Source organism: Cupriavidus alkaliphilus, assembly GCF_014191175.1.
GTDB lineage: Bacteria > Pseudomonadota > Gammaproteobacteria > Burkholderiales > Burkholderiaceae > Cupriavidus > Cupriavidus alkaliphilus.
Window position 1 is genome coordinate 962,077 of record NZ_JACHWE010000002.1, and the last position, 55,594, is coordinate 1,017,670.

General features: G+C 68.4%; 54 protein-coding genes (2 of these 54 running past the window's edge). 27 read left to right on the forward strand and 27 right to left on the reverse strand.

Annotation, left to right across the window (positions count from 1 at the left end; translation table 11 throughout):
- On the forward strand, positions 1-260 hold the final stretch of the coding sequence (locus tag FHX60_RS10735) for a benzoate-CoA ligase family protein (RefSeq protein WP_183283324.1). 1,345 nt of this gene lie to the left of the window's left edge; the window shows 260 of its 1,605 coding nt (coding positions 1,346-1,605); its start codon lies beyond the left edge, outside the window; it ends in the stop codon at positions 258-260.
- A gap of 46 nt (positions 261-306) precedes the next feature.
- The gene (locus tag FHX60_RS10740) at positions 307-1,677 is read left to right on the forward strand and encodes an MFS transporter (protein WP_183283325.1); all 1,371 of its coding nucleotides are present in this window, start codon (positions 307-309) and stop codon (positions 1,675-1,677) included.
- Positions 1,678-1,734: 57 nt separating this feature from the next.
- Here FHX60_RS10740 and FHX60_RS10745 read toward each other — a convergent pair whose 3' ends face one another.
- Positions 1,735-2,412 carry a hydrolase gene (locus FHX60_RS10745; RefSeq protein WP_112775600.1) on the reverse strand — a complete coding sequence of 226 codons (678 nt, stop codon included), beginning with the start codon at positions 2,410-2,412 and terminating at the stop codon, positions 1,735-1,737.
- 148 nt (positions 2,413-2,560) lie between these two features.
- On the opposite strand from FHX60_RS10745, the gene FHX60_RS10750 reads away from it, so the two are divergent.
- From FHX60_RS10750 to FHX60_RS10765, 4 genes are all read left to right on the forward strand, one after another.
- Entirely contained in the window at positions 2,561-3,469 is a 909-nt protein-coding gene (locus FHX60_RS10750; protein WP_183283326.1) for a LysR family transcriptional regulator, read from the forward strand.
- Positions 3,470-3,945: 476 nt separating this feature from the next.
- Positions 3,946-4,179, forward strand: coding sequence for an isochorismatase (locus FHX60_RS10755; RefSeq protein WP_116602616.1), 234 nt, complete (start codon positions 3,946-3,948; stop codon positions 4,177-4,179).
- A gap of 114 nt (positions 4,180-4,293) precedes the next feature.
- The gene (gene infA, locus FHX60_RS10760; RefSeq protein WP_008646230.1) at positions 4,294-4,515 is read left to right on the forward strand and encodes a translation initiation factor IF-1; all 222 of its coding nucleotides are present in this window, start codon (positions 4,294-4,296) and stop codon (positions 4,513-4,515) included.
- Positions 4,516-4,600: 85 nt separating this feature from the next.
- Positions 4,601-4,855, forward strand: a complete 255-nt coding sequence (locus tag FHX60_RS10765; RefSeq protein ID WP_092310279.1) for a translation initiation factor 1 — start codon at positions 4,601-4,603, stop codon at positions 4,853-4,855.
- A gap of 80 nt (positions 4,856-4,935) precedes the next feature.
- Here the strand turns inward: FHX60_RS10765 and FHX60_RS10770 are convergent, their stop codons facing one another.
- The 4 genes from FHX60_RS10770 to FHX60_RS10785 form a co-directional block, all read right to left on the reverse strand.
- A complete protein-coding gene (locus FHX60_RS10770; RefSeq protein WP_092310282.1) occupies positions 4,936-5,310 on the reverse strand; it encodes a hypothetical protein in 375 nt (124 codons plus the stop codon).
- A 43-nt stretch (positions 5,311-5,353) separates the two neighbouring features.
- On the reverse strand, positions 5,354-5,680 hold the full coding sequence (locus FHX60_RS10775) for a hypothetical protein (RefSeq protein ID WP_092311195.1): 327 nt from the start codon (positions 5,678-5,680) through the stop codon (positions 5,354-5,356).
- Positions 5,681-5,746: 66 nt separating this feature from the next.
- Positions 5,747-6,046: a hypothetical protein gene (locus FHX60_RS10780; protein ID WP_112775603.1), complete on the reverse strand. Its 300-nt coding sequence runs from the start codon at positions 6,044-6,046 to the stop codon at positions 5,747-5,749.
- Between the two features lie 180 nt (positions 6,047-6,226).
- Positions 6,227-6,430 (reverse strand): cold-shock protein, encoded by a 204-nt coding sequence (locus FHX60_RS10785; RefSeq protein WP_112775604.1) that lies wholly within the window; start codon positions 6,428-6,430, stop codon positions 6,227-6,229.
- Between the two features lie 282 nt (positions 6,431-6,712).
- On the opposite strand from FHX60_RS10785, the gene FHX60_RS10790 reads away from it, so the two are divergent.
- The gene (locus tag FHX60_RS10790; protein ID WP_092310289.1) at positions 6,713-6,940 is read left to right on the forward strand and encodes a hypothetical protein; all 228 of its coding nucleotides are present in this window, start codon (positions 6,713-6,715) and stop codon (positions 6,938-6,940) included.
- Positions 6,941-7,026: 86 nt separating this feature from the next.
- Here FHX60_RS10790 and FHX60_RS10795 read toward each other — a convergent pair whose 3' ends face one another.
- A complete protein-coding gene (locus FHX60_RS10795) occupies positions 7,027-9,264 on the reverse strand; it encodes an NADP-dependent isocitrate dehydrogenase (protein WP_183283327.1) in 2,238 nt (745 codons plus the stop codon).
- A 336-nt stretch (positions 9,265-9,600) separates the two neighbouring features.
- A complete protein-coding gene (locus FHX60_RS10800; RefSeq protein ID WP_183283328.1) occupies positions 9,601-11,142 on the reverse strand; it encodes a methyl-accepting chemotaxis protein in 1,542 nt (513 codons plus the stop codon).
- A 281-nt stretch (positions 11,143-11,423) separates the two neighbouring features.
- Here FHX60_RS10800 and FHX60_RS10805 point away from each other — a divergent pair, with 281 nt between their 5' ends.
- Positions 11,424-11,858: a phasin family protein gene (locus FHX60_RS10805; protein ID WP_183283329.1), complete on the forward strand. Its 435-nt coding sequence runs from the start codon at positions 11,424-11,426 to the stop codon at positions 11,856-11,858.
- Here FHX60_RS10805 and FHX60_RS10810 read toward each other — a convergent pair.
- The 6 genes from FHX60_RS10810 to FHX60_RS10835 form a co-directional block, all read right to left on the reverse strand.
- Positions 11,855-12,160, reverse strand: coding sequence for a DUF1272 domain-containing protein (locus FHX60_RS10810; RefSeq protein ID WP_183283330.1), 306 nt, complete (start codon positions 12,158-12,160; stop codon positions 11,855-11,857). The two genes, FHX60_RS10805 and FHX60_RS10810, sit on opposite strands and share 4 nt — an antisense overlap.
- A gap of 91 nt (positions 12,161-12,251) precedes the next feature.
- Positions 12,252-13,595: an NADP-specific glutamate dehydrogenase gene (gene gdhA / locus FHX60_RS10815; protein WP_112775609.1), complete on the reverse strand. Its 1,344-nt coding sequence runs from the start codon at positions 13,593-13,595 to the stop codon at positions 12,252-12,254.
- Positions 13,596-13,883: 288 nt separating this feature from the next.
- Entirely contained in the window at positions 13,884-14,639 is a 756-nt protein-coding gene (locus FHX60_RS10820; protein WP_183283331.1) for a DeoR/GlpR family DNA-binding transcription regulator, read from the reverse strand.
- Between the two features lie 159 nt (positions 14,640-14,798).
- Positions 14,799-16,262 (reverse strand): phosphonoacetaldehyde dehydrogenase, encoded by a 1,464-nt coding sequence (gene phnY / locus FHX60_RS10825; protein WP_112775611.1) that lies wholly within the window; start codon positions 16,260-16,262, stop codon positions 14,799-14,801.
- 101 nt (positions 16,263-16,363) lie between these two features.
- Positions 16,364-17,626, reverse strand: a complete 1,263-nt coding sequence (phnA, locus tag FHX60_RS10830; protein WP_183283332.1) for a phosphonoacetate hydrolase — start codon at positions 17,624-17,626, stop codon at positions 16,364-16,366.
- A gap of 61 nt (positions 17,627-17,687) precedes the next feature.
- Positions 17,688-18,416 (reverse strand): phosphonate utilization associated transcriptional regulator, encoded by a 729-nt coding sequence (locus FHX60_RS10835; RefSeq protein ID WP_183283333.1) that lies wholly within the window; start codon positions 18,414-18,416, stop codon positions 17,688-17,690.
- 265 nt (positions 18,417-18,681) lie between these two features.
- Here FHX60_RS10835 and FHX60_RS10840 point away from each other — a divergent pair, with 265 nt between their 5' ends.
- The 11 genes from FHX60_RS10840 (at position 18,682) to FHX60_RS10890 (ending at position 34,731) form a co-directional block, all read left to right on the forward strand.
- Positions 18,682-19,716, forward strand: a complete 1,035-nt coding sequence (locus FHX60_RS10840; protein WP_092310335.1) for a putative 2-aminoethylphosphonate ABC transporter substrate-binding protein — start codon at positions 18,682-18,684, stop codon at positions 19,714-19,716.
- Between the two features lie 90 nt (positions 19,717-19,806).
- Positions 19,807-20,949 carry a putative 2-aminoethylphosphonate ABC transporter ATP-binding protein gene (locus FHX60_RS10845; RefSeq protein WP_183283334.1) on the forward strand — a complete coding sequence of 381 codons (1,143 nt, stop codon included), beginning with the start codon at positions 19,807-19,809 and terminating at the stop codon, positions 20,947-20,949.
- A complete protein-coding gene (locus FHX60_RS10850) occupies positions 20,940-22,769 on the forward strand; it encodes a putative 2-aminoethylphosphonate ABC transporter permease subunit (RefSeq protein ID WP_183283335.1) in 1,830 nt (609 codons plus the stop codon). Before FHX60_RS10845 ends, FHX60_RS10850 begins: the two co-directional genes overlap by 10 nt.
- Positions 22,770-22,806: 37 nt before the next feature.
- Positions 22,807-23,940 (forward strand): 2-aminoethylphosphonate--pyruvate transaminase, encoded by a 1,134-nt coding sequence (locus tag FHX60_RS10855; protein WP_183283336.1) that lies wholly within the window; start codon positions 22,807-22,809, stop codon positions 23,938-23,940.
- 101 nt (positions 23,941-24,041) lie between these two features.
- The gene (locus FHX60_RS10860; RefSeq protein ID WP_183283337.1) at positions 24,042-24,893 is read left to right on the forward strand and encodes an EamA family transporter; all 852 of its coding nucleotides are present in this window, start codon (positions 24,042-24,044) and stop codon (positions 24,891-24,893) included.
- Positions 24,894-24,991: 98 nt separating this feature from the next.
- Positions 24,992-27,472, forward strand: a complete 2,481-nt coding sequence (locus tag FHX60_RS10865; protein ID WP_183283338.1) for a GcvT family protein — start codon at positions 24,992-24,994, stop codon at positions 27,470-27,472.
- A 340-nt stretch (positions 27,473-27,812) separates the two neighbouring features.
- Complete coding sequence (locus FHX60_RS10870) at positions 27,813-30,656, forward strand: xanthine dehydrogenase family protein molybdopterin-binding subunit (protein WP_183283339.1); 2,844 nt, start codon at positions 27,813-27,815, stop codon at positions 30,654-30,656.
- A complete protein-coding gene (locus tag FHX60_RS10875; protein WP_112775618.1) occupies positions 30,653-31,213 on the forward strand; it encodes a (2Fe-2S)-binding protein in 561 nt (186 codons plus the stop codon). Before FHX60_RS10870 ends, FHX60_RS10875 begins: the two co-directional genes overlap by 4 nt.
- The gene (locus tag FHX60_RS10880; RefSeq protein ID WP_183283340.1) at positions 31,213-32,496 is read left to right on the forward strand and encodes a c-type cytochrome; all 1,284 of its coding nucleotides are present in this window, start codon (positions 31,213-31,215) and stop codon (positions 32,494-32,496) included. The genes FHX60_RS10875 and FHX60_RS10880 overlap by 1 nt, the downstream gene beginning before the upstream one ends.
- Before the next feature lie 310 nt (positions 32,497-32,806).
- A complete protein-coding gene (gene adh, locus FHX60_RS10885; protein ID WP_092310363.1) occupies positions 32,807-34,327 on the forward strand; it encodes an aldehyde dehydrogenase in 1,521 nt (506 codons plus the stop codon).
- A gap of 2 nt (positions 34,328-34,329) precedes the next feature.
- Entirely contained in the window at positions 34,330-34,731 is a 402-nt protein-coding gene (locus FHX60_RS10890) for a DUF779 domain-containing protein (RefSeq protein WP_183283341.1), read from the forward strand.
- Positions 34,732-34,824: 93 nt separating this feature from the next.
- Here FHX60_RS10890 and FHX60_RS10895 read toward each other — a convergent pair whose 3' ends face one another.
- The 3 genes from FHX60_RS10895 to FHX60_RS10905 all read right to left on the reverse strand — a co-directional run bounded on the left by FHX60_RS10895 (position 34,825) and on the right by FHX60_RS10905 (position 36,493).
- Positions 34,825-35,526, reverse strand: a complete 702-nt coding sequence (locus tag FHX60_RS10895; RefSeq protein WP_183283342.1) for a DUF899 family protein — start codon at positions 35,524-35,526, stop codon at positions 34,825-34,827.
- A 221-nt stretch (positions 35,527-35,747) separates the two neighbouring features.
- Complete coding sequence (locus tag FHX60_RS10900) at positions 35,748-36,188, reverse strand: YciI family protein (protein WP_092310371.1); 441 nt, start codon at positions 36,186-36,188, stop codon at positions 35,748-35,750.
- Between the two features lie 119 nt (positions 36,189-36,307).
- Entirely contained in the window at positions 36,308-36,493 is a 186-nt protein-coding gene (locus FHX60_RS10905) for a hypothetical protein (protein ID WP_116601835.1), read from the reverse strand.
- Between the two features lie 394 nt (positions 36,494-36,887).
- Between FHX60_RS10905 and FHX60_RS10910 the strand changes: the two genes are divergently transcribed.
- Complete coding sequence (locus tag FHX60_RS10910) at positions 36,888-37,283, forward strand: ElaB/YgaM/YqjD family protein (protein ID WP_260163814.1); 396 nt, start codon at positions 36,888-36,890, stop codon at positions 37,281-37,283.
- 43 nt (positions 37,284-37,326) lie between these two features.
- Here the strand turns inward: FHX60_RS10910 and FHX60_RS10915 are convergent, their stop codons facing one another.
- Entirely contained in the window at positions 37,327-38,298 is a 972-nt protein-coding gene (locus tag FHX60_RS10915; protein ID WP_183283344.1) for a GlxA family transcriptional regulator, read from the reverse strand.
- A gap of 208 nt (positions 38,299-38,506) precedes the next feature.
- Between FHX60_RS10915 and FHX60_RS10920 the strand changes: the two genes are divergently transcribed.
- Positions 38,507-39,115, forward strand: coding sequence for a cysteine hydrolase family protein (locus FHX60_RS10920; RefSeq protein ID WP_183283345.1), 609 nt, complete (start codon positions 38,507-38,509; stop codon positions 39,113-39,115).
- A gap of 33 nt (positions 39,116-39,148) precedes the next feature.
- Here FHX60_RS10920 and FHX60_RS10925 read toward each other — a convergent pair whose 3' ends face one another.
- On the reverse strand, positions 39,149-40,525 hold the full coding sequence (locus FHX60_RS10925) for a serine hydrolase domain-containing protein (RefSeq protein ID WP_183283346.1): 1,377 nt from the start codon (positions 40,523-40,525) through the stop codon (positions 39,149-39,151).
- A 225-nt stretch (positions 40,526-40,750) separates the two neighbouring features.
- On the opposite strand from FHX60_RS10925, the gene FHX60_RS10930 reads away from it, so the two are divergent.
- Both FHX60_RS10930 and FHX60_RS10935 read left to right on the forward strand, forming a co-directional pair.
- Positions 40,751-41,665, forward strand: coding sequence for a YihY/virulence factor BrkB family protein (locus tag FHX60_RS10930; RefSeq protein ID WP_183283347.1), 915 nt, complete (start codon positions 40,751-40,753; stop codon positions 41,663-41,665).
- A gap of 52 nt (positions 41,666-41,717) precedes the next feature.
- The gene (locus FHX60_RS10935) at positions 41,718-42,755 is read left to right on the forward strand and encodes a LacI family DNA-binding transcriptional regulator (RefSeq protein ID WP_112775722.1); all 1,038 of its coding nucleotides are present in this window, start codon (positions 41,718-41,720) and stop codon (positions 42,753-42,755) included.
- On the opposite strand, the gene FHX60_RS10940 is transcribed toward FHX60_RS10935, so the two are convergent.
- From FHX60_RS10940 to FHX60_RS10950, 3 genes are read right to left on the reverse strand one after another with little or no spacing between them, the layout of a single operon-like run.
- The gene (locus FHX60_RS10940) at positions 42,752-43,459 is read right to left on the reverse strand and encodes a sulfite exporter TauE/SafE family protein (RefSeq protein ID WP_112775625.1); all 708 of its coding nucleotides are present in this window, start codon (positions 43,457-43,459) and stop codon (positions 42,752-42,754) included. The two genes, FHX60_RS10935 and FHX60_RS10940, sit on opposite strands and share 4 nt — an antisense overlap.
- Positions 43,460-43,461: 2 nt before the next feature.
- Positions 43,462-44,910 carry an amidohydrolase family protein gene (locus FHX60_RS10945; RefSeq protein ID WP_183283348.1) on the reverse strand — a complete coding sequence of 483 codons (1,449 nt, stop codon included), beginning with the start codon at positions 44,908-44,910 and terminating at the stop codon, positions 43,462-43,464.
- A 19-nt stretch (positions 44,911-44,929) separates the two neighbouring features.
- Entirely contained in the window at positions 44,930-46,279 is a 1,350-nt protein-coding gene (locus tag FHX60_RS10950) for a uracil-xanthine permease family protein (protein WP_112775627.1), read from the reverse strand.
- A 303-nt stretch (positions 46,280-46,582) separates the two neighbouring features.
- On the opposite strand from FHX60_RS10950, the gene sorA reads away from it, so the two are divergent.
- The 4 genes from sorA (at position 46,583) to FHX60_RS10970 (ending at position 49,470) form a co-directional block, all read left to right on the forward strand.
- Positions 46,583-47,854 carry a SorA family sulfite dehydrogenase catalytic subunit gene (sorA, locus tag FHX60_RS10955; RefSeq protein WP_183283349.1) on the forward strand — a complete coding sequence of 424 codons (1,272 nt, stop codon included), beginning with the start codon at positions 46,583-46,585 and terminating at the stop codon, positions 47,852-47,854.
- Between the two features lie 10 nt (positions 47,855-47,864).
- Entirely contained in the window at positions 47,865-48,509 is a 645-nt protein-coding gene (gene sorB, locus FHX60_RS10960; protein WP_183283350.1) for a SorB family sulfite dehydrogenase c-type cytochrome subunit, read from the forward strand.
- Between the two features lie 129 nt (positions 48,510-48,638).
- Complete coding sequence (locus tag FHX60_RS10965) at positions 48,639-48,995, forward strand: ArsR/SmtB family transcription factor (RefSeq protein ID WP_092310431.1); 357 nt, start codon at positions 48,639-48,641, stop codon at positions 48,993-48,995.
- Positions 48,985-49,470 (forward strand): SRPBCC family protein, encoded by a 486-nt coding sequence (locus FHX60_RS10970; protein ID WP_092310434.1) that lies wholly within the window; start codon positions 48,985-48,987, stop codon positions 49,468-49,470. Before FHX60_RS10965 ends, FHX60_RS10970 begins: the two co-directional genes overlap by 11 nt.
- Positions 49,471-49,584: 114 nt before the next feature.
- Here the strand turns inward: FHX60_RS10970 and FHX60_RS10975 are convergent, their stop codons facing one another.
- The 6 genes from FHX60_RS10975 to FHX60_RS11000 all read right to left on the reverse strand — a co-directional run.
- Positions 49,585-50,610, reverse strand: a complete 1,026-nt coding sequence (locus FHX60_RS10975) for a porin (RefSeq protein WP_116332037.1) — start codon at positions 50,608-50,610, stop codon at positions 49,585-49,587.
- A gap of 55 nt (positions 50,611-50,665) precedes the next feature.
- Positions 50,666-51,670, reverse strand: coding sequence for a Bug family tripartite tricarboxylate transporter substrate binding protein (locus FHX60_RS10980; RefSeq protein ID WP_112775631.1), 1,005 nt, complete (start codon positions 51,668-51,670; stop codon positions 50,666-50,668).
- Between the two features lie 100 nt (positions 51,671-51,770).
- On the reverse strand, positions 51,771-52,916 hold the full coding sequence (locus tag FHX60_RS10985) for an acyl-CoA dehydrogenase family protein (RefSeq protein ID WP_183283351.1): 1,146 nt from the start codon (positions 52,914-52,916) through the stop codon (positions 51,771-51,773).
- Between the two features lie 43 nt (positions 52,917-52,959).
- Positions 52,960-54,183 carry an acyl-CoA dehydrogenase family protein gene (locus FHX60_RS10990; RefSeq protein ID WP_183283352.1) on the reverse strand — a complete coding sequence of 408 codons (1,224 nt, stop codon included), beginning with the start codon at positions 54,181-54,183 and terminating at the stop codon, positions 52,960-52,962.
- 11 nt (positions 54,184-54,194) lie between these two features.
- Positions 54,195-54,869, reverse strand: a complete 675-nt coding sequence (locus FHX60_RS10995) for an enoyl-CoA hydratase/isomerase family protein (RefSeq protein ID WP_116601851.1) — start codon at positions 54,867-54,869, stop codon at positions 54,195-54,197.
- Positions 54,866-55,594 carry the 3' portion of a CaiB/BaiF CoA transferase family protein gene (locus FHX60_RS11000; protein ID WP_183283353.1) on the reverse strand. 495 nt of this gene lie beyond the right edge of the window, so only the last 729 of its 1,224 coding nucleotides appear in the window; its start codon lies beyond the right edge, outside the window; it ends in the stop codon at positions 54,866-54,868. The genes FHX60_RS10995 and FHX60_RS11000 overlap by 4 nt, the downstream gene beginning before the upstream one ends.

Below are 55,594 nucleotides of genomic sequence, written 5' to 3' on the forward strand. Positions count from 1 at the left end.
TCGAAGCCGCCGTGGTCGGCGTGCCCGACCACGACGGGCTGCTCAAGACCAAGGCCTTCGTGGTGCTGAAGGCCGGCGCGCAGCTGGGCGAGGACGAACTGAAGGCCTTCGTCAAAAACCGGCTGGCCGCCTTCAAGTACCCGCGCGCGATCGCCTTCGTCGAGGCGCTGCCCAAGACCGCCACCGGCAAGATCCAGCGCTTCCTGCTGCGCGAACGAGAACTGCAGGCCGCCGCAGAGCGTGCCGCCGCGGTGGCGTGAGCGGCAACGCCGCCCTGCCGCCACCCCAACCATCCGGAGACAAACCATGCGTCAGATCGATGTCCACCAGCTGGCCGACACGGCCCGCTTCAACCGCTTCCATGCGCTCATCCTGTTCTGGTGCGCGCTGATCATCATCTTCGACGGCTATGACCTCGCCGTGGCCGGCATCGCGCTACCGTCGATCATGAAGGAGATGGGCGTGACCGCCACCAGCGCAGGCTTCATGGTCAGCTCGGCGCTGTTCGGCATGATGTTCGGCGCGATCTTTCTCGGCACCGTGGCCGACCGCATCGGGCGCCGGCGCGCCATTGCCATCTGCGTGGCGCTGTTCAGCGTGTTTACCGCGGCGGCGGGCCTGACCAGCGATCCGGTCAGCTTCAGCGTGACGCGCTTCCTGGCGGGGCTGGGGATCGGCGGGGTCATGCCCAACGTGGTGGCGCAGATGACCGAGTACTCGCCGCGCAAGCTGCGCGGCACGCTGGTGACGCTGATGTTCAGCGGCTATTCGGTCGGCGGCATGCTGGCCGCGCTGCTGGGCAAGGGACTGATCGAAAGCTACGGCTGGCAGTCGGTGTTCCTCGCCGCCGGCCTGCCGGTGGTGCTGATCCCGCTGGTGCTGCGCGCGCTGCCGGAGTCGATGCCCTACCTGATCCGCACCGGCCAGACCGCCGCGCTGCAGTCGGTGGTGTCGCGGCTGGCGCCCTCGCATCGCCCGCAGGCCGGCGATGTCTTTGTCCTGCCCGCGGACGAGGGTGCCGCCGGCGCCGCCGCAAGCGCGCCCATCCGCCGCCTGTTCCAGGACGGCCGCGGCGTCAGCACGGTGATGTTCTGGGTCGCGTTCTTCATGTGCCTGTTCATGGTGTACGCGCTCAGCTCGTGGCTGACCAAGCTGATGGCGGGCGCCGGCTACAGCCTGGGCTCGGCGCTGACCTTCGTGCTGGTGCTGAACTTCGGCGCGATGCTGGGCGCCATCGGCGGCGGCTGGCTGGCCGATCGCCTGCCGATCAAGCATGTGCTGATCGGCATGTACGCGCTCGCGGCGGTGTCGATCACGCTGCTGGGCTATCCGATGCCCAGCGCCGCGCTGTTCGTGGTAGTGGGCCTGGCGGGTGCTTCCACCATCGGCACGCAGATCGTTACCTATGCCTACGCGGGCCAGTTCTACCCGATGGCGGTGCGCGGCACCGGCATCGGCTGGGCTTCGGGCGTAGGGCGCAGCGGTGCCATCCTGGCGCCGATCGTGATTGGCGTGCTGGTGGGAATGTCGCTGCCGCTGCAGCAGAACTTCATGGCGATGGCGATTCCGGCGGTCATCGCGGTGGGGGCGGTGTCGATGATCAACCACCGGCGCTCGGCCTCGGCGCAGGCCGAAGCCGCAGCGGCGCCGGTGCGCGCGGTTGTGAAAGAAGCCTGAGGGAGCTCGACCGTCGCTGGTGTGCCCCCTCTCCGGCAGTGCCTACAGGTCAGGACGTTAGCGCTGGGAGTCCAGCTGCTCGTGCTTCTTCTCGACGTCCTGCGCCTTCATGTAGCTCTCGATCAGCAACTGGTAAGCCGGGAAGATCTTGGTGTAGATCTCGGCCCATTGCTGCGCGTCCGCGCGGTTCCAGGTCTGCTGCAGCTCCGATGCCACCGCGGCGGTGTCCATCGGAACCACGCCGGCCTGGACGATGCGCGCCAGCGTGATTTCCTGCGCCATCTTGGAGTAGGTGCCCGAGGCGTCGACCACCGCGAACACCTTGTAGCCGTCGGCGACCGCGCTGATCGACGGGAACGCCATGCATACGCTGGTGATGGTGCCGGCGATGATCAGGGTCTTCTTGCCGGTCTCGCGCACGGCGGCGACAAAGTCAGGATTGTCCCAGGCGTTGATCTCGCCTTTGCGGGCGACGTATTTGGCATGCGGGGCGTTCTCGTGGATTTCGGGGATCAGCGGGCCGTTGGGACCTTGCGGCACCGATGCGGTGGTGATCACCGGCATCTTGCACAGCGTCGCCATTTTGGCCAGTGCGGCAGCGCGCAGGCGCAGTTCGGGCATCGGCATGTCGCCCACGGTCTGGAACAGGCCACTCTGGTGGTCGATCAGCAGCATTGCCGTATCGGCGGGATCGATGGCCGGACGCTTGCCGTTGAAATTGGCGGGTGTGGTCATTTGGCATTCTCCTATGCGGTTGGCAAAACCGGCGGACCGGACTATCCGGAACCGACCGTGTTGCGAAAGCATAGGACTTGGCAAATCCCACCGGTAGACAACAAAATCTGCCCTCAGCGTCCTACTGGCAGGACGACAGGAGCCGCCGTTGCATCCGGACCTCAATGACCTGTACTACTTCGCGCTGGTGGTCGACCACCAGGGCTTCGCCCCGGCCGGCCGCGTGCTGGGCATTCCCAAGTCCAAGCTCAGCCGGCGCGTGGCGTTGCTGGAAGAGCGCCTGGGCGTGCGCCTGATCCAGCGCTCGACGCGGCGCTTCTCCGTAACCGAACTGGGACAGACCTATTACGCCCACTGCAAGGCCATGCTGGTCGAGGCCGAGGCCGCCGAGAGCGCGATCGAGCAAAGCCGCGCCGAGCCCAGCGGGCTGGTGCGCATGACTTGTCCCGTCGCCCTGCTGCATGCGCGCGTGGGCGAGATGGTGGCCGACTTCATGGCGGCCAATCCCAAGGTCATCGTGCACCTGGAGGCCACCAACCGGCGTGTCGACGTGGTCGCCGAGGGCATCGACCTGGCCGTGCGGGTGCGCGTGCCGCCGCTGGAAGACAGCGACCTGGTGATGCGGAAGCTGGCCCAGCGCGCGTGGTGCTTTGTCGCCAGCCCCGCGCTGCTGGCCAATCACGGACCGCTGCTGGCGCCGGCGGACCTGAACGCCCTGCCCACGCTCGACCTGGGCCCGCCCCGCCCGTCGCACACCTGGTCGCTGTACGGACCCGGCGGCGCCAGCGCCGACCTGCACCACAAGCCGCGGCTGGTCACCGACGACATGATCATGCTGCGCACGGCGGCGGTGGCCGGTGCCGGCATCGTGCAATTGCCGGTGATGATGATGACCGACGAGTTGCGCGATGGCCGTCTGGTCAAGGTGCTGCCGGAATGGTCGGTCAAGGGCGGCGTGATTCACGCCGTGTTTCCGTCAAGGCGCGGGCTGCTGCCGTCAGTGCGCGAACTGATCGAGTTCCTGTCGCAGCGTTTTGCGCAGATCGACGAATCCTGAGCGATGCAGCGCACGCGCGCCACAGGTATCGCCCGTCACACGAGCAGGCCTGGCGCGAAAGTGGTATCATCCGGGATCCTATGTGCAGACCAGACCGGCAACGCCCGACTGCTGCGCATCTGCCGCAGTCCTCTGTCCACTGGAAGCACTTCAGCAGCGGCATATCAGGCGCAAACCCGGACCGATCCATCGATCTCCGGCGCGTCTTCGGGCCGGACGGCCCATCACCCTTTTCCGACCAGCGGCTGGTCCGCTCCGCAACGATCTCCCGTACCGCTGCATTCCTGCACCCTGGTACGCCGGCGTATCGGCTTGCGCAGGCATGGTCCACTTCACGCCAGATGCAACGCCCGTGCTGTCGCCCGGGCCAGATGCTGGCACACCGCAACGGCTGACGGCCGCCACCGCGCCACGCGCCGCATCGGCATGCCGATGCCCCGCGCCGCCCACGGCCGCGCCCATGAACAGGCAACACATTGAATCGAGTCAACCCTATCCAACACAGCCCTTATACCGTTTCCGTCTACCCGATCCAGCAGGAACCCGGCGTCTGGTTCGCGACCTACATGATTGCGGAATACCGCAATGGCGCCGAACGCATCGTGGCCAACGTGGCCATGCGCCACGACACCCATCGCTCCGAAGCCCGCGCCAGGCAGGCTGCCCGCCGCGCGGGAGAACATGCCGCAGCCCGGCTGCGCCAGCAGTAAGCCGCGGCAGGCCGCAGTCAGGCCGCAGTCACCCCCTCCCCTCGGTCCGCCGTCAGCGGCTGGCCGCCACCCCAAGCCCGCGCACACGCTGCGCGGCTACAGCAAGGAGTTCCCTTGGCAAAAGAAGAACTGGTCGAATTTGGCGGCAAGGTGTCGGAAGTGCTGCCCGACAACCGCTTTCGCGTGATCCTGGAAAACGGCTTTGAAGTCTGGGCGTATTCGTCCGGTCGACTGAAGAAAAACCGCATCCGCGTGCTGGCGGGTGATCGCGTCACGCTGGAAATGTCGCCCTACGACCTGACCAAGGGACGCATCAACTACCGGCACAAGTCGTAGCCGGACGCGCCCTGCGCCATGGCATGCGCCGCAGCGGCGCGTGCCATCCCTCAACGCCTCATCCCTCAATCAAGGAGAACCGATCATGTCCGTCATCGAAGAATGGGAAGCCCTGCATCTGACGCCTGAAGGCTGGCAAGCCGGCAGCTACCGGCATGCGCCGTGGCAAGCCGTGGAGATCGCGCCGCCGGCGGCGGGCGTGCTGACGGTCAGGCGCCACGTGACGGCCACCTATTGCGGGCCCTCGCGCGCAGTGGAAGACCGCACCCCGGAGATCACCGACATGGCGCTGATCGAAGCGCTGCTGGAGCGCCACGGCGACCCCGTGTTCCAGATCTGATCGCAGTGCCCGACGAGCCGTGCGCGACGCGCTGCGTGCCCGTGCACTAGCACCGGCGATGCCGCGGGCACGCCGGCACGTCAGCCCAGCACGCGCACATGCGGCCGGGCCGTCCTGAGCCCGGCGCCGACCGAGCGCAACTCGCCGTCCCAGGGGGCGGCGGCCAGGTCCAGCACGTAGTCGCCCTCGCGCGCCTTGTCATGCAGCTGGTCGCGCACCACCTGGCCGATGGCCAGTCGGCACAATGCCTCGCCGCTGGTGGCAAGCTGGCCCTGCAATGCGGCAGGGTCGGTCAGCACGCCGAATGAACGCCGCCCCACCCCCACGAAGCTGGTAAACAGCACGCCGGTAGGATGCTCGGCATCGATGAAGCAGACCGCCACGTGATAGGTGATGCCTTTGCCCTCGCCGGGCAACGTGCACAGAAAACCGGATGATCCCGTACGCATGTCCATGAAAGGACTCCTTGCAGTCTGACGGATAACGCCTGGGGCAAGCCTACAGCGACGCCACCGATTCGCCGGCAACCAGCCCGTTGATGATGTCTTCGCCGAACTGCAGCGCGCCGCGGCGCGCCGAGCCGATGTTCTCCCAGCGCGACTGGCCGACGGGGAACACGCGCGCATGGTCTTCGCCAGGGCGATAGCCCTCGCGACAAATCACGATGGAAGCCAGGAAACTGTTGTCGGGCTTGGTGCGCGGCCACGCCTGCTGAGGCCGGTGGCGGTAAACCAGGGGGTACAGGTCAAACCCCTTGTAGCTGGCAAAGGGCGTGCTGCCGGGAACATTGTTGCCGGGACTGCGGCTGGGACTGCTGTCGCTCACGACGGCTCCATGCGGCATCATGCCGCGTTGATGGGGAAGACATCCAGGACCGGCGCCCAGGTTGGATCAGGACGCCGGCAAACCGGTCGATGCCACCGAAAGCCCTGGCACCGCACCGTTGATAATGGCCTCGGCATAGCGCAGCGCACCACGGCGTGCACCGCCGACGTTGTCCCACGGCGTGGCTTCCAGGCGGAACGTGCGCGCCTGCGCGCCCTCCGGCGACTCGCCCTCGAGGCAGATCACCACCGCCGCGTCGAACGAGCGATCGGGTCGCGGTTCCGGCCATACGCGCGTGATGGCGTGCTTGTACACCAGCGGGTAGAGGTCATACCCCTTGTATGTCGCAGCTGGATAGATATCCATGGCAGTCTCCGCCGGAGATGGTGGTCTTGCCCCCACTCTACGCCTGTTGACGGCCGCGCAGTGGCTTTATTTCGTCATCGGCGGGCAGCATGCCGGCCAAAACAAAAAAGCTCCGCCGTGGCGGAGCTTTTTCTCATCGAACTGGCGCCGTGGCGCTCAGCTTAATGGGTGCGGTGCAATTCAGATCGGCTCGATCTTGGTCGCGGCCGGGCCCTTCTGGCCGACGCCGGCGACGTAACGCACCTTCTGGCCTTCTGCCAGCGACTTGAAGCCGTTGCCCTGGATTTCGGAGAAGTGCGCGAACAGGTCGTTGCCGCCTGCATCAGGCGTAATGAAGCCAAAACCCTTCGAATCGTTGAACCACTTGACGGTACCGGTTTCCATGTTGGATTCCTCAATAAGTTTTTTCTCACCGGTAAAAGCGCCGGCAAGGCATGACGATCAAGGAAGACACAAGGAGAAAAAGTGGCGCCGTACGGGCAAGCACCTGGACTTCGAGGTTGCTGCTTGAAAGATCCTGCACCCACCCTTATACAGGTCACCCCCTGCCAAGTCAACGAACTTCTCCGGATCGCCGCGGAATCGTGCGCAAAGTGCGGCTTGCGGGTCTTCGCGTCCTGCACGCGGCATGCATGCTACAGTGGCCCATCGAAGGGAACACCACGGATGACACTCTGCACTGCCTGCCAGGCCATTGAACGCCATGTGCGCGGCGCCCCCGGGCACGCCGCACTGCGCATCACCGACACCCGCCGCATCAAGCCGCCGCGCTCGGCAGCCGTCACCATCAGCAGCTTCGTCTGCCAGGATTGCGGTGCCCTGTGGACCTACCGCGACCAGAAGAGCGGCCCGGAACAAGGCTGGGACCTGCCCGCGCCAACGCCGCCGCAATAGGCGAACCTGCGCCGCCATGAAAAAAACCCCGGACCGAAGTCCGGGGCTCTTGCCAGCAGCCGGCCCACCGCGTGGGCCGGGCGCAATCAGGCTGCGACCGAGGCCAGCGCGGCGTTCAGCGTCTGGCTCGGGCGCATCGCGGCGCTGAGCTTGGCGGCGTCCGGCTGGTAGTAGCCGCCGATGTCCACCGGCTGGCCCTGCACCGCGGCAAGCTCGCCAACGATCTTCTGCTCGTTGTCGGTCAGGGTCTTGGCCAGCGGCGCGAACCTGGCGGCCAGTTCCGCGTCGTCCGACTGCGCGGCCAGTTCCTGGGCCCAGTACATCGCCAGGTAGAACTGGCTGCCGCGGTTGTCCAGCTCGCCGGTCTTGGGCGACGGGCTCTTGTTGTTGTCGAGCAGCTTGCCGGTGGCGGCATCCAGCGTCTTGGCCAGGATCTTGGCACGGGCGTTGCCGGTCTTGATGCCGACGTCTTCCAGCGACACCGCCAGCGCCAGGAACTCGCCCAGCGAATCCCAGCGCAGGTGGTTTTCTTCCACCAGCTGCTTGACGTGCTTGGGCGCCGAGCCGCCCGCGCCGGTTTCATACATGCCGCCGCCGGCCATCAGCGGCACGATCGACAGCATCTTGGCGCTGGTGCCCAGCTCCATGATCGGGAACAGGTCGGTCAGGTAGTCGCGCAGGATGTTGCCGGTCACCGAGATGGTGTCCAGGCCGCGGATCACGCGTTCCAGCGTGTAGCGCATGGCGCGCACCTGCGACATGATCTGGATGTCCAGGCCGCTGGTGTCGTGGTCCTTCAGGTAGGTCTCGACCTTCTTGATCAGCTCGGCCTCGTGCGGACGGTACGGGTCCAGCCAGAACACCGCCGGCATGCCCGAATTGCGCGCGCGCGTGACGGCCAGCTTGACCCAGTCGCGGATCGGCGCATCCTTGACCTGGCACATGCGCCAGATGTCGCCCTGCTCGACATTCTGCGTCAGCAGCACTTCACCGGTGGCCAGGTCGACGATGTTGGCGACGCCGTCTTCGGCGATCTCGAAGGTCTTGTCGTGCGAGCCGTATTCCTCGGCCTTCTGCGCCATCAGGCCGACGTTGGGCACGGTGCCCATGGTGGTCGGGTCGAAGTTGCCGTTGGTCTTGCAGAAGTTGATGATTTCCTGGTAGATCCGGGCGAAGGTGCTCTCCGGGATCACCGCCTTGGTGTCCTTCGGACGGCCGTCGGCGCCCCACATCTTGCCGCCGATGCGGATCATGGCCGGCATCGAGGCATCGACGATCACGTCGTTGGGTGCGTGCAGGTTGGAGATGCCCTTGGCCGAGTCCACCATCGCCAGTTCCGGGCGATGCTCGTGGCAGGCGTGCAGGTCGCGGATGATCTCTTCGCGCTTGGAGCTGGGCAGCGACTCGATCTTCTCGTACAGGTTGACCAGGCCGTTGTTGACGTTGACGCCCAGCTCGTCGAACAGCGCGCCGTGCTTGGCGAAGGCTTCCTTGTAGAAGATCTTGACGGCGTGGCCGAACACGATCGGGTGCGACACCTTCATCATGGTCGCCTTGACGTGCAGCGACAGCATCACGCCGGTCTTGCGCGCGTCTTCGAACTGCTCTTCATAGAAGGCGCACAGTGCCTTCTTGCTCATGAACATGCTGTCGATGATCTCGCCGTCCTGCAGCGACACCTTGGGCTTGAGCACGATGGTCTTGCCGCTCTTGGTGATCAGCTCCATCTTGACGTCGCGCGCGCGGTCCAGCGTCATCGACTTTTCGCCGTGGTAGAAGTCGCCGTGCTTCATGTGCGCCACGTGCGTGCGCGAGGCCATGCTCCACTCGCCCATGCTGTGCGGGTGCTTGCGCGCGTAGTTCTTGACCGCGGCCGGGGCGCGGCGGTCGGAATTGCCTTCGCGCAGGACCGGGTTCACGGCCGAGCCCAGGCACTTGGAATAGCGCTTCTGGATCGCCTTCTCTTCGTCGGTCTTGGGATCTTCCGGATAGTCGGGAACCTTGTAGCCCTTGCCCTGCAGTTCGCGGATGGCGCTGACCAGCTGGTGCACCGAGGCCGAGATGTTCGGCAGCTTGATGATGTTGGTGTCGGGCAGCTGCGTCAGCTTGCCCAGCTCGGCCAGGTTGTCCGGCACGCGCTGGGCCTCGGTCAGGAATTCGGGGAACTCGCCCAGGATACGGCCCGCCACCGAGATATCGCTGGTGGTCACGTTGATGCCGGCCGGCTTGGTGAAGGTCTGGATGATCGGGAGGAACGCACTGGTCGCCAGCAGCGGGGCTTCGTCGGTCAGCGTGTAGATGATGGTGGGTTGCTGGGTACTCATTGCTTCTCTCAGATCCTCTATCGGTGGGTGGGACTTCTGCCTGCCGGGTCACGGTCAGGGCAACAAACTAGGCGAAAAGTAGAATTTTGCCTCAGTTTGCTTTCAGGAATCTGAAAACCACCGCATCCGGGGCGGCAATCGGGCAGAAAATCGGGCCGGCAACCATCCTGGGGCGCCGGATGGCGGCCGTTGCACCTGAACGGTGCTGCCGAGCGGCCGGATTTTGCGTTGAGCAATGTCGACCTTTATCCACTCGACGCCCGCCGGCAGCACGCTCAGGTTGGCGTGCTCCCCCTCTCCCAAAGGGAGAGGGGGAGAAAACCGGGCGGCTCGCCGTCAGGCCGCCAGCCTGAACGTCGCCACCGCCTCCTTCAGCCGCTGCGCCTGCTCCTCCAGCGAACCCGCCGCCGCCGCGGCCTCTTCCACCAGCGCCGCGTTCTGCTGCGTCACCGTGTCCATCTGCGTCACCGCCTGGTTCACCTGCTCGATGCCCGAGCTCTGCTCGGCCGACGCGGCGCTGATCTCGCCCATGATGTCGGTCACGCGCTTGACCGCGGCGACGATCTCTTCCATGGTCTGGCCCGACTGCGTCACCAGCATGGAGCCCTTTTCGACGCGGTCGACCGAATCGCCGATCAGCGCCTTGATCTCCTTGGCCGCGGTCGCGCTGCGCTGCGCCAGCGTGCGCACTTCGCCCGCCACCACCGCAAAGCCACGGCCCTGCTCGCCGGCGCGCGCGGCTTCCACCGCGGCGTTGAGCGCCAGGATATTGGTCTGGAACGCAATGCCCTCGATCACGGCGATGATGTCGACCACCTTCTTCGACGCGCCGTTGATCTCTTCCATGGTCTCGGCCACCTGGCCCGCGACTTCGCCGCCCTTGGCGGCGATATCCGAGGCGTTGAGCGCGAGCGTGCTGGCCTGGCGCGCGTTGTCGGCGTTCTGGCGCACGATGCTGGTCAGCTCCTCCATGCTGGCCGCGGTCTGCTGCAGCGACGAGGCCTGTTCCTCGGTGCGCTGCGACAGGTCGGTGTTGCCGGCCGCGATCTGGCTGGTGCCCGACACGATCGACTCGGTGCCCGCGCGCACCTGGCGCACGATGCGCAGGATATTGGCGTTCATGTCAGCCAGTGCCTGCAGCAGCTGGCCGGTTTCGTCGCGGCTGTCGACGTCGATGCGGCTGGTCAGGTCGCCCGAGGCCACGGTGCGTGCCACCGCCACGGCGCGATGCAGCGGACGCGTGATGCCGCGGGTGAGCCAGAACGCGAACGCGATGCCGATCCCCAGCACCACCACGCCCAGCCCGATCAGGCTGTTGCGCGCATTGACGTAGATGGCGTTGATCTCGCGCGCGGTGGCGTCGATGCTGGCGCGCTGGATGTCGAGCAGCTTCTGGATCTCGGCCAGGTAGGCGTCGCCGGCGGGCACGAACTCCTGCTCCAGCACCTGGTTGGCTTCCTCGGTCAGGCCTTCCTGCTTGAGCTTCGTGATCTTGTCGCGGCCGTTGTTGTACGGGTCGCGCACGCTCAGGATCTTCTGGAACGCGGCCTTTTCCTGCTCGGAGTTCAGCATCGGCTGCAGCTTGTCGCGCAGCTGCGCAATGCCTTCGATCGATGCCTTGGTCTCGGCGGCAAAGAACTGGCCCAGCGACGGGTCGGCGCTGCGCGCCACCGCGGTGGTACGGCGCACGCTGGTGTGCATGAGGCGATACCAGTCGCTGACCAGCCGCTCCTTGGTCAGCGGCTGCTGCATCATCGCGTGCGTGCGCTCGGCCACCTGCTGCAGCCGCAGCATGCCCAATCCCGTCATCAGCGCCGCAAGCAGCAATACCACCCCAAAGCCGATGCCGAGGCGAACCCCGATACCTAGATTCTTCATTTCTTCTACCTGATTAGCATTGGTCATGGCGAAGTGCTGCCGCGCCCCGAAATGGCTCGGCGCAACGCTCTTCGCTCTCATCGTCCGCGGGCGGGCCGGGTCGGGCCGACGCACAGGCGGGCTATGGATGCCAACGGCAGGGGCGGCGGTAACTTTAGGGTCTTCCTCGATTGACGGCCAGAAGTGTGCGGATACCGGCTATAGTGGACAGGATCCCGGCCAAAGGGCACGCCATCCCCGCCGCCGGCCGACCTGCCAGCCCTTCCACCAGGAGATCCAGCATGGCCACGCCTCCCAACCCCTTTGCCGATTTCACCAGGATGATGGAACAGTTCCGCCTGCCGGGCGTGGACATGAGCGCGGTGATCGAAGCGCGCCGCAAGGACATCGAGGCCCTGACCGAGGCCAACCGGCTGGCCTATGAAGGCATGCAGGCCATCGTGAAGAAGCAGCAGGAGATCTTCGCCCAGACCATGCAGCAGCTGCAGGCGGCCGCGCAGCAGTACGGCACGGCGGGCAACCCGGGCGAGGCCATGGCCAGGCACAGCGAGTTCGTGCAACAGCAGCTGCACCAGGCGCTGGAGAATATGCGCGCGCTGGCGGAGACCGCGCAGAAGGCGCAAGCCGAGGCGCTTGCCGTGATCAGCAAGCGCGCCGAACAGAACGTGAAGGAGGCTGGCGAAATGCTCCAGCCGAAAACGAAACCCCGCGGCTAGCGCCGCTCAGGCAGAACCTGGCCCACCGCCTCGACCAGGCGGGCATGCGCGGCCAGGTCCACCGGCCGGTGCTTGACCTTGGTACTGGCCGGGTTGTTGCCCAGGTAGTTGCCGTTCTTCCAGTCCCGCGCCGGCCTTACCGGCCGCTGCTCGAACCCGCCGCCGCAGTTCGGGCAGACATTGCCGAGCAGGTCGACGCAGCCCGCGCAGAAGGTGCATTCGAACGAGCAGATGCGCGCTTCGGCGGAATCCGGCGGCAGGGGCTTGTTGCAGTGTTCGCAGCCTGGTCTGAGTTCCAGCATGGCGCGTCGCTCCTTTTCTGGATAAGCGGTTCGGGACCGCCATCGTAGCCGGATTCGGCGCGGCCGGCATCGCGCCGGCCGCTTTTTCCCGTCAGATCACGCCTTGCGCCAGCATGGCGTCGGCCACCTTGACGAAGCCGGCGATGTTCGCGCCTTCGACGTAGTTGATGTAGCCATCCGCCTTCTGGCCGTGGTGGATGCAGTTCTGGTGGATGTCCTTCATGATCGCGTGCAGCTTCTCGTCGACCTCGGCGTGGTGCCACGACAGGCGCATCGCGTTCTGCGACATCTCCAGGCCCGAGGTGGCCACGCCGCCGGCGTTGCTGGCCTTGCCCGGCGCGTACAGGATCTTCGCCTCGACAAAGCGGTCCACCGCCTCCAGCGTCGACGGCATGTTGGCGCCTTCGGCCACGCAGATCACGCCGTTGCCCAGCAGGGTCTCGGCATCGTTGCCGTCGAGTTCGTTCTGGGTGGCGCACGGCAGCGCCACGTCGGCGGGCACGTGCCAGGGCGTGCGGCCGGCTTCGAAGGTCATGCCGCGGCGGGCGGCAAAGTCGGACAGGCGGCCACGCTCTTCGTTCTTGAAGGCCATGACTTCAGCCAGCTGTTCGGTGGTCATGCCCTGCGGGTAGTGCAGCACGCCGCCGGAGTCGGACAGCGTCAGCACCTTGGCGCCCAGTTCGATCGCCTTCTCGGCCGCGTACTGCGCGACGTTGCCCGAGCCGGAGATCAGCACGCGCAGCCCGTCGAAGCCGCGCCCGCGACGGTGCAGCATTTCCTGGGCGAAGTAGACGGTGCCGTAGCCGGTCGCTTCCGGGCGCATCAGACTGCCGCCGTAGGCCAGGCCCTTGCCGGTAAACACGCAGGCCGACTGGTTCGACAGCTTCTTCATCATGCCGGCCATGAAGCCGACCTCGCGCGCGCCCACGCCGATGTCGCCGGCCGGGATGTCGGTATCCGGGCCCAGGTGGCGGTACAGCTCGGTCACCAGCGCCTGGCAGAAGCGCATCACTTCGGCGTCGGACTTGCCCTTGGGATCGAAGTCCGAGCCGCCCTTGCCGCCGCCCATGGGCAGCGTGGTCAGCGCATTCTTGAAGGTCTGCTCGAAGCCCAGGAACTTCAGCACCGACAGGTTCACGGTCGGGTGGAAGCGCATGCCGCCCTTGTACGGGCCGATGGCCGAGCTGTGCTGCACGCGGAAGGCGCGGTTGACCTGGACGCGGTTCTGGTCGTCGGTCCATGCCACGCGGAACTGGATCACGCGCTCGGGCTCCACCAGCCGCTCGAGCAGGGCCTGGTCGGCGTAGCGCGGGTTGCGCTCGACGAACGGCCACAGCGTCATCATGACTTCCTTCACGGCCTGGAGGAATTCGGGTTGATTGGGGTCGCGGCGGGCAACCCCCGCCAGAAATGCGTCAAGGGAAGGAGAATTCACGGATGTCTCTTGCTGTGCTGGAGTGGCAGGATCCGGCAGCCTTGCCGGCTGGATGCCGGTCTGCGGTGCCGTCTGGCGTTGCGCCGATGGAAGGTGGGTCGCCTCCGGTTTTTTCGGGCGGGCACGGCGAACCGTGCCTGTCCGACAACCCAGCACTTTAGCACCGGCGTGGGGCACGCAACAGTCAAAACACCTGTGACAGCGGCGTCAAAGCCGCATTTTGGTGCAGGGCCAAAGGTAATTGCGTGCGATCAGCGCACACTCCGGCGCCGGGCCGACGCCTGGCCGCTACGCGATCAGCAGCTTGTTGCCCCGTTCCTTCAGCGCCGTGCCGAGTTCGGGTTCCGGCGCCATGTCGGTAATCACCCAGGCCGCCAGTTCGGCATGCTTGATGGTGACGCCGGTGTTGCGGCCGAACTTGGTGTGGTCGGCGACCACGCAGGCCACGTCGGCGGCCAGCAGCATGCGGCTGCGCAGCTCGGCCGCGGCGCGCGAGAAGTCGCAGATTTCGCCGCGCGGCGTGATGCCGCCGATGCCGATAAAGGCGAAGTCGGTGTGGTAGCGCGACAGCTGCTCGATGGTGTCCCAGCCGTGGGTGGCGTCTTCGTTGTCCTGCAGCTCGCCGCCCAGCACGATCACGCGGTTGCCGTTGCGCCGGCCCAGCAGCTGGGCAATGGCCAGGTCGTTGGTGTAGACCAGCAGGTTGTGGTGCCCGTGCAGCGCCTGCGCCACCGCATGCGTGGTGGTGCCGTAGTCCAGGATCAGCGAGGCGCCGTCGCGCACCAGCTCGGCCGCGCGCACGCCGATGGCGCGCTTGCCCTCGGCATTGACCTGCGCGCGGGTCTGGGTATCGGGCTCGGTCCGGTCCGGCGCCAGCGCGCCGCCGTGGGTCAGCACCAGCAGCCCGCGCGTGGCCAGCGCGTTGAGGTCGCGCCGGATGGTCTCGCGCGATACGTCGAGCTCGCTCACCAGCTCGCTGATGGCCAGCGCGCCGGTCGCGGAAAGCTGATCGAGGATGTATTTCTGCCGTTGTTCGGCGAGCACGGGGACTCCGGGAGGATCGGGGACTTGGGGGCTGATTCTAGCGCAGCCATTCCTTGGCGTGCCAAGGCGCCGTGCCCCGAACAACCGCTTGCATGCGCCCTCTCCCGCAAGCGGGAGAGGGGAGCAAACCAGCGGCCGGGGTAAACCTCCAATCGTGCTTCACCCCCAAGGCAACGTAATCGTCTTCAAATTGGTAAAACTCTTCGCCGCCTCCTGCACCCCCTCCTTGTACCCCAGCCCCGAATCCTTGATCCCGCCGAACGGCGTCAGCTCGATCCGGTAGCCAGGCACTTCCCACAGGTTGACCGTGCCCACATGCAGCGAATTGGCGATTTTGGTGAAGGCCTCGATATTGTTGGTGCACACCCCCGACGACAGCCCGAACGCGGTGCCGTTGGAGATCCGGATGGCATCGTCCACATCGCGGAAGGTGATGATGGGCGAGACCGGACCGAAGGTTTCCTCGCGCACCACCGTCATTGACGGGTCGACGCGGTCGATCACGGTGGGCGCGTAGCTGGCGCCGTTGCGCTGGTTGCCGACCAGCAGCCGCGCGCCCTGCGCCACCGCCTCGTTGACGCGGGCCTCGAACAGCTGCGCGGCCTGCTCGTCGATGACCGTGCCCATGTCGACGCCGCGGTCCATCGGGTCGCCGTACTTCCAGGCGCGGGTCTTCTCCACCACCAGTTCGGTAAAGCGCGCCGCCACGGCCTGGTGCACCAGCATGCGCTTGACCGCGGTGCAGCGCTGGCCGGAGTTCTTGTACGAGCCCTGCACCGCCAGGTCGGAGGCGCGGTCCAGGTCGGCGTCGTCCAGCACGATCAGCGGGTCGTTGCCGCCCAGCTCCAGCACCACGCGCTTGTAGCCGGCCTTGCTGGCGATGTACTTGCCGATCGCCACGCCGCCGGTAAAGGTGACCAGGTCCACTGCCGGGTGCGTGATCAGCTCGTCGGCGATCTCGCGCGGGTCGCCGGTGACCACCTGGAACATCTGCGGCGGCAGGCCGGCTTCGTACAGCAGGTCGGCCAGGTAGAACGCCGACAGCGGCACCTTTTCCGACGGCTTGAGCACCATGCGGTTGTTGGTGGCGATCGACGGCGCCACCTTGTGCGCAACCTGGTTCATCGGGTGATTGAACGGCGTGATCGCGCTGATCACGCCCATCAGCGGCTCGCGCTGCGTCATCACGCGGCGCTTCTTGCCGTGCGGCGTCAGGTCGCACGAGAACAGCTGGCCGTCGTCGCGCAGCGCCTCGGTGGCGGCAAAGCCCAGCACGTCGGCGACGCGGCCGATCTCGTACAGCGAATCCTTCTTGGACAGGCCGGATTCCAGCGTGATCAGGTCCGATGCCTCCTCGGTGCGCTCGCGCAGCAGGGCCGCGGCGCGGTTGAGGATGGCGGCGCGCTCGTAGCGCGTCAGCGTGGCGCGGTAGGCCTGGCCGACTTCGAAGGCGCGGCGCACGTCGTCGACGGTGGCCTTGGGCACGGTGCCCACCAGCGCGCCGTCGAACGGATTGCGCACTTCGATCACGCGCTCGCGCACGATCTTCTGGCCGTCGATGCGCAAGGCCTCGGCACGGAAATGGGGGCTGACGGCGCCAGCGGGAAATTGGGGGGCGTTCATGGGTCTCCTCCGTTCAATACAGGCTCAAATTGCGGCTCGGACAGTGGCTCGGACAGCAGAGTCAGGCTGCGTGCCCGAACCGGCCGATACGATCCGGGCGTTCAGTGCAGGTGGTTCAGCGCGACATCGAAGATGTCGAAGTTGCGCAGCACGGCCTTGCCGGGAATGCCGGCGGTGGCGCGGTTGAACACCAGCGGCACGGTCTGCTCCGATACGCCGCCGTGCGAGCGCAGCGGCGCGTCCAGGCCGGACAGGTCATGGCGGCTGCGGCTGGTGCCCAGCACCACGTGCTTGTCGCTGGTGACCACGAGGTCGCCGACGCGGTCGGACGGCAGCTCGAAGCGCGCGCAGGCCTCGGCGTTGGTCAGCACGCTCTCCACGCCTTGCAAATCGGACAGTCGCGCCTGGATCGCGGCGGCGTCGGCATCGTCGGGCAGGTAGATAGTGGCGTAGGAACCCAGCGCGCCGTGGTGGACCACGTACGGATCGGTGATCGGCAGGATCACGCGTGCGCCGCCCTCTTCCACGCCGCGGCCCAGCCAGGCGTCCAGCTGGTCCTGCAGGTAGATCACATTGGGCGCCTTGGTGGCCTCGTCATGCTTGGCGTTCATGCCGTGGTCGGCGGTCAGCGCCACCACGCAGCCGAGTTCGTCCAGCCGCTCCAGGTACTTGTCCATCATCGCGTAGAAGGCATTGGCGCCGTCCGAGCCGGGCGCGAACTTGTGCTGGATATAGTCGGTGGTGGACAGGTACATCAGGTCCGGGCGGCGCGTTTCCATCAGGCGCACGCCGGCGGCGAAGACAAATTCGGACAGCTCGGCGCTGTACACATCCGGCACCGGCATGCCCACCAGTTCGAGCACGCCGTCGATGCCGTTCTCCGCCACCGTGGCCTGGTCGGCCTTCTCCGACGAGAAACAGATGCCCTGCATGCCATGGCCCAGCAGCCGGCGCAGCTTGTCCTTGGCGGTGACCACGGCGACGCTGGCGCCGGCCTCGGCAAAGGCGGCCAGGATGGTGCCGGCGCGCAGGTACTTGGGGTCGTTCATCATCACTTCCTCGCCACGCCCGCCGTTGGCGCTGCGGTCGAAGAAGTAGTTGCCGCAGATGCCGTGCACCGCGGGCGGCGCGCCGCAGACGATGGAAAGGTTGTTGGGGTTGGTGAAGGTCGGCACCACGCAGGCGCCGCGGAAGGCGGAACCGGCGTCCAGCAGCCGCTTCAGGTACGGCGCGCGGCCGCTGGCCGCGGCGGCTTCAAGGTAATCGAACTCGCAGCCGTCGACGCAGACCACCACGACGGGCTGCTGCATCCAGCGATAGGTGCGCTGGTTGACGGTAATGGTGCGGGCATTGGTATCGGGCATGGTCGGTTCCTGTGCGGGATCGCGGTCGGTAAGGCGGTAGCTGCAGTGGATTCGGTCAGATTCAGGCGGCGGCATCGGTGCCGGTGCTGGCGCCCGCGCTGCTAGCCGACGGGGTCACCGCGGCATGCATGCGCGCGCGGCCGCGCTCGACGTGCTCGCGCATCAGGCGCGCGGCCAGCTCGCCGTCGCGCGCGGCAATCGCCGAGACAATGGCGCGGTGCTCGCGGGTGGAATCGGGCATGGCGGCGTGGCTGCGCGACAGCGCTTCGCGCCGGAACAGCGTCAGCTCCTTGACCAGGCGCCGATAGGTCTCGAGCAGCTTGCGGTTGCCGGCCAGCTCGACCATGCGGTCGTGGAACGACAGGTTCAGCCGCGTGTATTCATCGACATCCCGCGCCTGGCTCGCCGCGTCGAGCGCCTCCACCAGTGCGCGCAATTCGCGCAGGTCCGCCGGCGTGATGCGGGCGGCCAGCTGCCGGCCGATGAACTCATCCAGCACGGCACGCAGTTCATAGATCTCATCGGCTTCCTCCACCGAGATGGCGCGCACGAACACACCGCGGTTCTTCTCGGTGCGCAGCAGGCCGGCCTGCTCCAGCGCGCGGAATGCCTCGCGCACCGGGCCGCGCGACACATTGAGCTGCCCGGCGACTTCGATTTCGTTGAGCTTGGCGCCCGGCGCCAGTTCGCCGGACATGATCCGCAACTCCAGTTCCCGCTGCACCAGCGTAGTCAGGGACTGGCTCTGCAGGATGGTGATTTCGCTCGCCAGCGGCGCTTGGCGTGACATGAAAACTCCCGTTTGTGACGGATTCAGCAATATCGAAAATCCTTATTGCCATTAAAGCAAGCGGTTTGTATATTGTCAACAATCAAGACATCGGCGCAGATCCACGGGTGACAACGCAACGCGCCAGAAGTTGGGTATATGTCTTGCAAGTGTTGTAGCACAAGGGTTTCACGGTGATTCAATGTTGTGCAGCACGCCCCACGGCATTGCAACATATTCACCACATTGACACATTTCTCCACCTACAATGCCGGAAGGAGTCCCCATGCAACCGTCCTTCACCACCACCCTGCGCACCGCCGCCGCCCTGCTTGCGCTAGCCGCCTCCGGCACCGCGCTGGCCCAGAAGACCACGCTGACCGTCTATACGGCGTGGGAGACCGAGACCCTCAAGCCCTATGCCGAGGGCTTTGCCAAGGTGGCGCCCGATATCGAACTGAAATACGTGCGCGATTCCACCGGCGTGATCACCGCCAAGGCGCTGGCCGAGAAAGCCAATCCGCAGGCCGACGTGATCGCCGGGCTGGCGGCGTCGAGCCTGGAACTGCTCAAGCAGGAAGGCATGCTCGTGCCGTACACCCCCAAGGGCTTCGAGAAGCTGACGCGCGACTACAGCGACAAGGCCACGCCGCCGTCGTGGGTAGGCCTGGACGTGTGGGGCGCCACCATCTGCTTCAACACCATCGAGGCCAAGAAGCGCAACCTGCCGCGCCCCGAGACCTGGAAGGACCTGGCCAAGCCGGTCTACAAGGGCACCATCGTGATGCCCAACCCGGCTTCGTCCGGCACCGGCTTCCTTGACGTGACGGCCTGGCTGCAGCTCTACGGCGAGCAGGAAGGCTGGAAGTACATGGACGCGCTGCACGAGAACATCGCCCAGTACACGCACTCCGGCTCCAAGCCCTGCAAGCAGGCCGGCTCCGGCGAATTCCCGATCGGCATCTCGTTCGAACTGCGCGCGCACAAGACGCTGGCCGCGGGCGCGCCGATCGAGATGATCTTCCCCAAGGAGGGCCTGGGCTACGACATCGAGGCCGCCGGCATCGTCAAGGGCACGAAGAAGATGGAGGCCGCCCAACGCTACCTGGACTGGCTCGCCAGCAAGGAAGCCAACCAGCTGTTCGCCAAGGACTGGGCCATCGTGGCTTACCCGGGCGTGGCGCGGAAGGTGGAAACCATCCCGGCCAACTACGAGCAGATGCTGGTCAAGAACGATTTCGGCTACATCGCCAAGAACCGCGAGCGCGTGCTGACCGAATGGCAGAAGCGCTACGCCAGCAAGTCGGAAAAGCAGCCCTGAGCGCCTGAGCGCCGTCCTGTACCGGCGCCGCCGCCCTGTCTCGCGGGCAGGCGGCGCCGGGATCCCCCAACAGAACACAGGCCCCACGCCATGCAGACCTCCACATCCACGGCCGAAACCTACCTCAGCCTGAAAGGCATCCACAAGCGCTTCGGCGGCAGCGGCAGCGCCTTCGTCGCGCTCCACCATATCGACCTGGACGTGCGCCAGGGCGAGCTGCTGTGCTTCCTGGGCCCGTCGGGCTGCGGCAAGACCACGCTGCTGCGCATCATCGCCGGGCTGGAATCGCAGAATGCCGGCACCATCCACCAGGGCGGGCGCGATATCTCCACGCTGCCGCCGATGGAGCGCGACTACGGCATCGTGTTCCAGTCCTATGCGCTGTTCCCCAACCTGACCGTGGCCGACAACGTCGCCTACGGCCTGGTCAACCGGCGCATGCCGCGCGACCAGCGCCGCGCGCGCGTGGCGGAACTGCTGACGCTGGTGGGGCTGCCCGATCGCGGCAACCAGTATCCGGCGCAGTTGTCGGGCGGCCAGCAGCAGCGCGTGGCGATTGCGCGCGCGCTGGCCACTTCGCCCGGGCTGCTGCTGCTGGACGAGCCGCTGTCGGCGCTCGATGCGCGCGTGCGGGTGCGCCTGCGCAGCGAGATCCGCGCGCTGCAGCAGCGGCTGAACATCACCACCATCCTGGTCACGCACGACCAGGAAGAGGCACTGTCGATGGCGGACCGCATCGTGGTGATGAACCAGGGTGCGATCGAGCAGGTCGGCACCCCGGCGCAGGTCTACCAGCGCCCGGCCACGCCGTTCGCGGCGGACTTCGTCGGCAAGACCAACATGCTGGGCGCGCGCGTCTGCGGCGACGGCGAGCTGCACCTGGGCGGCGTGCGCATGCGCTGCGCCGCGCCCGCGGGCTGCTGCCCCGACGAGGATGTGCAGGTGTTCTTCCGCCCGGAGGACGTCTGCGTGCGCGGCATCGAACAGCATGGCCCCAATGTGCTGGAGGCCACCGTCGACAAGATCGAGTTCCTCGGCGCCTTCTCGCGGCTGACGCTGCGGCTGCCCGACGCCGCGCCGGCGGCACCCGGCGGCGCCGGCGCGCCTGGCAGCGCGCTGTATGCCGACCTTTCGCTCAATGACCTGCACGAGCTGCGCCCGCACACCGGCGACCGGCTGCGCCTGGCCATTCCCGCTGACCGTATCCGAATCTTCCGCCACGCATGCGCATGAGCCTCACTGCGGCGCCGGCCACCACCTCTGCCACCATGCCGGCTACCGATACCCTCTCCCCCGCCCCGGCCAGCGCGCCGGCGGGGCCCGCCAACCCTGGCGCGCAGCCCTCGCCGCCGGCATCGCCGGCGCTGGTCGCCACCTCGGTGCGCGCGCACTGGACCGACCGCCTCGCCTACGCACTGCTGGCCCTGGCCGCGCTGGCGCTGGCCTGCTTCGTGCTGGCGCCGATCGTGATGATCCTGGCCAAGAGCGTGCAGAACCGCGACGGCACCCTGGCCGGCATCGCGCACTTCCGCGCCTACTTCGAGTCGCCCGCGCTGCTGCGCTCGGTATGGAACAGCCTGTGGGTCTCGGCGCTGGCCACCTGCATCACGGTGCCGCTGGCGTTCGGCTTTGCCTATGCGCTGACGCGCAGCCGCATTGCCTGCAAGGGCCTGCTGCGCAACCTGGCGCTGATCCCGCTGCTGGCGCCCTCGCTGCTGGCGGCGATCTCGTTCATCTTCTGGTTCGGCAACCAGGGGCTGTTCAAGCCGTGGATGGGCAGCACGCAGATCTACGGGCCGCTGGGCATCGTCGCGTCGCTGGTGTTCGCCACCTTTCCGCATGCGCTGATGATTTTGATCACGGCGCTGTCGCTGACGGATGCGCGGCTGTATGAAGCCGCCGACGCGCTGGGCACCTCGACCGTGCGCAAGTTCTTCACCATCACCGTACCGGGCGCGCGCTACGGGCTGGTCAGCGCCGCCATGGTGGTGTTCACCTATGCGATCTCGGATTTCGGCATCCCCAAGGTGATCGGCGGCAACTTCCACATGCTGGCAACCGATATCTACAAGCTGGTGATCGGCATGCAGGACTTCTCGCAGGGCGCGGTGGTGTCGCTGATGCTGCTGGTGCCGGTGGCCGTGACCTACTGCGTCGACGCGCGCGTGCAGCGCCGCCAGATGGCGCTGATGTCGGCGCGCTCGGTGCCCTACGTGCCGCGGCGCAGCCCCCGCTTCGACCTGGCCATGGCGGTGTTCTGCTGGCTGATGGCGGCGCTGATGCTGGCGGTGATGGGCATGGCGGTGTACGCGTCCTTCGTCAAGCTGTGGCCGTACAACTTCTCGCTGTCGCTGAACCACTACCGGGTCGGGCTGGTCGAGGGCGGCGTGGTCGATTCCTACCTGAACAGCCTGCGCATGGCGGGCCTGGCCGCGGTGATCGGACCGGTGTTCATCTTCGCCACCGCCTACCTGCTGGAGAAGACCCGCGGCATGGATTGGCTGCGCAGCTTCGTGCGGCTGATGGCGGTGCTGCCGATGGGCGTGCCGGGGCTGGTGCTGGGGCTGGGCTACATCTTCTTCTTCGTGCCGCAGGCCAACCCGCTGCACGGGCTGTACCAGACCCTGGGCATCCTGGTGCTGGTGACCATCGTCCACTACTACGCATCGTGCCACCTGACCGCCGTGACCGCGCTCAAGCAGCTCGACAGCGAGTTCGAGGCCGTGTCCGCATCGCTCAAGGTGCCGTTCTACAAGACCTTCTTCAAGGTCACGGTGCCGGCCTGCCTGCCCGCCATCCTGGAGATCTCGCGTTACCTGTTCATCAATGCGATGACCACGGTCTCGGCGGTGGTGTTCCTGTACGGCGCCGACACCAAGCTGGCCTCGGTCGAGATCGTCAACCTGGACGAGTCCGGCGACATCGGCCCGGCCGCGGCCATGGCCACGCTGGTGGTGCTGACCTCGGCCGGCGCCTGCCTGCTCTATTACCTGCTGCAACGCGTGCTCGATTGCAAGACCCAGGCCTGGCGCCAGGGCCAAGGCAACGACTGACTTTCCATTTCCACTCCTTCCCAATCAGGAGCTCAACATGATTCGCGGCAATGACCCGATCCTTCTGACCCCCGGCCCCCTGACCACCTCGCTCGCCACCAAGCAGGCCATGCTGCGCGACTGGGGCTCGTGGGACGCCGCCTTCAACACCATCACGCGCAGCCTGTGCGACGACCTGGTGCGCATCGTCCACGGCGAAGGCACCCACGTCTGCGTGCCGATGCAGGGCAGCGGCACCTTCTCGGTGGAAGCGGCAATCGCCAACGTGGTGCCGCGCGACGGCAAGGTGCTGGTGCCGCAGAACGGCGCCTACTGCCAGCGCATCCTGAAGATCTGCAAGGTGCTCGGGCGCGCCAGCGTGGAACTGCCGATTCCGGAAGACCAGCCCGCCAGCGCCGCGCTGATCGAGGAAGCGCTGCGGCGCGACCCGTCGATCACGCACCTGGCGCAGGTGCACTGCGAGACCGGCGCCGGCGTGCTCAACCCGCTGCAGGACATCGCCCTGCTGTGCCAGCGCCTGGGCAAGGGCCTGATCGTCGATGCCATGAGTTCGTTCGGCGCGCTCGAGATCGACGCGCGCACCATGCCGTTCGACGCGCTGGTGGCCGCCACCGGCAAGTGCATCGAGGGCGTGCCCGGCATGGGCTTCGTGCTGGTGAAGAAAGACGTGCTGGAAGCCAGCCAGGGCAACAGCCACTCGCTGGCGCTGGACCTCTATGACCAGTACGTCTACATGCAGAAGACCACGCAGTGGCGCTTCACGCCGCCGACGCACGTGGTGGCGGCATTCCGGGCCGCGCTGGACCAGTTCCTGGAAGAAGGCGGCCAGCCGGTGCGCGGCGCGCGCTATCGCCGCAACTGTGACACGCTGGTGCAGGGCATGGCGGCGCTGGGCTTCCGCGCCTTCCTGCCGGCAGCGGTGCAGGCGCCGATCATCGTCACCTTCCATGCGCCGGCGGATGCGCGCTATGACTTCAAGACCTTCTACGGCAAGGTGCGCGAGCGCGGCTACATCCTTTATCCGGGCAAGCTGACCCAGGTGGAAACCTTCCGCGTGGGCTGCATCGGCGCCATCGACGACAACGAGATGCGCAACGTGGTGACGGCGATTGGCGAGGTGCTGCGCGAGATGGGGATCGAGATGCAGGCGCAGCTGGCGGAGGCGGCTTGACGACGAGCTTGTTCTCTCAACGCTAGCAGCAGGCACCCCTCTCCCGCTTGCGGGAGAGGGGTGCAAACACGCAGCAGACCACAAGAACCAACAACTCCTTCATGTCCCTCCCCCCCGATTTCCACGGCCTCGCCTTTGCCGCCGTGATGCTGTCGGCGCTGATGCATGCGTCGTGGAACGCCATCGTCAAGATCGGCGGCGACCGGCTGTCGTCGATGGCGCTGATCGACACCTTCTGCCTGCTGGTGGCGCTGCCCTTCCTGTTCCTGGTGCCCGTGCCGGCACCGCAGGTATGGCCGTTCCTGCTGGCCACGGTGGCGCTCGAGGTGGTCTACAAGCTGTCGCTGGTGGCGGCCTACAACCGTGGCGACTTCAGCCAGGCCTATCCGCTGATGCGCGGCTCGGCGCCAATGATGGTGGCCATCCTGCTGTTGCTGACCGGCAGCGAACGGCTGGGGCCGGGCGGCTATGCCGGCATCGCGCTGATCTGCTGCGGGCTGGTCAGCCTGGTGCACTGGCGCCGGCAGGCGCCCGACCTGCTCGGCTTCGCGCTGCTGGCGGGGGCCTGCCTGGCGGGCGGCACCGTGATCGACGGCACCGCGGTCAAGCGCCATGGCGAGGTCCTGACCTACATCGTCTGGCTGCAGGCGATGTCGCATGTGTTCATGCCCGGCTATGCCTTTGCCCGCCGCGGCACGGCACTGCTGGCGCTGCTGCGCACGGAATGGAAGCGCGCCGGCATCGGCGGCATCAACCGCGTGGGCTCGTATGCGCTGATGCTGTGGGCCATGACCATGGCGCCGGTGGCCAAGCTGGCGGCGCTGCGCGAATCGAGCGTGATCTTCGCGGCGCTGCTGGGGCATTTCCTGTTGCGCGAGGCCTTCGACCGGCGCCGCGTGCTGGCGACCGCGCTGGTGCTGCTGGGCATCGTCACGCTGCAACTGGCGCGCTGAGCACTGACTGGCCTGTTGCATTTTGCGTTGTTTATTGGCGTTTTGTGGCATACCATGGCAAGCATCCCCCACCGCCCTCGCCCCGCGCGTTGAACACCATGTCCCTCCCGTCCCAAACCCGCGTCGTCATCATCGGCGGCGGCATCATCGGCTGCAGCGTTGCCTACCACCTGACCCGGCTCGGCTGGACCGACGTGGTGCTGCTGGAGCAAGGCCAGCTGTCGTGCGGCACCACCTGGCACGCCGCCGGGCTGGTCGGCCAGCTGCGCTCGCAGGAAAGCATGACCCGTCTGATCCGCTATTCCACCCAGCTCTACAGCGAACTGGAAGCGGAAACCGGCCTCGGCACCGGCTGGAAGCAATGCGGCTCGCTGTCGGTCGCGCGCACCGCCGAGCGCATGACGCAATTGCGCCGCACCGCCGCGGTGGCGCGCGCCTATGGGGTGGAATGCGAGGTGATCTCACCCGCGCAGGCCGGCGAGCTCTGGCCGGTGATGCGCACCGACGACCTGCTCGGCGCGGTCTGGCTGCCGGGCGACGGCAAGGCCAACCCGACCGACCTGACCCAGGCGCTGGCGCGCGGCGCGCGCAGCCGCGGCGCCCGGATTGCGCAGGACACGAAGATCACCGCGGTCCATGCCCGCGATGGCCGCGCCACCGGCGTCAGCTGGCGCAACAAGGCCGGCGACGAGGGCCGCATCGAAGCCGAGATCGTGGTCAATTGCGCGGGGCAGTGGGCGCGCCAGGTGGGGCAAATGTGCGGCGTGACCGTGCCGCTGCATTCGGCCGAGCACTACTACATCGTCACCGAGCGCATTGCCGGCGTGCGCCCCGACCTGCCGGTGATGCGCGACCCCGATGGCTTCATCTACTTCAAGGAGGAAGTCGGCGGGCTGGTGATGGGCGGCTTCGAGCCGGACGCCAAGCCCTGGGGCATGCAGGGCATTCCCGAGCCGTTCGAGTTCCAGCTGCTGCCGGATGACTGGGACCAGTTCCAGATCCTGATGGAAAACGCGCTGGTGCGCGTGCCGGCGCTGGAAACGGCGCAGGTCAAGCAGTTCTACAACGGCCCCGAATCGTTCACCCCGGACAACAACTTCATCCTGGGCGAGGCGCCGGAGCTGCGCAATTTCTACGTCGGCGCGGGCTTCAACTCGATGGGCATCGCCTCGGCCGGCGGCGCCGGCATGGCGCTGGCCGAATGGATCGTCGCGGGCGAGCCCACCATGGACCTGTGGCCGGTCGATATCCGCCGCTTCGCCGGCTTCAACGGCAACCAGAGCTGGCTGCACGACCGCGTCAAGGAAACGCTCGGGCTGCATTACGCGATGCCGTGGCCGAACCGCGAACTGGAGACCGCGCGGCCATTCCGCCGTTCCCCGCTGTATGCGCACCTGCGCGATGCCGGCGCCAATTTCGGCAGCAAGATGGGCTGGGAGCGGCCCAACTTCTTCGCGCCGCCGGGCACATCGCCGCAGATCGAATACGCCTTCGGCCAGCAGAACTGGCTGCCGTGGAGCGGCGCCGAGCACCGTGCCTGCCGCGAGGGCGTGGCGCTGTTCGACATGAGCTCGTTCTCCAAATACCTGGTCAAGGGCGCCGATGCCGAGGCGGTCCTGCAGTACGTGATGAGCAACGACGTGGCGGTGCCGCCCGGACAGACCGTGTACACCGCGATGCTCAACGAGCGCGGCACCTATGAGTCCGACCTGACCGTGACGCGGCTGGCGCGCGACCAGTACCTGGTGGTGACCGGGTCGGCGCAGACCACGCGCGACTTCAGCTATATCGAGCGGCTGATCCCCCGGGACCAGCGCTGCGTGATCGTCGACGTCACCGGCCAGTACGCGGTGCTGGCAGTGATGGGGCCGCGCTCGCGCGAGCTGCTGCAGACGGTGTCGCGCGCGGATTTCTCCAACGAGGGGTTTCCCTTCGGCAGTTCGCGCGAGATCGACCTCGGCTACGCCACCGTGCGCGCGACGCGGCTGACCTACGTCGGCGAGCTGGGGTGGGAACTGTACGTGCCGGTGGAATTCGCGGTGGGCGTGTACGAGACCCTGCATGAGGCCGGCCGCACGCTCGGCCTGGTCAACGCCGGCTACTACGCGATCGAGTCGCTGCGGCTGGAAAAGGGCTACCGCGCCTGGGGCCGCGAGCTGTCGCCGTCGGTCAACCCGTTCGAGGCCGGACTGTCGTTCGCCTGCAAGCTGGCCAGCGGCATCGACTTCCGCGGGCGTGAAGCGCTGCTGCAACTGCGCCAGGCGGGCGCGCCCACGCGGCGCATGGTGGTGGTGACGGTGGATGGCGCCAGCGACGCCATGCTGTGGGGCGGCGAGGCCGTGCTGCGCACCGGCCCCGACGGCAGCGTGCGCGCGGTGGGATCGCTCAGTTCCGCTGCCTTCGGCCATACGCTGGGCTGCCCGGTCGGCATGGCGCTGCTGGCGCGCGAGGACGGGCCGGCCGACGCGGCATGGCTGGAAGCCGGCAGCTACCACGTCGACCTCGCCGGCGCCCTGCTGCCCGCGCGCGTGCACCTGCGCGCGCCCTACGACCCGGCCTCGGCGCGCCCGAAGGCCTGAACGCAAGGGGCCTGAACGGAAAGCCGGCAGGGAATATTCGCGCCGGCTGATAACCACTATTCAACGCCCCGCCTTGAGGTAAACCCTAGGCCACGGCGACAATCGCGGGGTCAGCGCAGCCGTTCAGCGCCAGGACCATGACAACCATGCCCCGCCCCGATTCACCCGCGCCGCAGCCGTAGTGACTGGCGGCACGCCATGCCCTGCAGCGGCCGCACCATCGCGGCCGCGCTCCCTGAACACCTGAACCGTATCCGCGCCAGCCCCAGGGCTGGCCCGCGGATGGCTGCCCCCTTGCCGCGACATCTTGCGCAATCTTGCGCAATCCCCAAGGAAATCCATGCCCAGCTTCAACCCTTCACGACGCACCTTTCTCAAAGCCAGCGTCGTGGCCGGGGTGTCGGTCTATATCGCACCCATCGGCGGCAAGGCTTTCGCGGCCTTGTTCGAAGACAAGATCCTGACCCCCGTGCAGTGGGACGCCAAGGCCGGCGCCCCCAGGTTCCGCATCGACGGCATCGCCAAGGTCACCGGCGCCAAGGTGTTTGCGCGCGATATCCGCTCGCGCGACATGCCGCACTGGCCGCAACAGCAGTCGCACGCCTTTATCCTGCGCGCAACCCAGGCCGACCGCCTCTATACCGGCTTCGACCTCGGCGTGCTGGGCGACGAACTCAAGCCCGACCGCGTCGTCACCGCCGACGACCTGGCCCGCGACGGCGTCGCCTTCCCCGCCTTCTACGGCGACGACATGCTGCTGCCCGCCGGCAAGACGCCGGCCTACCTGGGCCACGCGGTGGCGATCCTGATCTACCACGACTTCGCGCGCTTCCGCTTTGCCAAGGACAAGCTCAAGTTCCGCGACGACGTGATCCGCTATGGCGCGAAGACCGGCCCGCTGGCGCGCGATCCGTGGGGCACCTTCCGCTTCGTGCGCGTGGGCGGCGCCACACCCTACGCGGACGACGTGTTCTCCAGCCTGAAGAATGCGCCGGTGTTCCCCAGCATGATGCGCAAGCACGAGCCGGTCTGGCCGGACGGCAACGACCACGGCCAGCTCGGCGAACAAGGCATGCACCACGCCGCGCGGATCCGCGCGCAACTGGCAAAGCCGTCCGACGACTGGCTGGTGCTGGAGCGCGAGTACAACTCGCAGTCGGCCGACACCGCCGCGCTCGAGCCCGACAACGCCAACTGCTGGTATGACGCCGCCGCGCAGGCGCTGCACATGGTGGTGCCGACGCAAGGGCCGAACGAGGTCGCCGAAAGCGTGGCCGAGATGCTGGCGAAGGCCAGGGGCGCGTTCCCGGTGAAGCAGGTATTCCTGCACCCGTGCTACACGGTCGGCTACGGCTCCAAGGACCACTACAACTTCCCGTTCTATGGCCTGGTCGCGGCGCTGTACGCCGACGGCAAGCCGGTGCGGCTGGCCAACGACCGCTACGAGCAGTTCCAGACCTCGATCAAGCGCCACGCCTTCAGGATGCGCTACCGCATTGCCGTAGACCGCAAGACCGGCCTGTTCCAGGCCTTCCAGGGCGACCTGCAGGCCAACGGCGGCGGGCGCTCCAACTTTTCGCCGTCCGTGGCGATGGTCGGCGCCACGGCGGCGCAATCGATCTATTACTTCCCGAACAACGACCTGACCGCCGTGGCGCTCGCCTCGCGCGCCGTCGACGCGGGCTCGGCGCGCGGCTACGGCACGCTGCAGAGCATGGCCGCGACCGAGATGATGGTCGACGAGTTCGCCGAGCAGCTCAAGCTCGACCCGATCGAGTTCCGCCTGAAGAACGCGCTGCGCTCGGGCATGAAGAACACGCAGGGCGCGATCCCCGCCGGCGCGATCCGCGTCGACGAGGTGCTGGAGGCGGCGAAGGCCTATCCGCTGTGGACCAACCGTGCCGGCAAGAAGGCGGAGTATGAAGCCGCCAACCCCGGCCGCCGCTATGGCGTGGGCTTTGCCTGCGTGCAGAAGGACTTCGGCACCGGCGCCGAAGCGTCGTTCGCCAAGGTCGAGCTGAAGGCCGACGGCAGCATCGTGCTGCATCACTCCGGCGCCGAGATCGGCACCGGCATGTCGACCTCGCAGGCCGCCGCGGTGGCGCGCTGGCTGGGCAAGCCGGCGGGCGAGGTGCGCACCTCCGTCACCGACTGGACCGACCTGCCGGTGACCACCTCCGGCGACCCCTACCTGATGAGCCAGGCCGAGCAGGACAGGCTGTCGGCCAATCCCCGCTGGTCGCCGGCCTATGCGTCGCCCGCCAGCGCCACCAACTCGGCCTACTACTTCACGCACAGTACGCGCGAGGCCGCCCGCGTGGTGTTCCTGCACGGCCTGTGGCCGGCGGCCATGGCGATCTGGAGCCAGGGTATCGGCGGTGGCCAGGCGGCCTCGCTGGTGGTGCGCGTGGAAGACGCGCGCTGGGTCGACGGCAAGCTCAGCGCCGGCGGCCTGCAGGCGCTGCCGTTCGAGCAGCTCGCGAGCAAGGCGCACGAGCTGGGGCTGGTGACCGGCGCCACCGTGCACGCCTTCAACCGCTGGCAATGGAGCGAAGCCGATTTCGACATCGACGGACACGCCGCGCGCCTGCCGGTGGATGGCTTGTCGGTGCGCTACGGCGATGGCGCCAATGGCATCGATCTCGCGCGCAAGGCGCGCATGCGCACCCCCGGCGGCTGGCATGTGCTCGATCGCAACAAGGTCTATATCGCATCCACGCAGCGCAACAACGCCGCGGTGACCTACTACAGCGCGGTGGGCACCTTCGTCGAGCTGTCGGTGCACGAGGCCAGCGGCAAGGTGGAAATCCTGTCGCACCACTCGATCATGGAATGCGGCACGCAGCTGTCGCCGCAGCTGGTGTCGGGCCAGCTGCAGGGCGGCATCGCCATGGGCATCGGCCACGCGCTGCATGAATACCTGCCGCTGTACGAGGACGGCCCCGGCAACGGCACCTGGAACTTCAACCGCTACCACCTGCCGCGCGCCAGCGACGTGGCGGTGTGGAGCCAGACCGGCACGGTGCTGCCGCCGGTCACGGAAACCGACCCGCCCAAGGGCATCGCCGAGGTGGTGATGATCCCGGTGGTGGGCGCCATCGTCAACGGCATCGCGCATGCCATCGGCCACCGCTTCACCGACCTGCCGGTGACGGCGGCCAAGATCCAGGAGGTACTGGCATGAGCATCGCCACCCAGCCCATCACGCTCAACATCAACGGCAAGGACGTCGGCCCCGTCGACGTGCCCGAAGGCCTGATGATGATCGATTTCCTGCACGAATACCTGGACCTGACCGGCTCGCGCCTGGGCTGTGGCCAGGGTATCTGCCACGCCTGCGTGGTCATCCACGACAAGCCGGACGGCACCAGCGAGGAAGTGCGCAGCTGCATCACCGGCGCGCACTGGTTCAACGGCCGCAAGGTGCGCACCGTGGAAGGCCACGGCAAGCGCAACGAGCAAGGCGAGGTGGTCGAGCTGACGCCGGTGCAGCAGAAGTTCCTGGAGCATTTCAGTTTCCAGTGCGGCTACTGCACGCCGGGCTTCGTCAACGGCGCCACCATCCTGGTGGAGCAGCTCAAGCGCAAGCCGGTGCCGAAGGACCAGGTCGAGGCCACCATCACCCAGGCGCTGGACGGCCATATCTGTCGCTGCACCGGCTACGTGCGCTACTACGAGGCGGTCAAGGACGTGATCACCAGCACGCCGGGCCTGGTGCTGGACAGCGGGAGCGACAAGTGATGCAGCGCACGCCCCTGATGATCGCCATGCGCGCCGCGCTGGCAGCGCTGACCGCGGCCGCGGTCATGGCCGGCTGCGGCAGCCGCACCGAAGCCATTGCCCCCGCCGCCGACCACGCCCCCAAGGCGCAGCTGTCAGCCGCCGAGCAGATCGCGCGCGGCCGCTACCTGGTGCGCGCCGCCGACTGCGCCGCCTGCCATACCGCGCCGCAGGGTGCGCCGTTCGCCGGCGGCGTGGAACTGGCCTCGCCCTTCGGCACCTTCTACGGCACCAACATCACGCCGGACAAGACCCACGGCATCGGCAACTGGAGCGCAGACGACTTCTACAAGGCGCTGCATGACGGCAAGGCGCCGGGCAAGCAGCTCTACCCGGCGATGCCGTACACCTCGTACCGTAGCCTGTCGCGCGCGGATTCGGATGCCATGTACGCCTACCTGATGCAGGTGAAGCCGGCCGCGGTGGCCAACCGAGCGCACGAGCTGCAGTTCCCGTACAACCTGCGCTTCGCGCTGGCGGGCTGGAACCTGCTGTTCCTCGAGGACAAGCTGCCGGATGCTTCCAAGGGGAATTCGGAATCGTGGCAACGCGGCCGCTACCTGTCCAACGCGCTGGGCCACTGCGCCGAGTGCCACACGCCGCGCGCGGCCTTCGGCCGGCTGGACCTGTCGAAGCCGCTGGCCGGCTCCGCGCTGGCGCGCGTCGGCGCGCCGGACATCACGCCCGCCGGCCTGGCCGCGCGCGGCTGGACCGCCGCCGACCTGCAGCAGTTCTTCGCCACCGGCATCGCGCCGCAGGGCTCGGCCTTCGGCGAGATGTACCCGGTGGTGCATCTGAGCAGCCAGTACCTGAACCAGGCCGACCTGGGCGCGATGACCACCTACCTGCTCGGCGACCAGCCGCCCGCGCCGCAGCCGGTCAAGGCCGTGAGCGCCGACGCCGCGCAACTGGCACCGGGCCGCCGCCACTACGTCGCCGTCTGCGCCGGCTGCCACGGCCGCGAGGGTGAAGGCAAGCCGCACGTGGCGGTGTCGATGGCCGGCAACTCGACGGTGCGCAACGCCGACGCGCGCAACCTGATCGTGTCGATGCTCGATGGGATCGGGGCGCAGCGCTTTCCGGGCCTGGAGGCGATGCAGGAAATGCCGGGCTTTGCCGACCGCATGAGCGACGAGGAGCTGGCGCAGCTGGCCAACTACCTGCGTGCGACGTGGGGTGGGCAGCCGGCCGATGTGAAGCCGGGTGATGTGAAGGCGCTGCGCGCGGCCGGTCCGGGGCATTAAGGCCTGCCTGCGGCGCCCGATCATCCGCCGGTTTGCTCCCCTCTCCCACTGCGCGGGAGAGGGGAGCGATTGCGCGGGATGGTGGCCATGGCATGCGGTACCGCATAGCAGCGGCCGTACAGCAGCTGTTCCAATCTTGAACAACCACTGTCACGCGCTTGCACACCTGCGGCGCGATTTCCCGGCCAATCCTCGCTTCCTCCCGCTTTTTCCTCCTCCCGCTGCCCCCGGCACACCTCTTGCGATCTGCTCCCGTGCGCACGGCCCACGCCGTGACGGCACCACACAGATCACTCGAACGGAGCGAGACATGAACATGGCGGAAATCGCCCAGCTGGGCGTCAGCAACCCCTACAAGCAGCAGTACGACAACTACATCGGCGGCCAGTGGGTGCCGCCCGCCGGGGGCGAATACTTCGAGTCCATCACGCCGATCACCGGCAAGCCGTTCACGCGCGTGCCGCGCTCGAACCAGCAGGACGTCGACGCCGCGCTGGACGCAGCGCACGCCGCCAAGGCGGCGTGGGCGCGCACCTCCACCACCGAGCGCGCCAATATCCTGAACCGCATCGCGGATCGCATCGAGGCCAACCTCAAGCTGCTGGCCGTGGCGGAGAGCATCGACAACGGCAAGCCGGTGCGCGAGACCACCGCCGCCGACCTGCCGCTGGCGGTGGACCACTTCCGCTACTTCGCGGGCTGCATCCGCGCGCAGGAAGGCGGCATTTCCGAGATCGACGGCGACACCATCGCATACCATTTCCACGAACCGCTGGGCGTGGTCGGCCAGATCATCCCGTGGAACTTCCCCCTGCTGATGGCTACCTGGAAGCTGGCGCCGGCGCTGGCCGCCGGCAACTGCGTGGTGCTGAAGCCCGCCGAGCAGACGCCGGCGTCGATCCTGGTGCTGATGGAGGTGATCGGCGACCTGCTGCCGCCCGGAGTGGTCAACGTGATCAACGGCTTCGGCCTGGAGGCCGGCAAGCCGCTGGCATCGAGCCCGCGCATCAGCAAGGTGGCGTTCACCGGCGAGACCACCACCGGCCGGCTGATCATGCAGTACGCGTCGCAGAACCTGATCCCGGTCACGCTGGAACTGGGCGGCAAGTCGCCCAACATCTTCTTCGAAGACGTGCTCGCCGCCGACGACGCCTTCTTCGACAAGGCGCTGGAAGGCTTCGCCATGTTCGCGCTGAACCAGGGCGAGGTCTGCACCTGCCCGTCGCGCGCGCTGATCCAGGAATCGATCTACGACCGCTTCATGGAACGCGCGCTCAAGCGCGTCGCCGCGATCCGCCAGGGCCATCCGCTCGACACCGGCACCATGATCGGCGCGCAGGCGTCGGCCGAGCAGCTGGAGAAGATCCTGTCGTACATCGACCTGGGCCGCAAGGAAGGCGCGCAGTGCCTTGCCGGCGGCGAGCGCAACGTGCTCGACGGCGACCTGTCCGGCGGCTACTACGTCAAGCCGACCGTGTTCGCGGGCCACAACAAGATGCGCATCTTCCAGGAAGAAATCTTCGGCCCGGTGGTCTCGGTCACCACCTTCAAGGATGAGGAAGAGGCGCTGGCCATCGCCAACGACACGCTCTATGGCCTCGGCGCCGGGGTCTGGACGCGCGACGGCGCTCGCGCGTTCCGCATGGGCCGCGGCATCCAGGCCGGGCGTGTGTGGACCAACTGCTACCACGCCTATCCGGCCCATGCCGCGTTCGGCGGCTACAAGCAGTCCGGCATCGGCCGCGAGAATCACCGCATGATGCTTGACCACTACCAGCAGACCAAGAACCTGCTGGTGAGCTACAGCCCCAACGCGCTCGGGTTCTTCTGACCATGGCAACCCCGGGCACCGCGCCGGCCGCACTGCCGGTCGAGCGCGTGGTGGCAACGCCGGCCGCGCTGGCGCTGATTGCCGAGCTGGCCGCGCGGCACGGCGCGCTGATGTTCCACCAGTCGGGCGGCTGCTGCGACGGCAGCGCGCCGATGTGCTATCCCGCCGGCGAGTTGCTGGTGGGCCCGGGCGATGTCTGCCTGGGCCAGATCGGCGGCGCCGCGTTCTACATGACGCGCGCGCAGTTCGAGTACTGGCGCCACACGCGGCTGGTGATCGACGTGGTGCCGGGCGCGGGCGGGATGTTCTCGCTGGAGGGGCGCACGGGCAAACGGTTCCTGACGCGCTCCGAGCTGTTCAGCGACGCCGAGGCGGCGTGGCTGGCGGCGCAGCCGGAACCGTAATGCGACCTGCGGCGATGGCGTGCGGCGCAGGCAGTGCCGCACGCCATCGCCCTGTGGTTCAGCGCCGCTTCGTTGCGCCCGCAAGACGAATACTTACTTCCCGTACTCCAGCTCCGGATACCAATCTCCCCTTCCCTCCGGCGTGGTATCCAGCAACGTCCACAACGCATCCAGGTCCGGTGCCCCGCGCGGATCCTGCCCCGGATCGCACGTCAACGCATACATCTCGCTACTCCAGAAATGCCGGACCTTGCCGTCACGCCGCGAAAAGACCGTATATCCCGGCACGTCCGCATCCTCCGCACTCACGTAGTCGCGCGTGAAATCGCCATCCATATCCGCATACACCTTTAGCTGCGTCCAACCCCGCGCCCGCTTGGCCGCGACCAGTCGATCGATCGGCGAGCGCGCCACCATCGCCAGTGCCGCGCGCTGCTCGATATCCGCAACCTTGTGGTCCCAGCCGGCCATGATGGAAGTGCACATCGGACAAGGCTGCTGCCGTTGCGGCCCGAACATATAGCTGTAGACCACCAGCGTATCCTTGCCGGCGAACAGGTCTTCGAGCGTTACCGGCCCGTGCTCGCCCTGGAACGTATAACGCTTCGTCACTTCGCCGCCGGGTGGCAAGGCGCGGCGCTGTGCGGCCACGCGTTCGATGTGCCGCCGCAATTCGATTTCTTCCGCCAGCAAGGCGTTGCGCGCCTCGCGGTACGCCGCGCTTTCATTGGGAAAATGGACGGGATTCTGCCGGGCCAGTTCGGTCGACGGAACCAGCTTTGCCGTGGTGTTCATGTCAGTCCTCCTGGAAAATCGCGTGCCGGGGTCGCGGCCCTCGCCATATGGCGATGACCGCTACACACGCCTGTCCTGTTTCGTTCCCGCGCGGCGCGAATCGTTCCAGCGGATGTGCCGGCGGATGGCCGCAATGTTTGCATCGCTGCGAGCTCCATCCAGCACAAAACGGCGGATCACACACGCGTGTGATCCGCCGTCTGGTTCCGCGTAACGCTGATTCAGCCTTGCTGGGACCGGGCCGCGCGCGCGGCCTGCTCGCGCAGCCGCTCCTCCTGCTCCCGGAGCTCCGGCGTCAGTTCCGCGCCAAAGTCCTCAAGCTCGAACAATGGCCGGATCTCGATGTCGGATTCGCCTTCCATGGGATTGGGACAACGCTTGACCCATTCCACCGCCTCGTCCATCGACTTGACCTGCCACAGCCAGAAACCGGCAACGAGCTCTTCCGGCTGCGCGAAGGGCCCATCGGTCACGGTGCGCTGGCTGCCCGCGAAGCGCACGCGCTTGCCCTTTGCGCTGGGCTGCAGCCCCTCGCCCGCCAGCATGATGCCGGCCTTGACCAGTTCTTCGTTGAAGTTGCCCATCGCTGCCAGCAGCTCGGTGCCGGGCATCTTGCCCGCTTCCGAATCGGTGGTTGCCTTGACGATCACCATTACACGCATCGACATGTCTCCTCAGGTGCATGTGTGGCAACACGCGCGCGCCGGGTGGCGCGCGCCACGCTCCTTCAGGCAGGGCGCGCCGCACACCCGGTCAAGCATAGACGCTATGGCTATAGACGCTATTGCTGCATCGACCACGACGACTGGCGTCGGCGCAAGTCTTCCTGGCCCGGCTGGCGCGGCGGCTTGCCGAGATCGTCATCATGCCGGGGCGGCAGCTGCTCTTCGCTTTCACGCGAGGGATTTGCCGGCGGCACCTCTGGTACGTTCGGCCCTTCATCCGGTCGTGGAATCTGATGTGCCATGATGCCCTCCTGCTTGCAAAGTGCGACACCCTTGACGATGCAACCGCCATGCCAACCCGCGGCACGCGGCTTTGTGCGCGCGAGCGATCCCACCGGCCGCGCCACCATGCGCCGGCTGCACCCCCGCGCAATCTCGGCGCGCAAATCTGCCTGACTTTGTAATGCGGCACGCGGGCGCGCTGCCGGTGCGCCGCGGTGGCGCCACCTCCGGCATGGCGCGCGGCGCGTCGCGCGAACAGTCATCGCCGGGCACGAAAGGTGCACCGGCCACCCGTGGCGCACTGGGGCCGGCCCTGTGCGCCCGGATACTTCAATGCGGAGGCGCACCATGGAACAGACGGAAACGACAAGCACCCCCACCAGCACATCGGGCCTGCGGCAGCAGGAGACGCGCATGTCTTCGGCACCAGGTTCGGAGACGCGCAGCGGCGCGTCGTGGCGGGATACGCCGGAACGATCATCGGCATCGCAAGACCTGGCGCGCGAGCTCGACCGCCTGATCGATCGCCTGCCGACGTTGTCCGGCGACAACCTCGAGCAGGCCAAGGCGGAGTTCGTCGAACTTGCCGCGAAGTCGGGCAGCGCGGCGACGGAAATCGCGGCGAAATCCGCGGACGTTGCCCGGCGCGTGAAGGGACGCGTCAAGAGCGAGTGGGAAACCGGACTGGAGCGCACGGAAACGTTCGTCCATGCCAACCCCGTGCGCGCGCTCGGGATGGCGCTGGGGATAGGCGTGGTGCTGGGCGCGCGGCTGTTCGGCGGTTCGCACCGGCATCATCGCGACATGTGAGCCGGCGCTGGCGCGCCCCCGGCGCGCCGGGAAGACTGGCGGCTCAGCCGGCGCGCCGGCGCGGCACCGCGGTGCCGAACTGCTTGCGGTAGGCCGACGGCGACACCGCCAGCGCCTGGGTGAAGTGCTGGCGCAGCGAAACCGCCGAGCCGAAGCCGACCAGCCCGGCCACGAGGTCGACGCCCTTGTCGGTGGTCTCCAGCAGGCGCCGCGCCGCGGTCAGGCGGTGGTTCAGCAGCCACTGCGTCACGGTGGTGCCGGTCTTCTCCTTGAAGCGCCGGGTGAAATTGCGCCGGCTCATGCCGGCCTTCTCGGCCAGCGTATCCAGCGTCAGCGGCTCGGCCAGGTGCGCGATGGCCCAGTCCAGCGTCAGGCTGAGCCGGTCGGCGCCTTCCGCCTGCGGCAGCGGATGCTCGATGTATTGTGCCTGGCCGCCGTGCCGGTGCGGGGCCACCACCATGCGGCGCGCCATCCGGTTGGCCACCTCGGCGCCATGGTCGCGCCGCACCAGGTGCAGGCAGCAATCCAGCGCGGCCGCGGTGCCGGCCGAGGTCAGGATCGCGCCATCGTCGATATAGAGCGAATCGCGGTCGAGCCGCACCCGCGGGTAGCGCTGCGCGAAATCGTCAGCCCAGGCCCAGTGGGTAGCAGCGGTGCGGCCGTCCAGCAGGCCGGCCTCGGCCACCACGAAGGTGCCCAGGCACAGGCCGGCAATGCGCGCGCCGCGCGCGCTGGCGGCCCGCAGCGCATCGAGCAGCGCTTGCGGCGCGCGCTCGCCCGGATCCCGCCACGCGGGCATGATCACGGTATCGGCCTGCGCCAGCACGGACAGGTCGTGTTCCACCTCGATGCGGAAACCTGACATGGTGGCAATCATTCCCGGCGTCTCCCCGCAGATCAGCAAGCGGTAACGTGGCACGCCGAGGCGGTCGAGGTCGTCGCCAAAGACAATGCAGGGCACGGACAGGTGGAAGGGGCTGATGCCTTCGAAGGCAATCACCGCGACGGTGTGCATCGCAATCTCGCAGGGTTGGGGGCGGTTTGACGGCTGAAACGGCATGGCCACATTGCCGTGGTTTGGCCCGATTCTATCGGATGTTGTCCATCGGGCCACTTCCGGCGCTGCCGGCGGCGCCGGAAACTACGCTCCATGCCGCGCCTGCGGCGAACGCAGCGGCCGCCACCGGCGCCGTCCACCTACTTCCCTGTCGACGAGGACCATCATGCACCATCCGACCCTACGCAGCATCGCCGGCGCACCGGCCCGCACCGCCATCGACGCCGCCAGCACCGCCGTGCTGGTCATCGACTTCCAGAACGAGTATTTCAGCGGCAAGCTGCCGATCCCGGACGGCCCGGCCGCACTTGGCAACGCGCGGCGCCTGGTCGACCACGCGGATGCCGCCGGCATGCCCGTGTTCCACATCCAGCATGTCACCCCGGCCGGCAGCCCGGTCTTCGCCGAACACGGCGCCACCGTGGCATTCCACGGCGACCTGCAGCCGGCGCCGCACCACACCGTCGTGCAAAAGAGCTCGGTCAGCGCCTTCCCGAATACCGACCTGGACCAGCGCCTCAAGGCGGCCGGCATCAAGACCCTGATCATCACCGGGCTGATGACCCACGCCTGCGTCACCGGCGCGGCGCGCGACGCGGTGCCGCTGGGATACGGCGTGATCGTGGCGGCCGACGCCTGCGCCACGCGCGACCTGGATACCGCGGCCGGCACGGTGTCGCACCAGGACCTGCACCGCGCCGCGCTGGCCGCGCTCGACGACACCTTCGGCGATATCCTGACCACCGAGCAGGTGCTGAAGCTGCCGGTGGCCTGACCGGGCCGGGGCCCGCGCCGCAGGGCGCGTGCTTCAGCGGCTGGCCGCGCCGACGATGGCGTGCGCCGCGGCCACCATGGCCTCGGCGGATTCCAGCGCGCGCGCCGGCTCGTCGCGCTTGCGCACGGCGGCGGCGCTGGTCGCGCGCGCGGCGCCGTCGGGGCTGGCGGAGAACTTCACCACGGTCAGCCCCCTGGCGGGATTGATGTAGAGCTTCTGGCCGAAGCGGCCGCTGGCCTCGATGCTGCCGTCGCCGTCGTTGCGCTGGAACCAGTAGTTGCGATAGCCGTAGCCGTCGCGGCCCGCGGTGGTGTTGCCGCGCGCGAAGCGGGCCTGGTTGCCTGCGGGCTGCAGCGCGATCCGCACCGCCTGCGGTGAAATGCCGAGCGTGGCATCGCCGGCCGCGGCGCGGCGTACGGTCTCGGCAAAGCGGGCGGCATCGCGCAGCGTCGAGTTCATGCCGCCGCTGGCCATTTCCGTGCCCTGGCGGTCCACCTGGGTGTAGGCGTCGTCATCGGCAAAGCGCGACCACAGCCGCTCGGTGACGAGGTCCGCCCAGCGCTTGCCGGTGATGCGGCGCAGCGCCCACGCCACCGCTTCCGGCGAGCCGTTCTGGTAGTACCAGACGCCGCCGTCCGGGCCCTCGCCGGCGGTGCCGGTGGCGTGCACGACCTTGAGGAAGTCATAGATGGTGTCGGGCGCATCGGCCTTGCGCGGCACGATGCCCACCGCGCCGAACAGCCCGAGGTCAGGCGGCAGTGCCTGCGGATAGCCTACCGGCACCTCCATGTCCAGGTTCTGCTGCACCGTGGCCTCGCCGAATGGATTGCCGGCCAGTTCGGGCACATACTGCGCCAGCCTGGCCTGCGGATCGAGCTTGCCCTCTTCGACCAGCATCGCCGCCAGCAGCCCGGTCACGGACTTGGTCATCGACGCCCAGATATGCGGCTGGTGCGGGCCGAAGCCGGCCAGGTAGCGCTCGTACACGATCCGGCCGTGGTGCAAAACGATAAAGCCATCGGTGTGGGTGTCGCGCAGGTAGTTCGCCACCCGCACGGTCTGGCCCGCGACGGTAAAGCTGACCGCGTCCAGCTCCGCGGCCGGCTGGCCCGGCAGCGCCAGCGTCTGGCTCGCATGCCGGATACCGACGGTGGGCGACATCTCGCGCGCGTGCCGGAAGGCCCATCGCATATAAGGCGGACGCAGGCCGGTGCCGCGACTGACCTGTCGGTCCGGCGACGGCGGGAAACCCTGCATGACTTCGCTCTCGGCCACCGCCGCGGGCTGGCCCGCGCCCTGCGCCAGCGCCACGCCGGCCGGCACCGCCATCAACGCCAGCAGCGGCGCCACCCGCCACCACCCCCGACTGCGCCGGAACCCCGTCCCGCGCGACTTCGCTTGTGCCTGCATGCTGTCTCCATGGCCGTCGAGGCGGCTGCATCCGCGGTGCGCCGCCTTCTGTGATGAGAAGCAAGCCTGCCGGGGCAGGCTGCGGGCGCCATGTTGCCGGCCGAGCGCGCCGGCCACAATGATCTGTCCGGAATAGAGCCATAACCGGCTGGAATGTCATGGGGAAGCGGTAGCGCGGCATGGATCGGCGCAGCCCGCGCATAATGTCGTCACCCGCCACTCGACATGCCCGCCATGCAGCTTCCCGACGCCCGCGTCAGCGACCTGCTGCGCCATCCGCTGCGCTTTGCCTGGCACACGCTGCGCCAGTTCCGCGCCAATCAGGGCCTGCTGCTGGCCGGTGCGGTCGCCTACTACGCGCTGCTGTCGATCGTGCCGCTGCTGATCCTGATGGTGATCGCGCTGTCGCACCTGATCGAGCCCGATCTGCTGCTCTCGACGCTGGCCCGCTATCTCGAGTGGATCGTGCCCGGCCAGGCGCGGGCCCTGGTCACCGAGCTGGCCGGCTTCCTGCGCAACCGCGGCACCATCGGCTGGGTGCTGCTGGGCACCATGCTGTTCTTCAGCTCGCTCGCCTTCACCGTGCTGGAGAACGCCATGTCAGTGATCTTCGAGCACCGCGTGGCGATCCGGCGCCGCCATTTCCTGGTCTCGGCGCTGCTGCCCTATTGCTATATCGCCGTGCTCAGCATCGGCCTGCTGCTGGTCACCGTGGTATCCGGCGCGCTGCTGGCGATCGGCGAGCGGCACGTCGAGGTGCTGGGCCGCGACTGGTCGCTGGATCGCCTCTCCACCGGCCTGCTCTACCTGCTCGGCTTTATCGGCGAGGTGCTGATGCTGACCTCGATCTACCTGGTGATGCCGGTCGGCCGGCTCTCGCTGCGCCACGCGCTTACCGGCGCGGTGATCGCCGCGGTGCTGTGGGAGATCTCGCGCCATGTGCTGGTGTGGTACTTCACCAGCCTGTCGCAGGTCGGACGGGTCTATGGCTCGCTGACCACGGCGATCGTGGTGCTGCTCAGCCTGGAAATCGCGGCGACGCTGCTGCTGCTCGGCGCGCAGGTGATCGCGGAGTTCGAGCGCGGCGCCTGGCACAAGCTGCCGGGGCGCGCTGGCCGGGCGGAGGAATTTCATACCTGAGGCTCGCAGCCGCTGCGGTATGCTGCCCCCTGAGCCATTGCCCTTGTTCCGCATGACCGAAGCCACACCCGACCGCCCCCGCCGCATCACCATCCACGACGTTGCCCGCGCCGCCGGGGTCTCGCTGACCACGGTGTCGCACGCGCTCAACGACCGCGGCGTGCTGGACCCGGCCACGCGCGCGCGCGTCAAGCGCGTCGCCGCAGAGCTGGGCTACCGGCCCAGCGTGCGGGCGCAGCGCCTGCAGTCGGGCCGTGCAAACTGCATCGCGCTGCTGTCGTCGATGCCGTTCGCGGTGGCGGGCGGCACCTCGCGCCTGGGCTTCATGATGGAGGTGGCGGCGATCGCGGCCGAGGCGGCCATGGGGCGCGGGCTGGGCGTGGTGCTGGTGCCGCCGCTGGAAGGCGCCGGCGGCCTGCTCGATACGCTCGATATCGACGGCGCCATCGTGATCGAGCCGATCGCCGGCGACCCGCATATCGCGCGGCTGCGCGAGCGCGGCGTCAGCATCGTGTCGATCGGGCGCGAACCGCTGACCGAAACCCCGGTGCCGTGCGTCGACCTGCAATCGGCCGAGACCGCGCGCCTGCTGCTGGCGCACCTGCACGGCCACGGGCGGCGGCAGATCGGCCTGATGATCGGCGCGGCGCCGCGGCAGTCGTATGTGGAAACGGAACGCGCCTACCGCGAGTTCACGCAGGCGCTGGGGCTGCCCTGCCATGTCGTCAAGGCAGCCGAGGAACACGGCGAGGCCGCGGGCGCGGACGCCTGCGCGCAGCTGCTGGCGAAGATGCCGGGGCTGGATGCGCTGTGCGCGCCGGTCGATGCCTTCGCGGTCGGCGCGATGGCGCACCTGCAAGGGCTGGGCAGGCGCGTGCCCGACGACGTGCTGGTGGTGACGCGCTACGACGGCATCCGCGCGCGCAGCGCGCAGCCGCCGCTGACCGCGGTCAACCTGCACCTCGAGCGGGTGGCGTCGCTGGCGGTGGAACTGCTGTTCGCGCACCTGTCGGGCGAGCGCAGCCGCGGCGTGATTGCCGGCCCCGCGCCCGAGCTGGTAGTGCGGGCCTCGTCGACGCCGAACGCCTAGCCGCGCAGCAGCACCACGGCGCCGGACACCAGCGCGAACACCAGCACGCCGATGCGCAGCATGCGCTGGTTGATGCGCTTGTGCACCAGGTGGCTGGCGACCATGCCGACGCCCAGCACCGGCAACAGGCCCGCGGCATAGAACACCTGCTCCATGCCGAGCCGGCCGCCCAGCGCCAGCACCACCAGCGAGATCACCTCGCCCACCAGGAAGCACAGCGCCACGGTGGCGCGCAGCGTCGCCACCGGCGCGTGCTGGTAGGCCAGCGCCAGCGGCGGGCCGCCGACGCCGGTGGCGGTCTCGGTGACGCCGGTGATCAGGCCGGTGGAAGCAAAGGTCAGCCGCCCCGGCGTAAATGCCGGCGCCAGCAACGACACCACCGCCGCGGCGATGGTGCTGCCGCCGACCAGCGCGTTGAGCCACGCCATCGGCATCGCCACCAGCACCCACAGGCCGCCGAAGGTGCCGGCCACCCGTCCGGCGCTGATCCAGCCGGCGCCGCGCATGTCGATGGCGTGGCGCTCGCGCCAGGCCACGTAGGCGTTGAGCGGCAGCATCGCCAGCAACAGCGCGCCGGGCAGCATCGCCGGCGCGGCCAGCGCCAGCACCGGCACCACGATCAGCGCAAAGCCCATGCCGGTGGCGCCCTGGATCAGCGCGCCGGTAAAGACCGCCACGCCCACGCTGAACAAGGTCATGTCCATGCTCATGCGGCCTCCGTGCCGGCATGGCGGGCGCGGTGCACGTCCGCGGCGTCATGCAGCTTGCGGATCGGCGCGCCGGCGACGGTGTGCTCGGCCATGGCATGGATGTCGCGCATCAGCGCGCGCGCGTCCCAGTCGGTGGGCCAGCCCTGCCACAGGCGCAGGCTGCCGTCGACAAAGACCGCGCGGATCTGGTCGCGGTTGGCCAGGCGCACCAGCTCCCAGGTCAGGTCCCACGACGGCGTCAGTTCCGGCACGTCGAGGTCGACCAGCAGGAAGTCGGCGCGCTTGCCGGCGGCGATCTCGCCGGTGAGCGCGCCCAGGCCGGCGACGTCGGCCGCGTCGTGCGTGGCCATGTCGACCCAGCGCCAGCCCGCGCCGCAGGACGAATCGCCCACGCCGATGCCGAAGGCGAAGCGCTGCGCGGCCTCGGCATAGTCGAGCAGGCGGAAGCCGTCGCTGCGGGTGCCGTCGGTGCCCAGGCCCAGGCGCACGCCGAAGGTGGCCATGGTCTCGGCCGGGGCCACGGCGTTGCCCTTCCAGGCGCTGGCCACGGGGTTGTAGGCGACCGCGGCGCCGCTGTCGGCCAGCAGCCGGATTTCCTGCGGCGTCACCAGCGTGGCATGCGCGAGCAAGGCCGCCGGGCCGAGCGCGCCAATCGCGGCGAGGTGCTCGATCGGCCGGCGCCCGCAGGCGTTGAGCGAGCGCTCCACCGCCACCAGGTGCTCGTTGGCATGGGTCTGGAAGATGCGGCCGGACTCGGCGCACAACTGGTAGACGTGATGCAGCATCGCGTCCGAGGCCACCTCCGGGATCGAGATCGCCAGCGACGGCGCCACCAGCGCATTGCCGGCGTAGCGGTCCAGGTGCGCGGCGGCACGGCGCAGGATGGGCGCGGCGTCGAGGGTTTCGGCACCGGGCTTGTCGTTGCAGATCAGCCCCAGCACGCAGCGCACGCCGGCATCGCTGACCGCGCGCGCCACCGCGTCCAGCCCGGCCTCGCTGCGCGTGCCGGCATCGACCACGGTGGTAAAGCCGCCGCGCAGCGCTTCCAGCGCCGCCAGCTTGGACGACAGGTACAGGTGCTCGGCCTTCAGGCTGCCCTCGAGCGGCACCCACACGCGCCGGAAGATCTCCGACGGCTCGCCGAACACCAGCGACTTGCCGAACGATTGGGTCAGGTGGTGGTGGGTGTCGATCATGCCCGGCATCAGCAGCATGCGCGGCAGCGGCAGGGTCTCCAGTTCGGGGAAGCGCGCGCAGACGTCTGCGGCGGCGCCGACGGCGGTAAAGCGGCCGCCCTCCACCACCACCGCGTGGCCGCGTACCGCGCCCTGGCGCAGCAGCGTCCATTCCGGCAGCAGGATGCGCGCGCGCTGGAAGCTGTCCGGCGCCAGGGGCGGGTTGATGTCGCCGGGCCAGGCCGGCGTCGAGTCGTAAGGTTGAGTCATTGCAATGCAGGAAGCGGGGTCAGTGCGTGGCGGCGGCATCATCGCGTGCGATGGCGCTTGCGGCCGCGGTGCGCAGACCCGTATGGAAAAACAGGAAGTTGAGCAGTGCCGCGGTGATGGCGCCCATCGCCACGCCATTGCCCACCAGGATGCGCAGGTTGGACGGCAGGCCGCCATAGATGCCAGGCACCAGGATCGGCAGCAGGCCCACGGCCAGTGCCACGGCCACCACGTACATGTTGGCGTGGTCGCGCAGGTCTACCTTGCGCAGCATGTCGATGCCCATGGTGCCGACGATGCAGAACACCACCAGGCCGGTGCCGCCGACCACCGCTTCGGGGATCGCGCTGATCAGCGCCGACACCGGCACCAGCAGGCCGAACGCCACCAGGATCGCGCCCGACATCGCCGTGACGAAGCGCGAGCGCACGCCGGTGGCACGCACGATGCCGATGTTCTCGCCGCTGGTGATGATCAGCGAGGTCCCGAACATCCCGCCCAGCAGCGAGGTCAGCGCATCGGCGCGGATGGTGCGCGGCACGTCGCGCTGCTGGTCCACCGGCCGGCCCACGGCATCGCTGATGGCCAGGGTCTGCCCGGTGGCCTCCACCATCGAGATCACGGCAAACACCATCAGCGGGATCGCGGCCACCACGTCGAAGGTCGGCCAGCCGAACGGGAACGGCGTCGGCAACGCCAGCACCGGCGACATCGACACCTGGCCGAGGTGGAACGCGCCGGTCAGTCCCGCCACCACCGCCCCGCCCAGCAGTCCGAGCAGGATCGCCAGCTGCGCCAGCATGCCGCTCAGCCAGCGCGACGCCGCCACGGTGCAGGCAATGGTGGCAAAGGCCAGCAGCAGGTTGAGCGGATCCACCGCGCTGCCCGCGGCGGGGTGGCCGGCCACCAGCTTGCCCGACACCTGCGCCAGGTTGATCGCCACCAGCAGCAGCATGGTGCCCACCACCACCGGCGGGAAGTACCGCAGGCAGCGCCGGAACACCGGCAGCACCAGGAAGTAGAACACCCCGGTCAGGATCACCGCGCCGGCCGCGGTCTGCACGTCGGTCTGCTGCGCGATCAGGATAAACAGCACGATCGGCGCGCCGCCGGGCAGCATCACGAACGGCAGGCGCGCGCCGATGCCGCGCTTGCCCAGCGACTGCAGCAGCGTGCCCAGGCCGCAGATCACAAAGGTGGCGCTGAGCAACTGCACCGCCAGCGCGGGCGGGAAGTTCAGCGCCTTGCTCATCAGGAAGACGGACGCGATCGGCGACGCGGCCATGACCAGTACGTGTTGAAGCCCGAAGACGAACAGGCGCCGCCATGGCAGCCGTTCATCCACCGGCGCGGGGGCGGGGTGGGACATGCTTTTGCTCCTCGTTTGGTGTGTCGGGCGTTATGCCGGTGGCCAATCGGCCACTGGCTGCGTCTGTGCGCAGTTCGCCGCAGATATTATCGATTTCCGCTAACAAAAACGTTTTGGTAAGTGTAGGGAAACCCAAATTGCGATGCAAGCGGTTTTGCAGGGACTGCGGCCGTGGTCTTCCCTTATATCGAATAAATCGATAACGACTAGTGGCAAAACCCGTTTCACAACTTGAAGAGGCGGCGTCAAAGTACCCGCCACAGCGCCTTGCGCGCCACAACACGCCCCATAGGAGACGCCCCCATGCGAGACAAGAACCGTCCGGCGCAATCTGCCGACCACGACCGGCCCCTACCAGCCAGGCGCCGCCTGGTGCAGGGTGCCGGCCTGCTGGCGCTGGGCGCCTCGCCTCTCGGCGCGCTGGCCGCCCAGGCTGCGCGCGCGGCCGACGGCGTCACGCTGGCCGACGGCCCGCGTCCACTGGTGCGCTATCCCGGCAAGCGCCCGCTGGTGCGTGTCCACACCCGTCCGCCGCACCTGGAGACGCCTTTTTCCGCGTTCAACGAAGGGCCGATCACCGCCAACGACGCCTTCTTCGTGCGCTACCACCTGGCCAACATGCCGCTGTCGGTGGATCTCGCCACCTATCGCCTGAGCGTCGGCGGCCACGTCGGCAAGCCGCTGCAGTTGTCGCTCGATGAGCTGAAGAGGCTGGCCGAACCAGTGAATGTCGTCGCCGTGAACCAGTGCTCGGGCAACAGCCGCGGCTTCTCCGAGCCGCGCGTGTTCGGCGCGCAGCTGGCCAACGGCGCCATGGGCAATGCGCGCTGGACCGGCGTGCCGCTGCGCAAGGTGCTGGAGCATGCGGGCGTCAAGGCCGGCGCCAAGGTGGTGACCTTCAACGGCATGGACACGCCGGTGCTGCCGAGCACGCCAGACTTCCGCAAGTCGCTCGATATCGCCCACGCCATGAACGGCGAGCCGCTGCTGGCCTGGGGCATGAACGGTGAAGACCTGCCCCTGCTCAACGGCTACCCGCTCAAGCTGGTGGTGCCGGGCTACTTCGGCACCTACTGGATCAAGCACCTGCACGAGATCGAGGTACTGGACCACCCGTTCGAAGGCCATGATGCGTTCTTCATGACCAAGGGCTACCGCGTGCCGGACAACGATTGCCAGTGCGTCGCCCCGGGCACGCCGGCGGCCAGGACGCGGCCGATCTCGACGCTGGCCGTGCGCAGCTTCATCACCAGTGTCGAGAGCGGCGGCAGGCTGCCGGCCGGCCGCGCCGTCGAACTGAAGGGCATTGCCTTCGACGGCGGCTCCGGCATCCGCACGGTCGAGGTGTCCGTCGATGGCGGGCAGAACTGGCAGGCCGCCAGGCTTGGCGAAGACCTGGGCCGGTTCTCGTTCCGCGCCTGGCACTTGCCGGTCAAGTTCGCGCGCAAGGGCCCCGCGGTGCTGATGGTGCGCGCCACCAGCAACAACGGCGAGACCCAGCCGGCCAAGGCCAGCTGGAATCCCGCCGGCTATCGCCGCAATGTCATCGAAGCCACGCCGGTCACCATCGCCTGAGGAAAGCGCCATGAAAGCAACCATCGCCCCCGCGCTGCTGGCGCTCGCCCTGCTCGGTGCCGGCCATGCCGGCGCCGCGCCGCAGGACATCAGGCTGCCGGCGGAGAACGTCAAGCTCAAGCCGGCAAAGCTTCCCGGCTACGGCATCGCCACGCAGAAATGCGCGATCTGCCATTCGGCCGACTACGTCTCCTACCAGCCGCCCGGGCTGACGCTGGCGCAGTGGACCGCCGAGATGAAGAAGATGCAGCAGGCCTACGGCGCGCCGATCGACGATGGCGAGGTCGAGCAGCTCGGCGCCTACCTGGCGGTGGCCTATGGCTCGGCAAAAATCAAGGACCCCGAGATCGTGGCGATCGCGCAGAAGGCCGGCAAGCCGGCGGCCTCGCAAGCCACTGCCACGACAGTGGACGTGCAGGGCCTGCTGGCAAAGAATGCCTGCCTGAGCTGCCATGGCGTGACGCAGAAGCTGGTCGGACCGGCCTACCACGAGGTCGCCACCCGCTACAAGGGCGATGCGCAGGCGCAGGCCAAGCTGGAAGCCAGCATCCGCGGCGGCAGCAGCGGCAAGTGGGGCGCGGTGCCGATGCCGCCGTTCGCCGGCCTGAAGCCGGAGGAAGTGAAGGCCCTGGCGGCCTACGTCCGCCAGCAATAGGCACGAACGCACTGCCCTGGCTGCAAGGCGCCCCGGCTGGTCCGGGGCGTCTTGCATGTTGGGCTTGCAAGTTCCGGCTGGCTCCCTATACTTAGCCGCGTGGCTAACCATTGTGTCGAGTTTGCAGACGTGTCCCAGGCTGTCGATCTTTCCCCGCTGTCCGGCGTGTTCTACGCGCTGGCGGACCCGACCCGCCGCGCCATCGTCAGCACGCTCGGGCGCGGGCCCGAAACGGTTTCGGCGCTGGCGGCACCGTTCGCGATGGCGCTGCCCTCGTTCATGAAGCACCTGCAGGTGCTGGAGCGCAGCGGCCTGATCCGTTCGCGCAAGACGGGGCGCGTGCGCACCTGCGAACTGGTGCCGCAACCGCTGTCCGACGCGCAGCAATGGCTGGCCGACCAGCGCGCCCTGTGGGAGGCCCGTACCGACCGCCTGGCGGCTTTTGTCGAAGCACTTCACCAAGAGGAACAGTCCAATGACGAATGAAAACGCCGCCGGCACCGAAAGCCAGGACCTGGTTATCTCGCGCCTGCTCAAGGCTCCGCGCGCCAAGGTCTGGCGCGCCTGGAGCGATCCGCAGCTGCTCAAGCAATGGTGGTGCCCCAAGCCCTGGACCACCGAGGTCCGCGCCTTCGACATGCGCCCCGGCGGCGCCTTCCATACCTTCATGCAAGGCCCCGATGGCGGCACCAGCGACAACCCCGGCTGCTTCCTCGAGATCGTGCCGATGGAGAAGATCGTCTCCACCTCGGCGCTGGTTGCCGGGTATCGGCCCGGCACGCCGTGGCTGTCGATGACCGCGGTCATCACCATGGCCGACGAGGGCGACGGCACCCGCTACATCGCGCGCGTGATGCATCCCGACGAGGCCACGCGCAAGCAGCATGAGGAGATGGGGTTTTATGAGGGCTGGGGCATCTGCATTACGCAGCTGGAGGAGTTTGCGCAGCAGTTGAAGTAGGCGCGCTTCCGCAGGCCGCGGGTGTGCTCCCCTCTCCCGCTTGCGGGAGAGGGGAGCGCGTGCAAGGTGTGACGTTCTAATCGGCGTCTTTCAGCAGCGTGGGCACGCGGCCATTCAAAACCGGTGCCGCAACCCCACGCTCACCGACTTCGCATCATCCCCGCTGCCCGGATCGATCACGATGCTGTTGTTGCTGACGCTGCCGCCGGCGCTGTTGTGCACCAGCACCGCGCGCACGTAGGCCGTGGTGCGCTTGCTCAGGTCGTGGTCCCAGCCCAGCGTGACTGCCAGCGGCCGCTGGCCGCCGCCGAGGATCTGGCGCTTGAGCGCGGCGGCCTTGAAGGTGTCGCGCTGGGTCACGGCCCAGCTGAAGGTCACGCCGTAGTGGCGCGCCGACCGGGTCTCGGGCCGCTCGCTGCTGGCCGCGCTGAACAGCAGGCCGATCTCCACCGGCTTGAAGCGGTACGAGCCGCCGACGAAATGGTTCGACGTCAGCGTCGGCTCCACCTGCAAGTTGGCGCCCGAATACATCCCCTGGTAGCTGTAGAACGCATAGGCGTTGCCCGCCTCCCAGGTCGCATTCATGCCGAAGTTCAGGCCCGAGCGCGCCGACCCCGGCACCTCGCCCGGCGCCACCGCGGCGCCGAAGCCAAACCCGCCCCACTTGGGCGAGAAGTACTGCACCGCGTTGTCGAAGCGCGCGCCGTAGGCGACATGCCCCGTGCCCTGCGATGCGGTCGCGCTCAGCAGGTTGAACGGCGACACCGCGCCGTTTAGCAGGAACGGGTCCAGCCGCAGCAGCGCATAGAACGACGGCGTGTACTGCCGCCCCAGGCGGACCTCGCCCCAGCCGCCTGACAGGCCCAGGTAGGCCTGCCGCCCGAACAGCCGGTTGTTGCCGAAGAACTCCGTGCCGGTGTCGATATTGAAGCCCGACTCGACCAGGAAGTTGGCCTTGAGTCCGCCGCCAAGGTCTTCGATGCCGCGGATGCCCCAGCGCGACGCGGCCTGCTGGCCTTCGCGCATGCGCACCACGCTGTCCGAGCCCTTGGCGTATTCGATCGATGCGTCGACCACGCCGAACAACTGCATGGTGCCGGCCGCGGCATTGCCTGCGGCCAGGGCCACGCCCATCGCCATCCACTGTGTAGCCTTCACGCTCTCTGTCTCCCGTCCTCGTTGTTGTGTGTCTGCCCTACTTCGCCTGCAGCCCCGCCACCTTCACCACTTCGCCCCATGCGGCCAGGTCGGCGCTGAGCAGCTTGCCGAGGTCGGCCGGGCTCGACGGCGCGGCCGGCTGCAGGTTCATCGCGGCAAACCTGGCGCGGTCGGCCGGGGTCTGCAGGATGCGGTTGACCTCGGCATTGAGCCGCTCGACGATGGGCGCGGGCATGCCCCTGGGCCCGAAGATCGCGACCCAGCTGGCCTGCTGGAACGGCACGCCCTGCTGCGACATGGTCGGCACGTCGGGCGCGGTCAGCAGGCGCTCCGGGCCGGACACCGCAATGCCGCGGATGCGGCCGGACTTCAGGTGCGGCACCGAGGAGATGGCATCGGTAATGCCGATGGTGACGTGGCCCGCGGCCAGGTCGTTGCTGCACTGGGTCGCGGTCTTGTACGGGATGTGGCGCAGGTGGATGCCGGCCTTGGCCTTCAGGTATTCCATCGCCAGGTGGCCGCCTGAGCCGACGCCCCACGAGCAATAGGCCAGTTCCGTCTTGCTGGCCTTGGCATAGGCGATCAGTTCCTGCAGGCTGCGCACCGGCACGTCGGCGCTGACCGCCAGCAGGTTGCCGCCGGGCTGGCTGGGCCGCGCGATCGGCGTGAAGTCTCTGACCGGGTCGTACGGCAGCGACGGCGTGGTCCACGGGTTCACCGTCATGGTCGCGGCATAGGTGAACAGCAGCGTGTAGCCGTCGGGCGCGGCGCGCGCCACGGTCTCGCTGGCGATGATGCCGTTGGCGCCGGGGCGGTTGTCGACCACCACCGGCTGCTTCAGCCCCGCGGTCAGGCGCTCGGCCACCAGCCGCGCGGTCTGGTCGGTCACGGTGCCCGCGCCCGAGGGCAGCACCATGCGGATCGGCTTGCTGGGGTAGGTGGCCTCGGCGTGCGCGCTGGCGGCGCCCGCCAGGATCAGCGCCGCGGCCAGGGCCGCGCGCGTGGCGCGCGTCCTGCGGGCGCCAGTGTGCTGGCTGCTCATATTGCTGTCTCCGTTGCGGCGCATTGGCCGCGCATGCCGGTACGTTGCCGGCGTGTCGTCAGCGGGCGCGCGGCTGGCCCGGCGCCCGCGCTGAACCGGCTCAGGCCTGCGCCTGCGCCGCGTGATCGAGTGCCGCCAGCCGCTCGTAGTGCCAGTCGGCATCGCCGAACAGGTTGGCGTGTGCCGCCAGGCGCTTGTAGCAGTGGCCGACTTCGACCTCCTCGGTCATGCCGACGGCGCCGTGCAGCTGCACCGCATCCTCGCCCAGCGCGCGCCCGGCATCCGAGACAAAGGCCTTGGCATGCGAGACCGCGCGCATGCGCGTCACCGCATCGCCCTGCAGCGCGTCGGCCGCGGCTTCGGTGATGGCGCGCGCCTGCTCGACGCTGACATAGAGGTCCACCAGCCGGTGCCGGATCACCTGGCTGGCGGTCAGCGGCCGGCCGAACTGCTCGCGCGTCGCCAGGTAGTCGCGGGTCAGGTCGAAGGCGCGCGACATGGTGCCGACGGCTTCGGCGCAGGCCATCACGGTGGCGCGGTCGATGGCGGCCTCCACCAGCGGCCAGGCACCGTCGCGCGCGCCGATGCGCGCGCTGTCCGGCACCACGGCGCGGCGCAGCGTCACGCTGGCGGTCTGGCGGCCGTCGTAGGTCGGCAGCGCTTCGACGCTGACGCCGCGCGTATCCGCCGGCACCGCGAACAGGGTCAGGCCATGGCGCTCGCGGCGCTGGCCGCCGGTGCGCGCCAGCACCAGCAGCAGGCTGGCGCTGCCGCCGCCCAGCACCAGCGTCTTGCGGCCGTCCAGCGTCCATTGCCCCGGGGCGTGGGCCTGCGCGGTGGTGCTGATATCGAAGGCGTCATAGCGCCCCTGCCTTTCCCAGGCGGCCAGCGCCAGCATGGCGCCGCCTTCGGCCATCGCCGCCGCGGCGGCCACGTGCGCGGGATCGCCGCAGGCAGCCAGCAGCGGCGCGCACAGCGCGGCATTGGCCAGCCACGGCTCGGCCGGCTGGGCGCGGCCCAGTTCTTCCGCCAGCAGCGCCTGGTCCGTGGCGTCGCCCAGGCCGCCGCAGGCTTCCGGCAAACCCAGCGCAAGCCAGCCCATGTCGGCAAACGCCCGCCAGTGCGTGCGCGAAAACCCATCGGGCTCGGCCAGCGCGGCGCGGCGCTGCTCGAAGCCGTAGCCGCGTTCGACATAGCGCCGCACGCTGTCGCGCAGCATGCGGCGATCGTCCGTTGCATCGCTCATCTGTTCGTGTCCTTATGCAGAGGTTGCAGCCACCGTGGCCGTGCTACAGGCCCAGCACCTGCTTGGCCAGCAGTTCGTGCTGGATCTCGCTGGAGCCGCCGGCGATGGTGTAGCCGCGCGTGACAAAGCGGCGCGCCGAGGCCGCGGCGGCGTAGGCGGACTGGCCCGGTGGCGGCAGCGCCGGCTCGAAATGCGCGGCGCGGTCATAGGCCAGCGTGTCCGGGCCCAGCGCGTCGACCGCCAGGTTCTCGATGTCCTGGATCAGCCGGCTGCCCAGCAGCTTGAGCATGCCGGTCTCGGGCCCCAGCGCCTGGCCCGCGCGCGCCTGCCGGCGAAAGCGCAGCACGGTGGCCGCCAGCGCCTCGAGCCGTACCTCCAGCGCGCGCAGCCGGCGCGCAAACCACGGGCGCTGCAGCAGCGGCTGGCCGGCCTCCTCCAGCTCAGCGCCGATGGCGCGCACCTTGGCCAGGCGGCGGCGGTTCTCGGCCACGCGCGCCAGGTTCAGCCGCTCGTGCTCAAGGAGCGACTTGGCGATGGCCCAGCCGGCGTTCTCGTCGCCGACGCGGTGTTCCACCGGCACTTCCACCTCGTCGAAGAACACCTGGTTGAACAGGTGCCAGCCATGGATGCCGACCAGCGGCCGCACGCTCACGCCGGGGCTGCGCATGTCGATCAGCAGGAAGCTGATGCCCTGCTGCGCGCGCGCTTCGGTATCGGTGCGCACCAGGCAGAAGATCCAGTCGGCGTACTGCGCATACGAGGTCCAGATCTTGCTGCCGCTGACCACGTAGACCTCGCTGCCGTCGGGCCGGGTCTTGCGCACCGCGCGCGTCTTCAGCGAGGCCAGGTCCGAGCCGGCGTTGGGCTCGGAATAGCCCTGGCACCACCAGTGTTCCTGGTTCAGGATGCGCGGCAGGAAATACTGCTGCTGCGCCGGCGTGCCGTAGCGGATCAGGATCGGCCCGATCATCTCGAAGGTGATGCCGCCGCTCTCGGGCGCGTGCGCCAGCACCAGTTCTTCCTGGAACACGGCGCGGCGCTCCGGGCTCCAGTCGCAGCCCTGCCATGCGGCGGGCCAGTGCGGCACCAGCCAGCCACGCTCGGCCAGCCGGTGCTGCCAGTCGACCAGTTCCTGCTTGCTGACTTCCAGCCCGAGGCGGACCTTCTCGCGCACGGCATGGGGCAGCGCGCGCGCGACGAACTCGCGCACCTCGCCGCGGAAGGCCTGCAGCGAGGCCTCGTCATCGTTGATTAGGGATTCGGTCATGGTGTCTGCCTTCAAGCGTTCCTGGCGCGCGCGACGGAGGCCGCGCGCATGCCGCCCTTGATCGCGGCCACGCCGTCCGCCGGAAAGCCGCCAATGGTGGCGGCCAGCCCGCGCGCGCGGTCCAGCACCTGGGTGTCGTCGACCATTTCGGTGGCGATGCCCAGGCGCAGCAGCTCAGGCGCGGGCACGCGGTCGCCCAGCAGGCACAGGCGCGCGGCCACGGCTTCCGCATGGCGCAGCGCCAGCCACTCGGCATTGCGCGGCGCGGCCATGCCCAGGCGGATCTCGCCGATCTGCAGGAAGGCGCCGGCGCCGCACACCAGCAGGTCGCCGGCCAGCGCCAGCGCCGCGCCGCCATTGATGGCATGGCGCTCGAGCGCCACCACCCAGGCCTTGCGGCTTTGCCGCAGGCCCTGGTGCACGCGCTCCCACACCGGCGCAAACGCCGCCAGCCCGCCGGCTTCGGCCTGCAGCGCCTGCAGGTCCAGGCCGGAACAGAAGCCGCCGTCGGCACCGCGCAGCAGCACCGCGCGCACGCTGTCGTCGGCGGCCAGGGTTTCGATCGCGTCGCCCAGCGCGCGCGCCAGCGCCATGTCGATGGCATTGCGGCGCGCCGGGCGGTTCAGCACCAGCTCGGCCCAGCCGGCGTGGCGCTGCAGTAGCACGGGGGACGCGGGCGCGTTCATGCTGCCTCCTGCTGCGCGACTTCCACGCCGATGGCGCCGGCATGAGCCATGGCGCCGACCTCTGCCGTGCTGTAGCCCAGTTCGGCCAGCACTTCGGCGGTATGCTGGCCGAGCCGCGGCACCGCCGGCGTGCCGCCCACGGGCAGGCCGGCCATGGTGAACGGCAGCCCGGGCACTTCCAGCCGGCCGCCCTCGCCGTCGTCGACGGGCCGCAGGATGCCGCTGGCATGCACGTCGGCGCTGGCCTTGACCTGGTGGTAGTCGCGCACCACGCCCACCACCACCTGGTGGCGCTCCAGCAGCGCGCGCGCGGCATCGCCGCTCAGGTGGCGCAGCGCGTCGTGCAGGATGGCCAGCAGTGCGGCGCGGTGCTGGACCCGCAGCGCGTTGCTGGCAAAGCGCGGGTCGTGCGCCAGCGCGGGCTGGCCGATGGCCTGGCACAGCCGCGCCCAGTGCTCGTCCAGGTAGGCCGACAGCACGATATGGCCGTCGGCCACCGCGATCACGTCGGCCGCCGGCGCGGCCTTGGGCTGGCTGTTGCCGCTGCGCACCGGCAACGCGCCGGAGCACTGGTACTCGGCCCATAGCTGGGCCTGCAGCTGCACGCCCACCGACAGCAGCGAGGTCTCGATGGTCTCGCCGGCGCCGGTGCGCTCGCGCCGGAACAGCGCGGCCAGGATGGCGTTGCCGGCCGCCAGCGCGGTGGCCGCGTCGATCAGCGCGAA

Bases quoted from the DNA above. Each gene is read 5' to 3' on its own strand.
- FHX60_RS10945 (WP_183283348.1), bottom strand. From the start codon at position 44,910: ATGACTCAACCTTACGACTCGACGCCGGCCTGGCCCGGCGACATCAAC.
- FHX60_RS10935 (WP_112775722.1), top strand. From the start codon at position 41,718: ATGACCGAAGCCACACCCGACCGCCCCCGCCGCATCACCATCCACGAC.
- phnY (WP_112775611.1), bottom strand. From the start codon at position 16,262: ATGAACGCCCCCCAATTTCCCGCTGGCGCCGTCAGCCCCCATTTCCGT.
- FHX60_RS10765 (WP_092310279.1), top strand. From the start codon at position 4,601: ATGTCCGTCATCGAAGAATGGGAAGCCCTGCATCTGACGCCTGAAGGC.
- FHX60_RS10780 (WP_112775603.1), bottom strand. From the start codon at position 6,046: ATGGATATCTATCCAGCTGCGACATACAAGGGGTATGACCTCTACCCG.
- FHX60_RS10925 (WP_183283346.1), bottom strand. From the start codon at position 40,525: ATGCAGGCACAAGCGAAGTCGCGCGGGACGGGGTTCCGGCGCAGTCGG.
- FHX60_RS10895 (WP_183283342.1), bottom strand. From the start codon at position 35,526: ATGAACACCACGGCAAAGCTGGTTCCGTCGACCGAACTGGCCCGGCAG.
- FHX60_RS10770 (WP_092310282.1), bottom strand. From the start codon at position 5,310: ATGGACATGCGTACGGGATCATCCGGTTTTCTGTGCACGTTGCCCGGC.
- FHX60_RS10855 (WP_183283336.1), top strand. From the start codon at position 22,807: ATGATTCGCGGCAATGACCCGATCCTTCTGACCCCCGGCCCCCTGACC.
- FHX60_RS10910 (WP_260163814.1), top strand. From the start codon at position 36,888: ATGTCTTCGGCACCAGGTTCGGAGACGCGCAGCGGCGCGTCGTGGCGG.
- FHX60_RS10970 (WP_092310434.1), top strand. From the start codon at position 48,985: ATGACGAATGAAAACGCCGCCGGCACCGAAAGCCAGGACCTGGTTATC.
- FHX60_RS10915 (WP_183283344.1), bottom strand. From the start codon at position 38,298: ATGCACACCGTCGCGGTGATTGCCTTCGAAGGCATCAGCCCCTTCCAC.
- FHX60_RS10875 (WP_112775618.1), top strand. From the start codon at position 30,653: ATGAGCATCGCCACCCAGCCCATCACGCTCAACATCAACGGCAAGGAC.
- FHX60_RS10790 (WP_092310289.1), top strand. From the start codon at position 6,713: ATGACACTCTGCACTGCCTGCCAGGCCATTGAACGCCATGTGCGCGGC.
- FHX60_RS10800 (WP_183283328.1), bottom strand. From the start codon at position 11,142: ATGAAGAATCTAGGTATCGGGGTTCGCCTCGGCATCGGCTTTGGGGTG.
- sorA (WP_183283349.1), top strand. From the start codon at position 46,583: ATGCGAGACAAGAACCGTCCGGCGCAATCTGCCGACCACGACCGGCCC.
- phnA (WP_183283332.1), bottom strand. From the start codon at position 17,626: ATGCCCGATACCAATGCCCGCACCATTACCGTCAACCAGCGCACCTAT.
- FHX60_RS10745 (WP_112775600.1), bottom strand. From the start codon at position 2,412: ATGACCACACCCGCCAATTTCAACGGCAAGCGTCCGGCCATCGATCCC.
- FHX60_RS10990 (WP_183283352.1), bottom strand. From the start codon at position 54,183: ATGACCGAATCCCTAATCAACGATGACGAGGCCTCGCTGCAGGCCTTC.
- FHX60_RS10880 (WP_183283340.1), top strand. From the start codon at position 31,213: ATGCAGCGCACGCCCCTGATGATCGCCATGCGCGCCGCGCTGGCAGCG.
- FHX60_RS10845 (WP_183283334.1), top strand. From the start codon at position 19,807: ATGCAGACCTCCACATCCACGGCCGAAACCTACCTCAGCCTGAAAGGC.
- FHX60_RS10860 (WP_183283337.1), top strand. From the start codon at position 24,042: ATGTCCCTCCCCCCCGATTTCCACGGCCTCGCCTTTGCCGCCGTGATG.
- FHX60_RS10980 (WP_112775631.1), bottom strand. From the start codon at position 51,670: ATGAGCAGCCAGCACACTGGCGCCCGCAGGACGCGCGCCACGCGCGCG.
- sorB (WP_183283350.1), top strand. From the start codon at position 47,865: ATGAAAGCAACCATCGCCCCCGCGCTGCTGGCGCTCGCCCTGCTCGGT.
- FHX60_RS10840 (WP_092310335.1), top strand. From the start codon at position 18,682: ATGCAACCGTCCTTCACCACCACCCTGCGCACCGCCGCCGCCCTGCTT.
- FHX60_RS10805 (WP_183283329.1), top strand. From the start codon at position 11,424: ATGGCCACGCCTCCCAACCCCTTTGCCGATTTCACCAGGATGATGGAA.
- FHX60_RS10890 (WP_183283341.1), top strand. From the start codon at position 34,330: ATGGCAACCCCGGGCACCGCGCCGGCCGCACTGCCGGTCGAGCGCGTG.
- adh (WP_092310363.1), top strand. From the start codon at position 32,807: ATGAACATGGCGGAAATCGCCCAGCTGGGCGTCAGCAACCCCTACAAG.
- FHX60_RS10870 (WP_183283339.1), top strand. From the start codon at position 27,813: ATGCCCAGCTTCAACCCTTCACGACGCACCTTTCTCAAAGCCAGCGTC.
- FHX60_RS10985 (WP_183283351.1), bottom strand. From the start codon at position 52,916: ATGAGCGATGCAACGGACGATCGCCGCATGCTGCGCGACAGCGTGCGG.
- FHX60_RS10810 (WP_183283330.1), bottom strand. From the start codon at position 12,160: ATGCTGGAACTCAGACCAGGCTGCGAACACTGCAACAAGCCCCTGCCG.
- FHX60_RS10940 (WP_112775625.1), bottom strand. From the start codon at position 43,459: ATGGACATGACCTTGTTCAGCGTGGGCGTGGCGGTCTTTACCGGCGCG.
- FHX60_RS10905 (WP_116601835.1), bottom strand. From the start codon at position 36,493: ATGGCACATCAGATTCCACGACCGGATGAAGGGCCGAACGTACCAGAG.
- FHX60_RS10785 (WP_112775604.1), bottom strand. From the start codon at position 6,430: ATGGAAACCGGTACCGTCAAGTGGTTCAACGATTCGAAGGGTTTTGGC.
- FHX60_RS10975 (WP_116332037.1), bottom strand. From the start codon at position 50,610: ATGGCGATGGGCGTGGCCCTGGCCGCAGGCAATGCCGCGGCCGGCACC.
- FHX60_RS10920 (WP_183283345.1), top strand. From the start codon at position 38,507: ATGCACCATCCGACCCTACGCAGCATCGCCGGCGCACCGGCCCGCACC.
- FHX60_RS10900 (WP_092310371.1), bottom strand. From the start codon at position 36,188: ATGCGTGTAATGGTGATCGTCAAGGCAACCACCGATTCGGAAGCGGGC.
- FHX60_RS10835 (WP_183283333.1), bottom strand. From the start codon at position 18,416: ATGTCACGCCAAGCGCCGCTGGCGAGCGAAATCACCATCCTGCAGAGC.
- FHX60_RS10995 (WP_116601851.1), bottom strand. From the start codon at position 54,869: ATGAACGCGCCCGCGTCCCCCGTGCTACTGCAGCGCCACGCCGGCTGG.
- FHX60_RS10795 (WP_183283327.1), bottom strand. From the start codon at position 9,264: ATGAGTACCCAGCAACCCACCATCATCTACACGCTGACCGACGAAGCC.
- FHX60_RS10930 (WP_183283347.1), top strand. From the start codon at position 40,751: ATGCCCGCCATGCAGCTTCCCGACGCCCGCGTCAGCGACCTGCTGCGC.
- FHX60_RS10950 (WP_112775627.1), bottom strand. From the start codon at position 46,279: ATGTCCCACCCCGCCCCCGCGCCGGTGGATGAACGGCTGCCATGGCGG.
- FHX60_RS10865 (WP_183283338.1), top strand. From the start codon at position 24,992: ATGTCCCTCCCGTCCCAAACCCGCGTCGTCATCATCGGCGGCGGCATC.
- FHX60_RS10850 (WP_183283335.1), top strand. From the start codon at position 20,940: ATGCGCATGAGCCTCACTGCGGCGCCGGCCACCACCTCTGCCACCATG.
- FHX60_RS10740 (WP_183283325.1), top strand. From the start codon at position 307: ATGCGTCAGATCGATGTCCACCAGCTGGCCGACACGGCCCGCTTCAAC.